52 protein-coding genes (1 of these 52 only partly in view) are annotated in these 56,176 nt (G+C 62.4%); 15 read left to right on the forward strand and 37 right to left on the reverse strand.

Annotated features, from left to right (window positions below):
- From tilS to ybgC, 8 genes are all read right to left on the reverse strand, one after another.
- Positions 1-747, reverse strand: the 5' portion of a protein-coding gene (gene tilS, locus EGN72_RS05610) for a tRNA lysidine(34) synthetase TilS (protein WP_255417427.1). Its footprint begins 483 nt before the window's first position; 747 of the gene's 1,230 nt are visible here — the first part of the coding sequence; the start codon lies at positions 745-747; its stop codon lies off the left edge, out of view.
- A gap of 38 nt (positions 748-785) precedes the next feature.
- Positions 786-1,601 (reverse strand): tol-pal system protein YbgF, encoded by an 816-nt coding sequence (gene ybgF / locus EGN72_RS05615; RefSeq protein ID WP_127045734.1) that lies wholly within the window; start codon positions 1,599-1,601, stop codon positions 786-788.
- A gap of 6 nt (positions 1,602-1,607) precedes the next feature.
- Positions 1,608-2,135, reverse strand: coding sequence for a peptidoglycan-associated lipoprotein Pal (gene pal, locus EGN72_RS05620; protein ID WP_127045671.1), 528 nt, complete (start codon positions 2,133-2,135; stop codon positions 1,608-1,610).
- Between the two features lie 85 nt (positions 2,136-2,220).
- Positions 2,221-3,558, reverse strand: a complete 1,338-nt coding sequence (tolB, locus tag EGN72_RS05625) for a Tol-Pal system beta propeller repeat protein TolB (protein ID WP_127045672.1) — start codon at positions 3,556-3,558, stop codon at positions 2,221-2,223.
- Complete coding sequence (locus EGN72_RS05630; RefSeq protein ID WP_127045673.1) at positions 3,555-4,709, reverse strand: cell envelope biogenesis protein TolA; 1,155 nt, start codon at positions 4,707-4,709, stop codon at positions 3,555-3,557. The genes tolB and EGN72_RS05630 overlap by 4 nt, the downstream gene beginning before the upstream one ends.
- A gap of 9 nt (positions 4,710-4,718) precedes the next feature.
- Positions 4,719-5,189 carry a protein TolR gene (gene tolR, locus EGN72_RS05635; protein WP_127045674.1) on the reverse strand — a complete coding sequence of 157 codons (471 nt, stop codon included), beginning with the start codon at positions 5,187-5,189 and terminating at the stop codon, positions 4,719-4,721.
- 3 nt (positions 5,190-5,192) lie between these two features.
- Positions 5,193-5,888: a protein TolQ gene (gene tolQ / locus EGN72_RS05640; RefSeq protein ID WP_127045675.1), complete on the reverse strand. Its 696-nt coding sequence runs from the start codon at positions 5,886-5,888 to the stop codon at positions 5,193-5,195.
- Positions 5,889-6,032: 144 nt separating this feature from the next.
- Positions 6,033-6,428, reverse strand: coding sequence for a tol-pal system-associated acyl-CoA thioesterase (gene ybgC, locus EGN72_RS05645; RefSeq protein WP_127045676.1), 396 nt, complete (start codon positions 6,426-6,428; stop codon positions 6,033-6,035).
- A 232-nt stretch (positions 6,429-6,660) separates the two neighbouring features.
- On the opposite strand from ybgC, the gene EGN72_RS05650 reads away from it, so the two are divergent.
- The gene (locus EGN72_RS05650) at positions 6,661-6,969 is read left to right on the forward strand and encodes a hypothetical protein (RefSeq protein WP_127045677.1); all 309 of its coding nucleotides are present in this window, start codon (positions 6,661-6,663) and stop codon (positions 6,967-6,969) included.
- Positions 6,970-7,046: 77 nt separating this feature from the next.
- On the opposite strand, the gene EGN72_RS05655 is transcribed toward EGN72_RS05650, so the two are convergent.
- From EGN72_RS05655 to ruvC, 4 genes are all read right to left on the reverse strand, one after another.
- Entirely contained in the window at positions 7,047-7,673 is a 627-nt protein-coding gene (locus EGN72_RS05655) for a hypothetical protein (RefSeq protein WP_127045678.1), read from the reverse strand.
- A 205-nt stretch (positions 7,674-7,878) separates the two neighbouring features.
- Complete coding sequence (ruvB, locus tag EGN72_RS05660) at positions 7,879-8,907, reverse strand: Holliday junction branch migration DNA helicase RuvB (RefSeq protein WP_127045679.1); 1,029 nt, start codon at positions 8,905-8,907, stop codon at positions 7,879-7,881.
- A 3-nt stretch (positions 8,908-8,910) separates the two neighbouring features.
- Entirely contained in the window at positions 8,911-9,591 is a 681-nt protein-coding gene (gene ruvA / locus EGN72_RS05665) for a Holliday junction branch migration protein RuvA (protein WP_127045680.1), read from the reverse strand.
- On the reverse strand, positions 9,588-10,106 hold the full coding sequence (gene ruvC, locus EGN72_RS05670; protein WP_127045681.1) for a crossover junction endodeoxyribonuclease RuvC: 519 nt from the start codon (positions 10,104-10,106) through the stop codon (positions 9,588-9,590). Before ruvC ends, ruvA begins: the two co-directional genes overlap by 4 nt.
- 311 nt (positions 10,107-10,417) lie before the next feature.
- Here ruvC and EGN72_RS05675 point away from each other — a divergent pair, with 311 nt between their 5' ends.
- Positions 10,418-10,633: a DUF1127 domain-containing protein gene (locus tag EGN72_RS05675; RefSeq protein ID WP_127045682.1), complete on the forward strand. Its 216-nt coding sequence runs from the start codon at positions 10,418-10,420 to the stop codon at positions 10,631-10,633.
- 149 nt (positions 10,634-10,782) lie between these two features.
- On the opposite strand, the gene EGN72_RS05680 is transcribed toward EGN72_RS05675, so the two are convergent.
- The 4 genes from EGN72_RS05680 to EGN72_RS05695 all read right to left on the reverse strand — a co-directional run bounded on the left by EGN72_RS05680 (position 10,783) and on the right by EGN72_RS05695 (position 14,027).
- Positions 10,783-11,136 (reverse strand): hypothetical protein, encoded by a 354-nt coding sequence (locus EGN72_RS05680; RefSeq protein WP_127045683.1) that lies wholly within the window; start codon positions 11,134-11,136, stop codon positions 10,783-10,785.
- A 119-nt stretch (positions 11,137-11,255) separates the two neighbouring features.
- Positions 11,256-12,134, reverse strand: coding sequence for a 50S ribosomal protein L11 methyltransferase (locus EGN72_RS05685; RefSeq protein ID WP_127045684.1), 879 nt, complete (start codon positions 12,132-12,134; stop codon positions 11,256-11,258).
- 53 nt (positions 12,135-12,187) lie between these two features.
- Positions 12,188-13,429: an MFS transporter gene (locus tag EGN72_RS05690; protein ID WP_127045685.1), complete on the reverse strand. Its 1,242-nt coding sequence runs from the start codon at positions 13,427-13,429 to the stop codon at positions 12,188-12,190.
- A gap of 73 nt (positions 13,430-13,502) precedes the next feature.
- A complete protein-coding gene (locus EGN72_RS05695; protein ID WP_127045686.1) occupies positions 13,503-14,027 on the reverse strand; it encodes a GNAT family N-acetyltransferase in 525 nt (174 codons plus the stop codon).
- A gap of 152 nt (positions 14,028-14,179) precedes the next feature.
- Between EGN72_RS05695 and EGN72_RS05700 the strand changes: the two genes are divergently transcribed.
- From EGN72_RS05700 to EGN72_RS05710, 3 genes are read left to right on the forward strand one after another with little or no spacing between them, the layout of a single operon-like run.
- Complete coding sequence (locus EGN72_RS05700; protein WP_127045687.1) at positions 14,180-15,253, forward strand: YeeE/YedE family protein; 1,074 nt, start codon at positions 14,180-14,182, stop codon at positions 15,251-15,253.
- Positions 15,254-15,303: 50 nt separating this feature from the next.
- Positions 15,304-16,560 (forward strand): D-amino acid dehydrogenase, encoded by a 1,257-nt coding sequence (locus tag EGN72_RS05705; protein ID WP_127045688.1) that lies wholly within the window; start codon positions 15,304-15,306, stop codon positions 16,558-16,560.
- Between the two features lie 58 nt (positions 16,561-16,618).
- Positions 16,619-16,987 carry a GFA family protein gene (locus EGN72_RS05710; protein WP_127045689.1) on the forward strand — a complete coding sequence of 123 codons (369 nt, stop codon included), beginning with the start codon at positions 16,619-16,621 and terminating at the stop codon, positions 16,985-16,987.
- Between the two features lie 251 nt (positions 16,988-17,238).
- On the opposite strand, the gene EGN72_RS05715 is transcribed toward EGN72_RS05710, so the two are convergent.
- A complete protein-coding gene (locus EGN72_RS05715) occupies positions 17,239-19,374 on the reverse strand; it encodes a primosomal protein N' (RefSeq protein ID WP_127045735.1) in 2,136 nt (711 codons plus the stop codon).
- Positions 19,375-19,520: 146 nt separating this feature from the next.
- Between EGN72_RS05715 and fsa the strand changes: the two genes are divergently transcribed.
- The 4 genes from fsa to EGN72_RS05735 all read left to right on the forward strand — a co-directional run bounded on the left by fsa (position 19,521) and on the right by EGN72_RS05735 (position 22,626).
- Positions 19,521-20,174, forward strand: a complete 654-nt coding sequence (gene fsa, locus EGN72_RS05720) for a fructose-6-phosphate aldolase (RefSeq protein ID WP_127045690.1) — start codon at positions 19,521-19,523, stop codon at positions 20,172-20,174.
- A 115-nt stretch (positions 20,175-20,289) separates the two neighbouring features.
- Positions 20,290-20,982, forward strand: a complete 693-nt coding sequence (locus EGN72_RS05725) for a DUF484 family protein (RefSeq protein WP_127045691.1) — start codon at positions 20,290-20,292, stop codon at positions 20,980-20,982.
- A complete protein-coding gene (locus EGN72_RS05730) occupies positions 20,979-21,902 on the forward strand; it encodes a tyrosine recombinase XerC (protein WP_127045692.1) in 924 nt (307 codons plus the stop codon). The genes EGN72_RS05725 and EGN72_RS05730 overlap by 4 nt, the downstream gene beginning before the upstream one ends.
- A 28-nt stretch (positions 21,903-21,930) precedes the next feature.
- Complete coding sequence (locus EGN72_RS05735; protein WP_127045693.1) at positions 21,931-22,626, forward strand: phosphatidylcholine/phosphatidylserine synthase; 696 nt, start codon at positions 21,931-21,933, stop codon at positions 22,624-22,626.
- On the opposite strand, the gene EGN72_RS05740 is transcribed toward EGN72_RS05735, so the two are convergent.
- Positions 22,623-23,072 carry a methylated-DNA--[protein]-cysteine S-methyltransferase gene (locus tag EGN72_RS05740; RefSeq protein ID WP_127045694.1) on the reverse strand — a complete coding sequence of 150 codons (450 nt, stop codon included), beginning with the start codon at positions 23,070-23,072 and terminating at the stop codon, positions 22,623-22,625. The two genes, EGN72_RS05735 and EGN72_RS05740, sit on opposite strands and share 4 nt — an antisense overlap.
- Before the next feature lie 87 nt (positions 23,073-23,159).
- Here EGN72_RS05740 and EGN72_RS05745 point away from each other — a divergent pair, with 87 nt between their 5' ends.
- Positions 23,160-23,780 carry a YdeI family protein gene (locus EGN72_RS05745; RefSeq protein ID WP_127045695.1) on the forward strand — a complete coding sequence of 207 codons (621 nt, stop codon included), beginning with the start codon at positions 23,160-23,162 and terminating at the stop codon, positions 23,778-23,780.
- Here EGN72_RS05745 and ileS read toward each other — a convergent pair.
- Positions 23,777-26,782: an isoleucine--tRNA ligase gene (ileS, locus tag EGN72_RS05750; RefSeq protein WP_127045696.1), complete on the reverse strand. Its 3,006-nt coding sequence runs from the start codon at positions 26,780-26,782 to the stop codon at positions 23,777-23,779. The two genes, EGN72_RS05745 and ileS, sit on opposite strands and share 4 nt — an antisense overlap.
- 235 nt (positions 26,783-27,017) lie before the next feature.
- On the opposite strand from ileS, the gene EGN72_RS05755 reads away from it, so the two are divergent.
- Positions 27,018-28,211 (forward strand): NAD(P)/FAD-dependent oxidoreductase, encoded by a 1,194-nt coding sequence (locus EGN72_RS05755; protein WP_127045697.1) that lies wholly within the window; start codon positions 27,018-27,020, stop codon positions 28,209-28,211.
- 36 nt (positions 28,212-28,247) lie between these two features.
- On the opposite strand, the gene EGN72_RS05760 is transcribed toward EGN72_RS05755, so the two are convergent.
- The 3 genes from EGN72_RS05760 to EGN72_RS05770 form a co-directional block, all read right to left on the reverse strand.
- Positions 28,248-29,261: a YcjF family protein gene (locus EGN72_RS05760; RefSeq protein WP_127045698.1), complete on the reverse strand. Its 1,014-nt coding sequence runs from the start codon at positions 29,259-29,261 to the stop codon at positions 28,248-28,250.
- 137 nt (positions 29,262-29,398) lie between these two features.
- Positions 29,399-29,857 (reverse strand): DUF922 domain-containing protein, encoded by a 459-nt coding sequence (locus EGN72_RS05765; RefSeq protein WP_158623142.1) that lies wholly within the window; start codon positions 29,855-29,857, stop codon positions 29,399-29,401.
- Positions 29,858-29,945: 88 nt separating this feature from the next.
- The gene (locus EGN72_RS05770) at positions 29,946-31,367 is read right to left on the reverse strand and encodes a YcjX family protein (RefSeq protein ID WP_233587041.1); all 1,422 of its coding nucleotides are present in this window, start codon (positions 31,365-31,367) and stop codon (positions 29,946-29,948) included.
- 115 nt (positions 31,368-31,482) lie between these two features.
- On the opposite strand from EGN72_RS05770, the gene truA reads away from it, so the two are divergent.
- Positions 31,483-32,253 (forward strand): tRNA pseudouridine(38-40) synthase TruA, encoded by a 771-nt coding sequence (truA, locus tag EGN72_RS05775; protein ID WP_127045700.1) that lies wholly within the window; start codon positions 31,483-31,485, stop codon positions 32,251-32,253.
- A gap of 310 nt (positions 32,254-32,563) precedes the next feature.
- Here the strand turns inward: truA and EGN72_RS05780 are convergent, their stop codons facing one another.
- The 9 genes from EGN72_RS05780 to EGN72_RS05820 all read right to left on the reverse strand — a co-directional run bounded on the left by EGN72_RS05780 (position 32,564) and on the right by EGN72_RS05820 (position 44,321).
- Entirely contained in the window at positions 32,564-34,669 is a 2,106-nt protein-coding gene (locus EGN72_RS05780) for an exonuclease domain-containing protein (RefSeq protein ID WP_127045701.1), read from the reverse strand.
- 66 nt (positions 34,670-34,735) lie between these two features.
- Entirely contained in the window at positions 34,736-35,116 is a 381-nt protein-coding gene (locus tag EGN72_RS05785; protein ID WP_127045737.1) for a response regulator transcription factor, read from the reverse strand.
- 12 nt (positions 35,117-35,128) lie between these two features.
- Positions 35,129-35,650: a hypothetical protein gene (locus EGN72_RS05790; RefSeq protein WP_127045702.1), complete on the reverse strand. Its 522-nt coding sequence runs from the start codon at positions 35,648-35,650 to the stop codon at positions 35,129-35,131.
- A 13-nt stretch (positions 35,651-35,663) separates the two neighbouring features.
- Positions 35,664-37,481 (reverse strand): DUF294 nucleotidyltransferase-like domain-containing protein, encoded by a 1,818-nt coding sequence (locus tag EGN72_RS05795; protein ID WP_370323180.1) that lies wholly within the window; start codon positions 37,479-37,481, stop codon positions 35,664-35,666.
- A gap of 69 nt (positions 37,482-37,550) precedes the next feature.
- The gene (locus tag EGN72_RS05800; RefSeq protein WP_127045703.1) at positions 37,551-39,320 is read right to left on the reverse strand and encodes a sodium:solute symporter family protein; all 1,770 of its coding nucleotides are present in this window, start codon (positions 39,318-39,320) and stop codon (positions 37,551-37,553) included.
- A 12-nt stretch (positions 39,321-39,332) separates the two neighbouring features.
- Positions 39,333-39,590 (reverse strand): DUF4212 domain-containing protein, encoded by a 258-nt coding sequence (locus tag EGN72_RS05805; protein ID WP_127045704.1) that lies wholly within the window; start codon positions 39,588-39,590, stop codon positions 39,333-39,335.
- Between the two features lie 63 nt (positions 39,591-39,653).
- Complete coding sequence (locus tag EGN72_RS05810) at positions 39,654-40,334, reverse strand: adenylate kinase (RefSeq protein ID WP_127045705.1); 681 nt, start codon at positions 40,332-40,334, stop codon at positions 39,654-39,656.
- Between the two features lies 1 nt (position 40,335).
- Positions 40,336-42,300, reverse strand: coding sequence for an acetate--CoA ligase (gene acs / locus EGN72_RS05815; protein ID WP_127045706.1), 1,965 nt, complete (start codon positions 42,298-42,300; stop codon positions 40,336-40,338).
- 353 nt (positions 42,301-42,653) lie between these two features.
- On the reverse strand, positions 42,654-44,321 hold the full coding sequence (locus EGN72_RS05820) for a SulP family inorganic anion transporter (RefSeq protein ID WP_127045707.1): 1,668 nt from the start codon (positions 44,319-44,321) through the stop codon (positions 42,654-42,656).
- 77 nt (positions 44,322-44,398) lie between these two features.
- Between EGN72_RS05820 and EGN72_RS05825 the strand changes: the two genes are divergently transcribed.
- Positions 44,399-44,881 (forward strand): HugZ family protein, encoded by a 483-nt coding sequence (locus tag EGN72_RS05825; protein ID WP_127045708.1) that lies wholly within the window; start codon positions 44,399-44,401, stop codon positions 44,879-44,881.
- 48 nt (positions 44,882-44,929) lie between these two features.
- Here EGN72_RS05825 and EGN72_RS05830 read toward each other — a convergent pair whose 3' ends face one another.
- The gene (locus EGN72_RS05830) at positions 44,930-47,227 is read right to left on the reverse strand and encodes a glycosyl hydrolase family 28-related protein (RefSeq protein WP_127045709.1); all 2,298 of its coding nucleotides are present in this window, start codon (positions 47,225-47,227) and stop codon (positions 44,930-44,932) included.
- Positions 47,228-47,372: 145 nt separating this feature from the next.
- Positions 47,373-48,356: a methylmalonyl Co-A mutase-associated GTPase MeaB gene (gene meaB, locus EGN72_RS05835; RefSeq protein ID WP_127045710.1), complete on the reverse strand. Its 984-nt coding sequence runs from the start codon at positions 48,354-48,356 to the stop codon at positions 47,373-47,375.
- Between the two features lie 147 nt (positions 48,357-48,503).
- Between meaB and EGN72_RS05840 the strand changes: the two genes are divergently transcribed.
- Both EGN72_RS05840 and hrpB read left to right on the forward strand, forming a co-directional pair.
- Positions 48,504-49,235 carry a DUF3108 domain-containing protein gene (locus EGN72_RS05840; protein WP_127045711.1) on the forward strand — a complete coding sequence of 244 codons (732 nt, stop codon included), beginning with the start codon at positions 48,504-48,506 and terminating at the stop codon, positions 49,233-49,235.
- A gap of 7 nt (positions 49,236-49,242) precedes the next feature.
- Positions 49,243-51,699: an ATP-dependent helicase HrpB gene (gene hrpB, locus EGN72_RS05845; protein WP_255417426.1), complete on the forward strand. Its 2,457-nt coding sequence runs from the start codon at positions 49,243-49,245 to the stop codon at positions 51,697-51,699.
- A gap of 16 nt (positions 51,700-51,715) precedes the next feature.
- Here hrpB and EGN72_RS05850 read toward each other — a convergent pair whose 3' ends face one another.
- The 4 genes from EGN72_RS05850 to EGN72_RS05865 form a co-directional block, all read right to left on the reverse strand.
- A complete protein-coding gene (locus EGN72_RS05850) occupies positions 51,716-53,002 on the reverse strand; it encodes a Hint domain-containing protein (protein WP_127045713.1) in 1,287 nt (428 codons plus the stop codon).
- Between the two features lie 185 nt (positions 53,003-53,187).
- Positions 53,188-53,736 (reverse strand): isochorismatase family protein, encoded by a 549-nt coding sequence (locus EGN72_RS05855; protein ID WP_127045714.1) that lies wholly within the window; start codon positions 53,734-53,736, stop codon positions 53,188-53,190.
- Positions 53,737-53,739: 3 nt separating this feature from the next.
- Positions 53,740-54,666: an ornithine carbamoyltransferase gene (gene argF, locus EGN72_RS05860; protein ID WP_127045715.1), complete on the reverse strand. Its 927-nt coding sequence runs from the start codon at positions 54,664-54,666 to the stop codon at positions 53,740-53,742.
- Between the two features lie 76 nt (positions 54,667-54,742).
- Positions 54,743-55,924: an aspartate aminotransferase family protein gene (locus tag EGN72_RS05865; protein ID WP_127045716.1), complete on the reverse strand. Its 1,182-nt coding sequence runs from the start codon at positions 55,922-55,924 to the stop codon at positions 54,743-54,745.
- Between the last annotated feature and the right edge of the window lie 252 nt (positions 55,925-56,176).

Here is a 56,176-nt window from a genome sequence, read left to right on the forward strand (position 1 = left end):
GTGGTCAAAGATCACTTCGCCTGCTTCACTGCTACGGCACAGCCTTTTGGCGGCGTCTGCGGTGGCGGCCTGCACTGCGCCTTGCGCCTCCAGGAGGTTGACGATCACGCCATTCAAACGGTCAATGGTAATGCCCAAAGGCTTCAAGGCCCGCAGCGCCCGCCGCGCCTTGACGCGGGTAAAGCGGTCATTGTCATTGCTGGGGTCTTCGATCCACGCCACGCCTTGCCGTGTCAGATATCCCCGCAAATCCGCGCGCGACACCACCAAAAACGGGCGCAAGAACCGAACCGCACCTTCGTCCCAATGCCTGCGCATGCCGACCAGCCCGTCAATCCCGGCCCCACGGGCAAGGCCCATCAGGAATGTCTCGGCCTGATCATCCGCCGTATGGCCCAGCAGAATATGGGAAATGCCTTGCCCCGCCGCCCAATCGGCCATCAGGCCATAGCGGGCTTTGCGCGCGGCTTCCATCAGGTTGCCCGCAACCGCGCCATGCTGCCAGCGCAGCACCGCATGCGGCACGCCCAGCCCGGCGCAAATCTGCGCCACCTGCGCCGCTTCTGCTGCCGACTCGGGGCGCAGCGCGTGATCGACCGTGACGGCCCATAGCGCAAACCCTTCATGCGCCGCCACCGCCGCCATCAGATGCAGCACGGCCATAGAATCAGAACCACCCGAAACCGCAACAGCGACTCGGGTGGGGTTTCGTTCTGTCGATAAGGCGCTTTGCGCAAAATGGGCCAAGACCGCGTCCTGCCCGAATTGCAGCGGCCAGTCGTCGCCTACTGGCACCCCAGCCCCAACGCCGCATTCGCAGCCTCAACCGCCGCCGGATCGCCGGGAAAGCGCACGCCGACCTCTTGCAAGGTCACGCAGGCCTCTGGCCCCTGGCCCAATTCACCCAGCGCCTTGCCCACTTTCATCAGGCTTTCGGCGGCCCGCGCCCCGGTCATATCGCCGGAAAACGCCTCCAGCCATGCCCGCGCCGCTTCGGATGTTTCGCCCAGTTGCGACAGCGCCTCACCGCGATAGAAATGCGCTTCGGCCGTCAGGGGCCCACCCGTATAGGTCTGGGCAAAGGTCGCAAAGAGGTCCGCGGCGCTGCGAAAGTCACCTTGACCGAGCACCTCCTTGGCCCGGTCAAAATCCGCTTGCTCATTGGTTGCCAGAGAGGTGCCGCCGGGAATGACGGGCGGTTGCACAGCGGGCGCCGTGGCCGGTGCCGTGCCCCCCAAGGGCGGGGCCTGGCCCACCTGGCTCAGATCGCCGCCTTCCAGCTCTACCAGACGGAATTCAATGTCATTGACCCGCCGCGTGCCATCCGTGACCACCTGATTAAGCCGGAACTCAAGGCTTTCGGTCTTGGCCGTCAATTGCGCAAGCGCGGCTTCGATCGTGTCGACCCGGTCCAGCAAAGCGCCGCCATAGCCGCCGCTTGCCGGGCCTGTGGTCGACAATTCAGCCCGAAGCCCCTGCACGGCCCCGCCCAGAACCGTCAGTTCCTGCCGAATATCGGCCAGGGTTTGCGCGCGGTCCTGCGCAAACCCTGCCAGCGGCCAGACCGCCAGTATGATTGCTGCCGTAACACCCGCGCGCATCATGGCTTAGCTACCTGCGCCCAGCGACAGAACCGTCACCGCACGGCGGTTGCGGCTATAGCAATCCTCGGTCGAGCAGACCTCTACCGGGCGCTCCTTGCCATAAGACACGGTGCGGATACGGCTTGCGGCAACCCCTTGCGAAATCAGGAAGTTCTGCGCAGCCGAGGCACGGCGCGCGCCGAGTGCAAGGTTATACTGGCGGGTGCCCTGCTCATCGGCATGGCCTTCGATGATCAGCGCGTAATCGCTGTTGGTTTGCAGCCATTGCGCCTGCCCCGTCAGGGTTGCGCGGGCCTCATCGGACAGGGTGCTTTGATCCACGGCAAAGAACACGCGATCCCCCAGCGTCTGCTGGAAATAGGCCACAGAGCGCGGATCATCCGCACCGCCCAGACCCGTGCTGTCAATCCCGCCAGCGCCACCGGCACCCCCGGCCCCGCCAGCGCCACCAGCGCCAAAACGGTCGGGGTTGTTACAGGCCGCAAGGCCCAGCATCGCGATCAACCACATCGCCTTTGGTAGATAAGACATCATTCCGTCCTTTGTTTATTGGCCTGATTACGACCACAGTAACAGGTTTGGACTGCCCTGTGAATCGGGCAATCATCACATAATTTTACGGCAGAAGCGGCGACCACGACGGGTCCGATGCCGCGCCATCGCTGCTGACCGGGCGCAGGTTGCGCCCCGTGATATCCACCGAATACAACGAGGATTGCCCCGCCGCCCCAGCGGTTTCGCGGGTGAACATGATCACGCGACCATTGGGCGACCATGTCGGGCCCTCATCCAAGAACGAGGCGGTCAGCAACCGCTCTTCCGACCCGTCAACCCGCATCACGCCGATGTGGAACCGGCCCTGATGCTGCTTGGTAAAGGCGATCAGATCGCCGCGCGGGCTCCAGACCGGGGTGGAATAGCGGCCCGGACCGTTGGAAATGCGCTGCGGCTCGCCGCCACCTGCCGACATCACATAAATCTGCTGGGTGCCGGACCGGTCGGATTCAAACACGATACGGCTGCCATCCGGGCTGTAATCCGGCGCGGTTTCAATCGAGGGCGCATTGGTCAGCCGCGACAAGGTGCCGGAATTGGTATCCACGGTGTAAAGGTCGCTGTTGCCGCCCTGCTCAAGGCTGAACACCACTGTCCGCCCATCCGGCGCAAAGCGCGGCGCAAAGGTCATGGTGCCGGGCTGGTCGCCCAAGGCGCGGGCCTGCACCGATGCCACATCCATCAGGTAGATCTTCGGAAAGCCCGACTGATACGATGTATACAGGATACGATCCCCCGAAGGCGAAAAGCGCGGGGCCAGCACGATAGAACGGCTGTCGGTCAGATATTGCACATTGGCCCCATCGTAATCCATCACCGCCAAACGCTTGGCCCGCTGGTTCTTTGGCCCGGTTTCCGAAACAAAGACCACACGGCTGTCAAAATAGCCGCCCTCACCGGTGATCCGGCTGTAAACCGCATCGGCCACCTTATGCGCCATGCGCCGCCAGCTTTGCGTGGTGCCGGCAAATTGCAGCCCCTCGCCCATCTGCTGACCCGAGAAAATATCGAACAGGCGGAATTTCACCACGATGCGGTCGCCGCTCGCACTTACTGCGCCCGTGACCAGCGCCTGCGCGTTGATCGCTTTCCAATCGCCGTAAGCCACCGGTGCGTCAAAGCTGCTGATCCGGCCCACATGGGCGCTGGCCGGGATTTCCCGGAACAATCCGGTGCCCGACAGATCCGACGCGATCACCCGCGCAAGGTTCTTGGCATATTCGCCCGCAGCCCCGTTCTCGGCCACGAAATCGGGCACGGCAAAGGGCAAAGGCTCGATCACGCCTTCGACGATTTCAATCCGAAGCGGGCCGTTCTGCGCCACCACCGGGGCTGCAACCAGCCCGCCAAACATCAAGCCAAGCGCAAGCAATAGGCCGAAGGGTCTCTGATAGGTCATTTGATCCTCATTCTCTCCGGGTTGAAGACAAGTTCCAGGTTACGCCACTGATCATATTTGTCAGGGGGAAGTTGGAAGCCATTGGCACCGCACAAGATCACAGCCCGCCGCCCTGCCTCAAAGGCCTGACGCGCGGCACCTTCCGATCCGCCGGTGAATTCCGTCATGGTGATAGAGCCGATATCGGGCTTGCCATCCTGCCCCAGCGCCACCGCAATCGTCACCGTGACTTGCAACGCCTCGGACGACAAAGAGCCGACGTTCCAGCAAGCCTGCACCGCTACACGCAGCGCATCTTTCTCGCCTGCGGTCATCGGCGGGCCGCTGGGGGCGGTCGCGGGGGCCTCGGTCGCGGCACCGCCTGCGGTGGCGGCGGCCACGGCCTCGGCAATCGCATCGCGCGGCACATCCGGGGTGGTGGTGGGCGTTGCGGGCGCGTCAGTCGGCGCCGCCTCGGCCCGGCGCGCAGGGCGCGGTTTCGGGCGGGACGAGGCCGAAGGCGCCAGCGGTTCGGCCTTGTTGGCCTCGGTCGCAAGCTCGGTGCCTGCTTCCTGTTGCGCGGCTTCGGGTTTTTCTTCTTCGACCACAACCGCGTCCGGTGTCGCCTCTGGCGTCACGGCGGGGGCCGGTGTAGGGGCCACAACCGCATCCGGCGCAGGCGCTTCGGTGGGCTGCGGGGCCACACGATCGGCCGGTTTCGGACGCGGGCGCGAACTGACCGTCGGCGCAAGAACCGGCGGCTCATCCACGGCCACAGGTGCGGGGGGCGTGGGGTCTTCGGGCGCTTGCGGCACAGGCTCGGGCGCGGTTTCGACCACATCGGGGGCGGCTTCCGGCGCAGGCTCCGGCTCGGGGCGCGGCGGTGGCGGTTGCGTCACAACCGGCGGCGTTTCGGGCTGCGGGGTCGGTGCCGGGGTTTCCTCGGCCGGGGTCACGGGCGTGGGCGTTGCAATATCGGTTTGCGGGGCCTCCGGTGCCGGGGCCGTGGGCGATGCCGCCTGAATCGCCTCAAACTCGGCGCTCGACAACAACGACACTTCGGTCACTGCAATCTCGGGGGCCTCATCATGGCGGATGAAAAACCCGCCAATCAACGCCCACAGGATCAGGCCGACATGTCCGATGCCTGAAAAGAGAATCCCCTTGTCCATCACGTCAGCCTAGCCGCCCGACGCGCCAAAAGACGGCCCGTCCGTATCGGTTACAAGCCCGATATTGCGGAACCCGCCTGCATTCAGCGCCCCCATCACCTGCGCCACACGGGCATAGGGAATAGTCCCATCGGCGCGCAGGAAAATCTTGTCGCTGGTCCGCTCGGCCGCGACGGCTTGCAATTTCGGGATCAGATCGGCATCCGCCACTTCCTGACTCTGGATCAGCAACCGACCATCGGCGGCCATGGTGATCGTCAGCGGCTCTTCCTGTTCGGTCGGAAGCGCGGTCGCAGCGGTTTTCGGCAATTCGATCGGCACGCCCACGGTCAACATCGGGGCCGCGACCATGAAAATGATCAGCAGCACCAGCATCACGTCGACAAAGGGCGTGACGTTGATCTCGGACATCGCGGCAGATTTGCCCCGCCGCCGCCCGCGCCGCCCGCCGCCCGATTTTTTCATGACCCCTGCGCCCATGGCTCAGGAATCCAACTGGCGCGACAGGATCGTGGCAAATTCATCGGCAAAGGCTTCATAGCCGCCGATGATCCGCTCACTGTCGGAATTCAGCTTGTTGTAAAACACCACCGCCGGAATAGCGGCGATCAGGCCGATCCCGGTGGCCAGCAGCGCCTCGGCAATACCGGGGGCCACAACGGCAAGATTGGTGTTCTGGCTCAGCGCAATCTGTTCAAACGCGTGCTTGATGCCCCAAACGGTGCCGAACAAGCCGATAAACGGCGCGGTGGACCCGGTGGTCGCCAGAAAGGACAAGCCGTTGTTCAACCCTTCGCTTTCCTTGGCAATCGCCACATCCATGCTGCGGTCAATCCGGGCCTGCGCGCCTGCGATCAGCCCACCATCATCACGGTGACTGCGCCGCCATTCCAACATGCCCGCCGCGAAAATCCGTTCGGACGCGCCGCGCGGCTCCGACCCGATCTTTTCGAACAGTTCATCCAGCGGCTCGCCCGACCAGAAGGCCCGGTCAAAAATCGCGGCCTCACGCTTGGCAAGGCGATAGGCGATATGTTTGCGGATGATGATGGCCCATGACCAAAAGGACATGACCAGCAGCATCAGCATCACCAGCTTCACTGTCAGGGTTGCGCGCGCAAAAAGCGCCAGCATCGAGAAATCAATCTCCCGCGCCGCCGCAAGGGTATCCGTTTCCATATCGCCTGCTCTTCTCTTATTGGGCCGTTCTTCGGCCTTGGTTCCGGCAATTCTATCCGTTTTTCAAGGCAAATGCCAATAGAGCATAACGCAAACGCGCGGGAAGCCGCCGTTTGGCCCGGTCACGTCGATGTTATCACCCGCTCAGGACGCGCCGATCTGGTGGCGCAGTGCCTCTGGCAGGCGGGCGGGGCGGCCCTCTGAGGTCAGACAAACCAATGTAACTTGGGCGGTGAACAGCACTTCCTCGCCGCGCAGCACGCATTGCGCCAAGGTCAGGCGCGCGCCGCTGGCGGTTTCAAGAATTGTGCGCACTTGCAATATATCGTCATAAACCGCTGGGCGCAGATAGTCCGCCACCACCCGGCGCACCGCAAAAACCAGCCCCTGCTCGGCCCGAAGCGCCGCCTGATCCACCCCAAGGCCGCGCACCCATTCGCTGCGCGCGCGTTCGATAAATTTCAGGTAATTGGCGTAATACACAATCCCCGCAAGGTCGGTATCTTCGTAATAGACCCGCAGATCAAAGCGATGCATCACAACTGCCCCCTTTTGCCTGCCACAGGGCTAGCGCGCAGAGGGCAACAGGGCAAGCCACAAGCTATCGCCCCAACACGGAAACAATACGTGCCGATCCGCATCATTGACGACGCAACAGCACCTAAAAATTGTCACAAAGTTAGCGATAATCCTCCCTAATTGGGCCGGATTGTTCCTGCATCCTGACCCAATCGAGCAATTAACAAGTGAGTATGACATGAAGAAAATATCTTTGACCCTGGCAACGTCCAGCCTGCTCTTTCAAAACACCGGCGCACGTGCCGATGCCCCAAATCTTGCGGAACTGATGGCAGAGCCGTCCTTTGCGCCCCATCCCGTGCTGGTCGCCATTCTGGCACTGGTGGGCATGGCCTGCCTCGTCCTGATGGCCCGCACCCCGTTTTCTGACATGGGCAAGGGCGGCTGGGCGCTGCCGCGCAAACCCTTCGGAGGGCTGCCGCTGTTCTGGCTGTCCAAACGGACCAGCCTCGCCTTGCTGGCAACCCTTGCTGTCAGCACCTCGATGATCGGCATGGCCTGATCACCTCTGCACAATTCGGGGGCGCGTCTTTCAGGTTTCCGCGCCCCCGTTGATCGCCCCGCATTGCGCGCGCAGGCCTATTGCGCCGCGTGCTGCATCCGGGCCGCCAGACGCAAAGCATGGCTTTTGTCCTGCGCAGCGACAGGCATCACCGGGTCATAGCCCGCCCGGATCAAGGCACCGATCTCAGGCCGCAGCACCACCGTGTCTCCGGCCTTCACCATGGGCGACCGCGCGCGAAACGCCGTATCCGACCACAGCAAAATCACCTGCACCGCCTGGTTCAACGCCAGCACATCCGCCGAAACCGCCTCCAGCTCGGCATCCATCCGCACAAAGACAAAGGCCGCCTTGATCGCACCATCCGCCTCAAAGCGGAAACTGCGGTATTGGTTGGCGCCCGCCGCCTCCAGCCGATGGGTCAGCGCCTCCAGATCGGGGATCATCTCGCCCAAACGCGGCACCGCCCGCAACTCCGCCCAATCCGTCAGGAAAAACACCATAAGGTTCGCACCCAACTCGGGGTCCGTCTCGGCCATCTTGTGACCGGCAAGCGCCACAACCGCCTCCACCGCGCCCTTCACAACAGCCAACGTCGCCTCTGTCACACCAAAGACCACGGGCACGATGGGCCGCGCCCAGCGCGCAAACAAATATTGCCCATCGGCCCGCGTGAACAACGCTTCTACCTCTGCTGGCTCCATTGGTTCCTCCTGTCTGGCCTTGCCCCTCCTACCGCAAGGCTCAGGGCCAGAACAAGCAACTGCTCGCAGATTTCATCTTGGCAAAAATACCTGCCCGCTTTGCCACCCAATCCCACCGCCCGAGTGAACGCCCGTGGCAACGCCGCCGCAGCGGGGGGTCAATCCCCCCCAAGGTGGCTCCCCCGCCCCGGCCAAACGACCGATCCTATTTCACCTCGAATAAATCGCTCTGCCCCGGCGGGCGCGGGGCCTCCAGCCCCAGATGCCGCCAGGCACGGGCGGCCAGCATCCGCCCGCGCGGCGTGCGCTGTATAAGGCCTTGCTGCAACAGATAAGGCTCGATCACTTCCTCCAGCGCATCGCGCGCCTCCGACAGCGCGGCCGAGATGGTTTCCACCCCCACCGGCCCGCCGCCGTAATGCTCGGCCAGCAACATCATATACCGCCGGTCCGCCCCATCGAGGCCCAGATGATCCACCCCCAGCCGCGTCAACGCGCGGTCGGCAATTTCGCGGGTCAAGCGCCCGTCCCCTTCGACCAGCACAAAATCCACCACCCGCCGCAACAAGCGCCCGGCAATCCGGGGCGTGCCGCGCGCGCGCTTGGCAATCTCCCGCGTGCCCTCGGGCTCGGCTTTCACCCCCATCAGCCGCGCCCCGCGCGTGACAATCAGGTCCAGCTCATCCTCGGTGTAAAACACCAACCGCGTCGGAATGCCGAAGCGGTCGCGCAGCGGTGTGGTCAACAACCCCAACCGTGTCGTGGCCCCCACCAGCGTAAAGGGCTGCAAATCTATCCGCACCGTGCGCGCAGCAGGCCCCTCACCGATCACCAGATCCAGCGCGAAATCCTCCATCGCGGGATACAGCACCTCTTCGACCACCGGAGAGAGCCGGTGAATCTCGTCGATGAACAGCACGTCATTGGGTTCCAGATTGGTCAGAATGGCGGCCAGATCGCCCGCCTTGGCCAACACCGGGCCTGAAGTCATGCGAAAGCCTACCCCCAATTCCCGCGCCATGATCTGCGCCAGCGTGGTTTTGCCAAGCCCCGGCGGGCCGTGGAACAGCGTGTGATCCATCGCCTCGCCACGGATTTTGGCGGATTCGATGAAGACCCGCAGATTGGCGCGGGCTTCGGCTTGACCGACAAATTCCTCCAGCACTTGCGGGCGCAAGGCGCGGTCGGCATCTTCGGGCAGGCCTTCGGGGCGCAGCGTGGGATCGGGTTCCATGTCTTATCCCTTTGGGGCCAGCAGTTTCAGCGCGGCCTTGATCAGCGCACCCGTGGCGGCCTCGGGGGCCTCGCCTGCGGCTTGTGCCACCGCTTGCGCGGCATCGCCGTGGCCATAGCCAAGATTGATCAGCGCCGACAGCGCCTCGGCACTGGCCGCCGCACGGCCTGCGGCCCCCTCATCAGGCCTGACAGCCTTCTTCGGTGCCGATGCGACCGGTTCGATCACATCATCTTCAACCGCCCCCGCCGTGCTGGCCGGGTTCGCGCCCATCGCCATGACTGTGGGCGCCTTGGCCTTCAACTCCAACACCACGCGCTGCGCGATCTTGGGGCCGACACCGGGGGCGGCCTGTATCGCCTTGGCATCGCCCAGCGCAATCGCGCGGGCCACGCCTTCCGGCCCCAGCGTGCCCAGAATAGCCATCGCGGCCTTGGCCCCCACGCCTTGCACCGTCACCAGCAGCCGGTGCCATTCCTTTTCCAGCATGGTGGGAAAGCCAAAGAGTTGCAGCAGATCTTCGCGCACCAGCAGTTCGGTGAACAGCGCCACCGCCCCGCCCACGCGCGGCATGGCGGCCAGTGTCCGATCCGACACATGGACGATATAGCCCACGCCGCGCACATCAATCAGCACATGATCCGTGCCGCGATAGTCCAGCCGCCCTGCAATCTTGCCAATCATCCTGCCGCCCTCTGCACTGCGGCCTGCAACCGCCCTGCACTTTGTTGATGATGCGCGTGGCAAATGGCAATCGCCAAAGCATCCGCCGCATCCGGCCCGTTGATCTGCACACCGGGCAAATGGATGCGCACCATGTGATCAATCTGGGCCTTGGCGGCATGGCCCACACCCACCACGCATTTCTTGACCGCGTTCGGGGCATATTCGCCCACGGTCAGCCCAAACTGCGCCGGCACCAACAGCGCAATCCCCCTCGCCTGCCCCAGTTTCAGCGTCGCCACCGCATCCTTGTTCACAAAGGTATTTTCCACCGCAGCCGCATCGGGGGCGTAAAGGCGTAACACCTCGGTCAACTGGCCGTGCAAACTCAGCAACCGCGCGGCGAGATCGCCCACATCACTGCCCGGCGCGGAATGGCAAATGCCATTCGCGACATGGGTCAAACGTGACCCGTCCACGTCGATCACCCCCCAGCCAAGGTTGCGCAACCCCGGATCAATCCCCAACACCCGCATCTCTGCCCCTTTTATTCGTTAAAAATCGAATAGCACGAAAAGGGAACATCCGCCAAGCGCTTTGCGCGCACCTGTCAAGCCCGGCGGATATTGCTGCGCCCGCAGCATATTCGACGCTTCATCACCGAAAACCGACGCTTTTCAGCCCATCCTTAAAAATAAGGCAAAATTGGGGCAAACAGCCATGCAGGAACTGCATCTCAGCCATGCCATTTCTGCGGATTGCTTTGCAGGTGCAGCAGGACTATCTGCCCGGTATCGAAACACTCTGCTGCAAAAATGTGCAGTATGAAAACCTAAGGATTACAGCCATGGCCGCCTATGAGACGACCCGCACGGCGCCGTTCGGCGCTATCGCCACTTACAGCTTCATCCGCTTCGTCAGCAATGTCGCGAACTCCGTGATTGCTTGGAATGACGCGCGTGTGACCCGCAACTCGCTGGGCAAACTGTCGGACCGCGAATTGGATGATATCGGTCTGACCCGCGCAGACATCGCCGATATCGCCAAGATCACCCGCTTCTGACACCCCGCGCCGCAGCGCCCCGCAGTCCGGGGCCTGCCATGGCGCGATGCCTTTGAACATCGGCAGACCAAAGCAAAAGCCGCCCCCGAATTCGGTGGGCGGCTTTCCTGTTTTGTTGGTTGGTTGGTGGGTTGGCAGGTCGGGGGCGGTCAGCCCCGCTTTTGCAGGCTTTTGCGCAGCGTTTCCGATACCCAAAGCGTCACGCGATCAGGGGCCATCAAGGCCGCGCCCAATTTGTCAAACCCCTGCCCCTGCTGCATCTCTGCAACCCGGTTTTCATAGGTCTGCGCGCCGACGAAATAGTGAATAGCGCCTTTCAGCCCAAACCCTGCCATCAACAAAAAGGCCAAGGGCACCAGCAGTTTCAGCCGGTTCTTGCGCTGCGGTTTGCGATAGTAGGACCGGCCCAAGACGCCGACACCTTCAAAGGCGTAACCTTTGGCATGAGCCTCTTTCAACCGGCCCACACGTTCGTAAAAATCTTTTATGTTCGGGTCAAACATCTCTACCATCCAACAATACGCCCCCGTTTGGCCATATAACGCGCGAAATGGGGCATAAGTTGGACAAAACATCGGAAAATGGGCCTTAAATGGCCTTAATTCTGCCTTAATTCACCCGGTTATGTCCGGCGCAGAACCAATGCAGACCATTCGCCCAAATCCTCGCGGGAAACGGAAACAAAGCCCTGCGCGTGATAGGCGGCCTCAATCGACTCAGCTTGCACCACCAACAGGCCCGACAGGATGCACAAACCATCCTGCGCGATGTTGCGGGCCATATCGGGGGCCAGTTCCACCAAGGGGCCTTTGAGGATATTGGCAAAGACCAGATCATAAGGCGCCGCCTCGCGCAGGCGCGGATGGTCGAACCCTGCGGCCTCAAGGCATTCCACCCGCCCGTCCAGCTTGTTAATCTCCATATTGGCGCGGGCCACATCCACCGCAACCTGATCAATATCAGAGGCGATAATCAGCGCTTCGGGCAGAACCCGTGCGGCAGCCAAAGCCAGCACCGCCGTGCCACAGCCAATATCGGCGACACGCGCAGGCGCAAAGCCCTGATCCAGCAAGCGGTCAAAGGCGCGCAGACAGCCAAGCGTTGTGCCGTGATGGCCGGTGCCAAAGGCAACCGTCGCCTCAATCTGCAAGGGGATGCGCGCGGGGTCCGTTGGCACCTTGTCGGCATCATGGCTGCCATAGACAAAAAAGCGCCCCGCCTCTACCGGCGACAATTCGCGCCGCACATGAGCGACCCAATCCACCTCGGGCAATTCCGACACGGCAAAGGGCTTGGCCTCAAAGGCCACGGCCAGCAGTTCCAACGTCACGGCATCCGGGGCCTCAAGGAAATAGGCCCCCACTTCCCACAGCCCGCTATCATCCTCAATCTCGAATACGCCTACGCCTGTCGGCTCCGGCTCCATCCGCTCCATCGCTTCGGCCAGGGCTTCGGCGGCGTCTTGGCCTTCGAGGGTGGTCAGGGCGGTATAGGTGGGCATGGCGGAACCTCAGGGTTAGGATGGCAGCGGCCTAGCCCCCAGCGCGCGCAGCGTCAAGCCGCTTGGCGATGGCCCAAGCCCCGCGCGGCGAAAACCGTCTCATTGCCGATATCGGGATGGCGCGGGATCAACAGCGACAACAGCAGCGACAAAAACGCCATTCCGGCGGCCAGCACAAACACCGCCTCGGGCGAGGCGACCCACAGATAGCCCAACCCCGCTGGCAAGAACACCGCCGCGATATGGTTGATGGTAAAGGCCACCGCCGCCGTGGGCGCAATATCGGCCGGGTCGGCGATCTTCTGGAAATAGGTCTTGATCGCAAAGGCCATCGAGAAAAACAGATGGTTCGCCACATACAGCGCCGCCGCCACATGCCAATCCCATTCAAAGACATAAAGGCAGCCATAGGCGATGAACACCGCCGTCAACCCGGCATATTCCACCACCAGCATCCGCCGTTCACCGAACCGCGCGATCCATTTGCCGATCACCGGCGCGATGACCATGTTAGCAAGGTAATTGATCAGGAACAGCGCAGTCAGCGCATGCACATCCATACCGTAACGCTCCACCATCATGAAGGCGGCAAAGACCACGAAAATCTGCCGCCGCGCGCCAGACATGAACTGCATCAGGTAATACAGCCAATAGCGCCGCCGCAGCACCATCCGCTTGTTCTGCGGATGCGGGGCCTCAAACTGCGGAAAGGCAAGGATGGCAAAAAGCGCGATGGCAATCGTCACCAACCCCGCCGTCAGGAACACCGTGTTATAGGCCAGATCAAACAGCTTCCACGTCAGCACGATCAAACCATACGCCAACAAGGACGCGCCAGAGCCCACCGCCACGATCCAGCCGATCACCTGCGGCGCGCGCTTCTTGTCGATCCATTGCAATTGCAGGCTTTGGTTCACCGTTTCGAAATAGTGAAACCCGATCGACGACAGCAGCGTTACGATCAGCAAGCCGCCGAAACTGGGGAACCATGCCGTTACCGCCGTGGCCACGCCCAGCAACAGCAGCGACACCAGCGCCAGCACCTGTTCCCGCATGACCAGCAAGACCACAAGCACGCCGATGGCCAGAAAACCGGGGATCTCGCGCACCGTATGCAGCCAGCCGATTTCTACCCCGGTGAAGCCCGCCGCCTCGATCACAAAGTTATTCAGCAGCGCCGACCATGTTGCAAAAGAAATCGGCATCGCCGCCGCCATCAGGCACAGCAGAAACACAGGCTGCCGCCAGAACGGCAGGTTGACCGTCTCGGCAAGGGGAAGAAGGCGCAATTTCATATCGCCTGCTTAGTCTGCTTTCCCCAACCGTTCTACTGCGAAATTGTATCGGTGACAGCGCGGGCCACGGGGCCTAGCCATCGGCGCCAATCGGGTGAACCCACACTTCGGCATCGGGTTCATGCGGGGCGCGGGTGCCATCCGTGCTGGCCCCCAACCGCCGCGCCACCGCCTGCGAGCCTGTGTTGGCTTTGTCGATATAGCTGTGCAGCGGCCCCAGCCCCAAAGCGTCACGCGCCCACAGCCGCACCGCCCGCGCGGCCTCGGTGGCAAAGCCTTTGCCCTCGGCCCCCTCAAACAGATGCCACGCCAATTCCACCTGCGGCCAGTTGGAATGTTTCAAAAGGCCCACGCGGCCAACGGCTTGCCCGCTTTTGCGCTCTACCACCATGAAAAAGCCAAAACCGTGCCACTGCCAATGGCCAATACCCGCCAGAAACCCGAACCACGCCTGTTCGGGGCTGACCGTCTCGCCCATCGCCTGCATTGACGGGGCGCTGGTCATGAACCGGGTGAAGGCCGCAAGGTCGCCGCGTTCCGGCCCCCGCAGCAGCAACCGCTCGGTGGTCAACACCGGGGCCGAGGTCAAAGCATCCATGCGTCCCCTTTCCTGCAACCAACGGGCTTGAACCGACAGCTTGCCGGATTTACCGCAACCGGGAAAGCCCCTGTTCCGTCCCTCCCATCTGATCTGAATCAAGGCGCATATATTCAAACATGTCTATCCGTGCCTGAACCGGAGGAATACACATGGACCTGATCCCCCTGATTGACCATATCGGAGAGGCCCCCACCGCCGCCCTGTTCGGCCTGATCACCGGCATGATCTTTGGCGTGGCGGCCCAGCGCTCCAAGTTCTGCCTGCGCGCGGCCACGGTGGAATTTGCCCGCGGGCAAATGGGGCCACGCGTGGCGGTCTGGTTGCTGACCTTTTCCACCGCCCTTGTCTGGGTGCAAGGCGCGCAAACCCTTGGCCTGTTCAACAGCGATGACGCGCGGATGATGGCGGTGGCAGGCTCTTGGTCTGGCGCGGTGATCGGCGGCTTGCTGTTTGGCGCGGGCATGGTGCTGGCGCGCGGCTGTTCGGGGCGCTTGCTGGTGCTGGGGGCCACGGGCAACCTGCGCTCTATCGTCTCCGGCCTCATCTTTGCGGTCGTCGCACAAATGTCGCTGCACGGCATGCTCGCCCCTGCCCGCGATTACCTTGCCCGGCTCTGGGTCACACCGGGGGGGCGCAACGTGGATCTGCTGGCCCTGCTGCACCTGCCCGACATCTCGGGCCTGCTTTTGGGCCTTGCCTTGGCCGCCCTCGCCCTTGTCGTTTCTTACAAAAACAAAATCTCCACCCGCACACTGGTCTTTGCCTCTGGCGTGGGCTTTGCGGTGGCGGTCGGCTGGGTGCTGACCTTCAGCCTCGCACAAGTCGCGTTCGAACCTGTGTCGATCACATCGGCCACCTTCTCCGGCCCCTCGGCCAATACGCTGATGTTCTTCCTCACCCCCAATCCGGTGCTGGAATTTGACGTGGGTCTGGTGCCGGGCGTGGTGATCGGGGCCTTTGCCGCCTCGCTCTGGGGGCGCGAGTTCAAGTTCGAAGGCTTCGACAATGCCGGCAACATGCGCCGCGCCATGATCGGGGCCGTGCTGATGGGCTTTGGCGCGATGCTGGCGGGGGGCTGCGCCATCGGCGCAGGTGTCACCGGCGGCTCCATCTTTGCCGCAACCGCATGGCTGGCGCTGTTTTGCATGTGGATCGGCGCCATGCTCACCGATTTTCTGGTCGATCAAGCAGGCCAAACCGCCGCCGCCCGGCCCAGCGCTTGACTATGCCCTGAAACCCACCGCATCCTGCCCTGAACAACAAGGGGACAGGCATGAAAGTTGTCGTGATGGGCGCGGGCGTAATCGGTGTCACCACCGCCTATTACCTCGCCAAACAAGGGGCCGAGGTGCTGGTGCTGGATCGCCAGCTTGGCCCCGGCCTAGAGACTTCCTACGCCAACGCGGGCGAACTTTCCTACGGCATGACCTCGCCTTGGGCCGCCCCCGGCATCCCCATGAAAGCCGTGAAATGGCTGTTCATGAAACGCCGCCCGCTGTTCATCTGGCCCCTTATCAGCCCGACCATGTGGAAATGGGGCTATGACATGATCCGCAACTGCAACGAGGAAAGCTACCGCATCAACAAAGGCCGCATGGTGCGCATTTCCAACTATTCCCGCGATGTCATGCCCGACCTGATCGCCGAAACCGGCATCGAATATGACGGGCGCGAACAAGGCACGCTGCAACTCTTTCGCACCGCCAAACAGATGAAAGCCTCCAAGGCCGACCAAGACATCCTCGCCGAATATGACAGCCCGTATGAGGTGCTGGGCCGCGACGCCTGCATCGCCGTCGAACCGGCACTGGCCGAGGTGTGCAGCAAATTCGTGGGCGGCCTGCGCCTGACCGCCGACCGCACCGGCGATTGCCGCATCTTCACCACCAAACTCGCCAAAAAATGCGCCGAAATGGGGGTGGAATTTCAATACGGCCAATCCGTGCGCGAGATTGCCGTGGAAAATGGCCGCGTGGTGGGGGTGGATACCGAAATCGCAGGCCGCATCACCGGCGATGCCTATGTCTGCGCGTTGGGCAGCTACGGCCCCCGCGTGCTCAACCCTATCGGCATCCGCTTGCCGGTCTATCCGGTCAAAGGCTACTCGGTCACGCTGCCCGTCATCGATGATGCCTTCGCCCCGCAATCCACCATCATGGACGAAACCCACAAAGTCGCGATCACCCGTCTGGGCGACCGTATCCGCGTCGCAGGCACCGCCGAGATTGCAGGCTATTCCAACCGCTTAGGCCCCCATGCCACCGACACCGTGCGCCATGTGATAAACGACCTGTTCCCCAAAGGCGGCGATCTGTCAAAGGCCGAAGGCTGGACCGGCCTGCGCCCGATGACGCCCGACGGCACCCCCGTTCTGGGCGCGTCGCGCTATCCCAACCTGTTCCTGAACACCGGCCACGGCACTCTGGGCTGGACCATGGCCTGCGGCTCCGGCCGCGCGGTGGCCGATGTGGTCTTGGGCAAACAGCCCGAGATTTCGTTTGATGGGCTGACGGCAGAGCGGTATGCGTGACGTTATCAGGCAAAGCCACCGCGTTTTGCCCCGGTCTTTATATGTTAAAAGGTGATCTATGAACGCGTTTACCGGCGGCTGCCTTTGTGGTGCTGTGCGATTGGTGGCAAACGGGCGGCCCAACCGCGTCGGCCTCTGCCACTGCATGGATTGCCGCAAACATCACGGCAGCCTGTTCCACGCCTCGGCCATCTTTGCTGCCGATGCGGTCACGGTTACGGGTGAAACCCACAGCTATCAAGGCCGCCATTTCTGCCCCACCTGCGGCTCCTCGGTCTTTGGCCGCTCCGGCGAGGAGTTTGAACTCAACCTCGGCGCGTTCGACGCCCCCAACCAACTCCGGCCCAGCTATGAACTCTGGACCATCCGGCGCGAAACATGGCTGCCCGATTTCCCCCTGATGAAACGCTTTGACAAAGACCGCTAAACCAAAGCCGCGACCTCCCATTTCATCTTGGCAAAAATACCTGATCCCCAAGCCACCAGCAGCGCAACGCCAAAAGCAAAGCGCAACCCCTGCCAAGGCCCGTAGGGTGGGTGCCAACCCACCGCCCGCCCGACGCCACGCGCAGGTCGGCCTCCCCCCGGCAGCCACCGCGCTTAAAACCTTACCAAATCCTAAACTTTTTTCACTTTATATAACGAAAACAATATCTTAAAAATCATTCCGCGCGCGATTCACAGAAAGCTTTGCGGATCAATATCCACTGCCAGCCGCACGTTATTCGGCAGCCTCACCTGCGAAATCCATGCCGAAACGGCGGCCTGAATATTTGCGCCCTTTTCGGCCTTCACCAATAACCGCACCCGGTGCCGTCCGCGAACCCGCGCAATCGGGGCGGGGGCCGGGCCGAAGACCTGCGCCCCGATGGCCCGCAAAGGCCCGTCCCTGCGCGCCAGTTCCGCGCCGATATCAAACACCGGCCCCACCTCTGGCCCTGATAGAATAATCCCTGCCATCCGCCCATAAGGCGGCACCCCGGCAAGGCGGCGTTCGCCGGCCTCGGCTTCCCAGAACGCTTCCTCATCACCGCCCAGAATCGCACGGATCACCGGATGCTCGGGCTGAAAGGTCTGCATCATCGCGACGCCGGGCTTTTCGGCACGCCCTGCCCGCCCCGCCACCTGTCGCATCAATTGAAACGTCCGCTCTGCCGCCCGCAGGTCAGACCCTTGCAGCCCCAGATCGGCATCAATCACCCCCACCAGCGTCAGCAGCGGAAAGTTATGCCCCTTGGCCACGATCTGCGTGCCGATGATGATATCCGCCGCCCCCGCGGCAATCGCCTCGATCTGCTCTTTCAACGCCCGGGCTGATCCGAACAGGTCTGACGACAGCACCGCCACGCGGGCCTCGGGGAACAGCGCCACCACCTCCTCGGCCAGCCGCTCCACCCCTGGCCCCACCGGGGCCATCTTGCCCGCCACCCCGCAGCTTGGGCAAACCTCGGGCATCGGTTTCGTCGCGCCGCATTGATGGCACATCAGCCGCTTGAGGAACCGATGCTCCACCATCCGCGCGTCACAATCATCGCACCCCACCTGCGCACCACAAGCCCGGCACAGCGTCACCGGCGCATAGCCCCGCCGGTTTAAGAATATCAACGCTTGCTCGCCCGCCGTCACCCGCGCTTTCACCGCCTGTTCCAAGGTCGGGGAAATCCAGCGGGTGCTGGGCAGCTTTTCGGCCCGCATGTCAATCGCGCGCATATCCGGCATCTCTGCCACACCAAACCGCGCGCCCAAATCCAGCCGCCCATATTTGCCCGAGGCGGCGTTGACCCAGCTTTCCAGCGACGGCGTGGCCGAGGCCAGCACGATGGCCGACCCAGAGATCGCCGCGCGCAGCACCGCCATATCGCGGGCGTTATAGATCACGCCTTCCTCTTGCTTGTAGGAGGTGTCGTGTTCCTCATCCACAACGATCAGGCCCAGATCCTGAAACGGCAAAAACAGCGCCGACCGCGCCCCCGCTACGAATTGCGCGCCACCATTGGCCGCCATCCGCCACAAGCGCCGCCGCTCGGTCATCGTGACGCCGGAATGCCATTCTGCCGGGCGCGCGCCAAAGCGGGTTTCCACCCGGTTGATGAATTCCGATGTCAGCGCGATTTCAGGCAGCAAAACCAGCGCCTGCCGCCCTTGCCGCAGACATTCGGCCACGGCTTCCAGATAGACCTCGGTCTTGCCAGAGCCCGTCACCCCCTTCAGCAAAGTCGCGGAATAGCCGCCCTGCGCCACAGCGGCGACCAAAGCATCGCCCGCCGCCACCTGATCGCCCGCCAGCCGCACCACCATCGCCGCCGGATCAAGCCGCGGGTAGGGCAGATCGCGGGGCGCGTCCTCTTCCAGCACCACACCGGCCTTGACCAAGCCTTTGATGACCGAGGCGGTGCAGCCCGCCTGTTCCGCCAGTTCCGACAGGGTAAAGGACAGCCCGCCATAATCGCGCAACACCTCCAGCACGCGGGCGCGGGCATCGGTGGCGCGGGCAGGTTCCCCCCCGCCCAGCCGGTAGACGCGGCGGGTCGATGGCGGGCTGTCCAGCCCCGGCGCGCGGGTGGCAAGCCGCAGCATGGCGGGCAAAGGCGTCAGCGTGTAATCGGCGGCACGGGCCAGAAAGGCGCGCATCTCATCGCGCATGGGGGGCACATCCAGCACACGGTAAGCCGCGCGCAGCTTTGACGCATCTATCCCCCCCGCAGGCGGGCCCCAAACCACGCCCAAAATCTTGCGCGGGCCAAGCGGCAGTTCCAGAAAATCACCCAGCCCGCAGCCGCCTTCGGGGGCCTTGTAATCCAGCACAGGCCCCATGCTGCGGCCAAAGCTTTCGGTCGTGGCCACGCCGATCACTTCCCCTGCTTGCCAGAACGTCTTGGTCACCTGCCCGCCTTTCGCCGCGTCTGAACTTGCGCTATTACACGGGCAGCGCTTTCCGCAACAGCCAAAGGACGCCCATCATGAAATTCTTTGTTGATACCGCCGATGTCGAGGCGATCCGTGACCTGAATGATCTTGGCATGGCCGATGGGGTCACGACCAACCCGTCGCTGATCCTGAAATCCGGGCGGGATATTCTGGAAGTGACCAAGGAAATCTGCGGCATCGTATCCGGCCCCGTCTCGGCCGAAGTGGTGGCGCTGACAGCGGATGAGATGATCGCCGAAGGCCGCAAGCTGGCCGAAATTGCCCCCAATATCGCGGTGAAAGTGCCGCTGACATGGGACGGGCTGAAAACCTGCAAAGTGCTGACGGGCGAAGGCCATATGGTCAATGTAACGTTGTGTTTCTCGGCCAATCAAGCGCTGCTGGCGGCCAAGGCGGGGGCCACCTTCATCAGCCCCTTCATCGGGCGTCTGGATGATATCAACCTTGATGGGCTGGACCTGATTTCCGATATCCGCACCATCTATGACAATTACGGCTTTGACACCCAGATCCTTGCCGCCTCTATCCGCACGGCCAACCATGTCGCCCAATGCGCGATGATCGGGGCCGATGTGGTCACCGCGCCGCCTGCCGTTATCAAAAGCCTTGCCAACCATGTGCTGACCGACAAGGGCCTTGACCAGTTCATGCAGGATTGGGCCAAGACCGGGCAAACCATCCTCTGACGTCGCCTATGGCAGTTTTGACTCAATTCCCGCCCCAATCGGCGCGCGGCCCCAGAAAAGTGAGGAAACGCCCCGCCGCCCCTGATATAATGCCGCAAAACAACAAGGCAGGCCAATGATTGAACAGGACATGCGGGACCGCATCATCGCGGAGCCCGAAACCATTTTGGAAGATCAGGACGTGATGCGCGCGCTGATCGCCGCGAATGAACGGGCCATGGGGGCCAATATCGTCGATCTGCGCGGCATTGCGATGGAACGGTTGGAAACCCGGCTGGACCGGTTGGAGGATACGCATCGCTCGGTCATCGCGGCGGCCTATGAAAACCTTGCTGGCACAAATCAGGTGCATCGCGCCATTCTGCAAATGCTGGACCCGCTGAGCTTTGAGGAGTTTTTGCAAAGCCTTGGCACCGATGTGATGCAAACCCTGCGGGTGGATTGCGTGCGGCTGGTGCTGGAATCGGTGCAAAGCGCCGATGAGCCTGCGCTACGCAAGCTGGGCGAGGTGCTGTATGTGGCCGAGCCGGGCTTTGTCGCCGATTACATCGCGGGAGGGCGCAATGTGTCGCAACGGGCAGTGACATTGCGGCAGGTGGTGCCGGAATCGGACGCGCTTTATGGCGAACGCGCGGGTTGGATCCGGTCCGAGGCGCTGATGCGGCTGGATTTCGGCAAGGGCCGTCTGCCGGGGATGCTGGTGATGGGGGCCGAAGACCCGCACCATTTCAAACCCACCCAAGGCACCGATTTGCTTGCGTTTTTCGCGGGCGTGTTTGAGCGGACGATGCGCCGCTGGTTGTCATGAGCCTTGCCATCTCGCCCGGTGCCCGCGCGGCCTTGGCGGAATGGCTGTCGCATCTGCGCGCGCTGGACGGGGCGGCGGAAAACACGCTCAAGGCCTATGCGACCGATGTATCGGGCTATCTGGCCTTTCTGGCGCAGCATCGCGGCGGCACCGAAGGGCTGGCAGGCTTGGTTGCCTTGCCGCAAACCGATCTGCGGGCATGGATGGCGCATGAGCGTGGACGCGGCGTTGGGGCGCGGTCGCTGGCGCGGGCCTTGTCGGCGGTCAAGGGGTTCACCGCTTGGCTGGCGGATCGCGAAGGGGTTGATGCCTCGGCCGCGCTGTCCACCCGCGCGCCAAAATTCCGGCGCAAGCTGCCCCGCCCGCTGGCCGAAGACGCCGCGATGAACGTGCTGGACAGTATCGGCGATGACGCGCGTGAGGAATGGGTGGCCGCCCGTGATACCGCCGTCGTGACCTTGCTTTACGGCTGCGGCCTGCGCATATCCGAGGCGCTGGGCCTGACGGGGGCCGCCTATCCGCTGCCCGAGGTGCTGCGGATTACCGGTAAGGGCGGCAAGGAACGGCTGGTGCCCGTGCTGCCCGCCGCCGCCGAGGCGGTTTCGCGCTATGTCGGCCTGTGCCCCTATGACCTATCTGCCAGCGCGCCGCTGTTTCGCGGCATGCGCGGCGGTGCGCTGAACCCGCGGCTGATTTCCGGCGCAATGGAACGGGTGCGCGCGCGTCTGGGCCTGCCCGCCACCGCCACACCGCATGCGCTGCGCCATTCCTTTGCCACCCATCTGCTAAGTGCGGGGGGGGATTTGCGCAGCATTCAGGAACTCTTGGGCCATGCCTCGCTTTCCACGACCCAAGCTTATACGGCGGTTGATACTGCCCGTCTGATGGAAGTATACGCAAAAGCACATCCGCGCGCCTGACGCTTTTCTGCCCAAGGAATTAACCGCTATGACATTGAAAATAAAAGCGCTTCTTGTGCATCTTTTCACAGCCACCGGCGCGGTTCTGGCGATGCTGGCGATGCTGGCCGCCGTCGAGGAAAACTGGAGCGCGATGTTCTGGTGGTTGGTGGTTGCCTTGGTGGTGGACGGAATTGATGGGCCTTTGGCACGGAAATATGACGTCAAGACCAACTTCCCCACCTATGACGGCGTGCTGCTGGACCTGATTATCGACTATCTTACTTATGTGTTCATCCCGGCCTTTGCCTTGTTCAAATCGGGCCTGTTGCCGGATTGGACGGGTTGGATCATCATCATCGGTATCACCTATGGTTCGGTGATCTATTTCGCCGATACGCGCATGAAAACAAAGGACAACTCCTTTTCCGGCTTTCCGGCCTGCTGGAATATGTTCGTGCTGGTGATGTTCGCGCTGCAACCGGGGTATTGGACCATCCTGACCTTTGTCGTGGCGCTGACGGTGGCGATGTTCCTGCCGCTGAAATTCATTCACCCCACCCGGACGGAGCGGTGGAACTGGGTGTCGTTGCCGATGGCGCTGGGCTGGACCGTTTTCGCGGGCTGGGCGACTTGGGTCGATTTTCACCCGCATAGCTGGGCGCATTGGGGGCTGATCGTGACCTCGCTTTACCTGACTTTCGCGGGCATCGCGCAGCAGATCATCCCGGAAAAACGCGCCTAAATCAGCAATCCGCCCGCGCCTTCCAGCTTTAGCAGCGCGATTTTGGTTTCCACGCCCCCTGGTGCCGAAAACCCGCCCAGACCATTGGCCCCCAGCACCCGGTGGCAAGGGATCAGGATCGGGATAGAGTTGGCACCGCAGGCCTGTCCGATGGCTTGTGCGGGGCGGCCCAGCGCCTTTGCCAGATCGCCATAAGTCCGGGTTTCGCCGTAAGGAATCGCCGCCATCGCGCGGCGCATCTGTTCCTGAAAGCCGCTGCCGAAATCCAGCGGCAGGTCGAAGATGCGGCGCAGCCCGTCGAAATATTCGCCCAACTGGCGGCATGCCTCACGCAACAGCGGTGTCGGGTCTGACCGGCGGCTGGCCCAATCAATCCGGGTGATCACGCCCGCTTCTTCCACCACCGCAAAGGGGCCATGAGGCGAATGGAAAACAGCTTGGGGCATGGGCTTTGGCTTTCTGGATAGGTCGGGCGCGATCCTATGTGCTATGCTGCCAAAGCGAAAGGCTGGCAAGGCCGCAAAGGGGGCCGGATGATCACCGAGGTTGCAACTTTTTTCACCGATGGCTGCGGGCGCTGTGACCGTTTTGCCAGCGATGACTGCTCGGCCCGGATTTGGGCGGAGGGCGTGGCGCGTCTGCGGACCTTGTGCCTTGCCGCAGGCTTGCAGGAAACACTGCGCTGGGGCCACCCCTGCTATCGCCACGCGGGCCGCAACATCGCGCTGATCGGGGCGTTTCGGGGTGATTTTCGACTAACCTTCCTGAACGCGGCTTTGCTGGCCGACCGCGACAAACTGCTGGAGAAGCCGGGGCCAAACAGCCAGACCGCCAGCGTGATGCGCTTTGCCTCGGCCAAGGAGGTCGCGGCGCGCGCGCCCCAGATCGCCGCCTATCTGGCCGAGGCCAAGGGCTTTGCCGAAGCCGGGGTTCAGCCCCCGAAACAGGCGCGCTCTCTGGATTTACCAGAGGAATTGATTGACGCGCTGGACGCGGACTCAGACCTTGCCGAAGCGTTCGAGGCGCTGACACCGGGGCGGCAGCGCAGCTATGTCATCGCGCTGTCTTCCGCCAAAAAGCCGGAAACACGGGTCGCCCGTATCGCGAAGTTTCGCGCCCCCATCCTTGCGGGCAAGGGCGCGATGGAACGTTAACCCAGCGCCGCGCTACAGCGCGCACAGGTGCAGGGGTGCTTATGGGTGCCGACATCGGGCAAGATCTGCCAGCAGCGCACACATTTTTCGCCCGGTGCCATTTCAAACACCACCGCCACGCCCGGCACTTCGGGCAAACGAAACGCCTCAGCCGGGGCCGGGTCGGCGGTCAGTTGCACGGATGAAGTGATGCTGAGTTCGGCGAAGTTCACCGATTTCAGCGCCGCCAGCAGGGCCTTGTCTTCGACATGCACCACGGGTGCGGCCTCCAGGCTGGCGCCGATCACCTTGGCGGTGCGCTGCACTTCCAGCGCGGCGATGGTGGCGCGGCGGGCGGCGCGGATGCCGACCCATTTCGCCGCCAGCGCGGGGTTCAGCCAGTCTGCAGGCGTTTCCGGCATATCCTGCAAATGCACCGAAGACCCTTCACCGGGGAAGCGCGACAGCCAGACATCTTCCATCGTGAACACCAGAATCGGCGCAAGCCAAGTGGTCAGGCGGTGGAACAGCAGGTCCAGCACGGTGCGCGCGGCACGGCGGCGCAAGCTGCCTGCCGCGTCGCAATAGAGTGCGTCCTTGCGCACGTCAAAGAACACCGCCGACAGGTCCGTCGTGGCAAAGGTAAACAGCTTTTGGAACACGCCTTGGAAATCGAAGGCCGCATAGCCCTTGCGCACCTCGGCATCCAGTTCCGCCAGACGGTGCAGCACCCATTGCTCCAGCTCTGGCATCTCCTTCACATCCACGCGCTCGGCTTCGCTAAAGCCTGCAAGATTGCCCAGCATAAAGCGCATGGTGTTGCGCAGGCGGCGGTAACTGTCGGCAGAGCCTTTCAGGATTTCTTTGCCGATGCGCAGATCAACCGTGTAGTCGGATTGCGCCACCCAAAGCCGCAGAATATCCGCGCCATATTCGTCGATCACCTGTTGCGGGGCCACGGTATTGCCGACGGATTTGGACATTTTCATGCCCTTTTCATCCAGCGTAAAACCATGCGTTACGACATTGCGATAGGGCGCACGGCCCAGCGTGCCGCAAGCCTGTAGCAACGAGGAATGGAACCAGCCGCGATGCTGGTCGGTGCCTTCCATATAGACATCGGCAATCCCGTCTGCCGTGCCATCCGGGCGGTCACGCAACACGAAAGCATGGGTGGACCCACTGTCGAACCACACATCCAGAACATCAAAAATCTGATCATAGGCCGCCGGATCATGCAGGCCATCAAGCATTTTTTCCTTGAAGCCTTGCACATACCAAACATCCGCCCCCTCGGCCTCAAACGCCGCAAGGATGCGCTGGTTCACGGCATCATCGCGCAGCAGGAAATCCGCGTCGGTGGGTTTCGCCCCCCGTTTGATGAAACAGGTCAGCGGCACACCCCAGGCGCGCTGGCGCGACAGCACCCAATCAGGCCGCGCCTCGATCATCGAATACAGCCGGTTACGCCCGGTTTGCGGCGTCCATTTCACCAACTTGTCGATGGAATTGAGCGCGCGGGTGCGGATGGTATCGCCCATCTCGCCCATGCCATCATCAAGTTTTTTGTCGATGGCCACAAACCACTGCGGCGTGTTGCGGAAAATGACCGGCGCTTTGGACCGCCAGGAATGGGGGTAGCTGTGTTTGACCTTGCCCTTCGCCAACAGCCCGCCCGCATAGGCAAGCTGCTTGATCACCTCGACATTGGCGCTGCCTTCCTTGCCCTCGGGCGTGATGATGACATGGCCGCCAAAGATCGGCAAATCGCGGCGATAGCTGCCATCGGGTTCGACGTTATAGGTCATCGGCAAGCCGAATTTCAGCCCGATCTGATAGTCGTCATCGCCGTGGCTGGGCGCAGTATGAACAAAACCGGTGCCCGCATCATCGGTCACATGGTCGCCCGGCAGCATGGGCACGTCAAAGTCCCACTCACCCTGCGCACCCTCAACACCCCGGAGCGGGTGGGCCAACGTCAGCCCCTCCAGTTCCGCCGCCGTGACATCGCGCAGGCGGGTGGTCATGCCGTCTTCCAGTTTGGCCGCCGCAAAGACCGAAGCCGCCAAAGCATCGGCGAGGATGATCTTTTCGCCGACCTGCGCTTGCGAATTCTCCGGCGCGCCTGTGATTTCATAGAGGCCGTAGGAAATTTCCGGCCCGAAACAGACCGCACGGTTCTGCGGGATGGTCCAGGGCGTCGTGGTCCAGATCACCACACAGGCAGATTCTAGTTCTGCAAGATAGGCCTCGAAAGCCTCTTCATTGAAATCCGCTTCGCTTGTGTCTTTAGCCAGTGCCCTCCGAATAGTTCGAACTCCGGGGCCAAAGGGCTGCACCCCAAACCGCACCCAGATGGTATGCGATGTATGGTCGTGATATTCCACCTCTGCCTCGGCCAGCGCGGTTTTCTCCACCGGCGACCACATCACAGGCTTGGACCCTTGATACAGCGAGCCGTTCATCAGGAATTTCATGAACTCGCCCGCGATCACGGCTTCGGCGTGGTAATCCATGGTCAGATAGGGGTCCGCCCAGTTGCCAGTGATGCCAAGGCGTTTGAACTCGTCGCGCTGGATATCGACCCAACCTTCGGCGAATTTGCGGCATTCCTGCCGGAAGGCGACCGTATCAACGGCGTCCTTGTCCAGCCCCTTCTTGCGATATTGCTCCTCGATCTTCCATTCGATCGGCAGACCGTGGCAATCCCAGCCCGGCACATAGCGCGCGTCAAAGCCCATCATCTGATGGCTGCGCACGATCATATCCTTGATGGTCTTGTTCAGCGCATGGCCGATGTGCAGGTTGCCGTTGGCATAGGGGGGGCCATCATGCAGGGTAAAGGGCTTGCGGCTGCCATCCTTGGCCTTGTCGCGCAACCGGTCATAGATGCCGATCTTGTCCCAATGCGCCAGCCATTCCGGCTCGCGCATGGGCAGGCCCGCGCGCATCGGAAAATCGGTTTCGGGCAGAAAAACACTGTCTTTATAGTCGGGCAAAGCGTTGGGCGTATCGGCGCACATGGGCGGGTTCCTTACGGATCAGAATGAAGGGGGACAGGCGAAAACGAGGCCGCGCAAAGGCTGGCGGCGCAAAACATCCCGGCGTCTGAGAAAGCTCAGGCCGCCGGGCCGCTAATTCGTATGGTTTTCGCGTTTATCTGTCGCATGCGCGGGGTTATACGCGCGGTTTACGCCGTGGTCCAGCCATGCTGTGATGGGCTTTCTGCGGCAAATGGTGGCCCAAGGAATGAGGCGCATGAAAATAGCGATTGCAGGGGCGGGGATCGGGGGGCTGGCGGCGGCCTGCTTGCTTGCGCAAGACGGGCATGAGGTGGCGATTTTCGATCAGTTTGACAGCCCGCGCCCGGTCGGCTCTGGCCTGATGATCCAGCCGCTGGGCCTTGCCGTGCTAGAGGCTTGCGGCGCGGGGCCATCGGTGCGTGCGGCAGGCCAGCGCATCGCGCGGATATTTGGCAGCGAAACCACGCGGGGGCGGCGGATCCTCGATGTCACCTATGACAGGGCCGGCCGCGCGCAGGCGCAGGGCACAGCCATCCACCGTGCCGCCCTGCACGCAGCCCTTCTGGGCGCGGCCGAAGGCTTGGGCCTGCGGGTCATCCCCTCTGCCACCGTGCAATCGGCCCCGATGCAGGGCGCAAAGCGGATGCTGCATCTGGCAAATGGCGTGCAGCACGGCCCGTTCGATCTGGTGGTCGATGCCACGGGCAGCGGCTCTGCCTTGTCGCCGTTGCGCGCCCGCCCCCTGCCCTATGGCGCGATCTGGGGCACGGTGCCTTGGCCGAAAGGCACAGCACTGCCCAGCAACCAACTCTCGCAACGCTATTTCCGCGCCAGCCGCATGGCAGGGGTGCTGCCCTTGGGCCTTGTGCCGGGGCGCGAGGGGCCACATGCGGCAATCTTCTGGTCCATGGCGCGGCGCGATCTGGCAGGCTGGCCCCAGCGCCCGATTGATGCGTGGAAGGCCGAGGCTACTGCCCATTGGCCCGATTTCGCGCCCTTCCTTGATACCGTCACAACAACCGCCGCGATGACCACGGCCAGCTATTCCCACGGCACCCTGCATCGCCCCTTTGCGCCAGGACTTGCCTTTATCGGCGATGCCGCCCACCGTGCCAGCCCGCAACTGGGGCAAGGCGCGAATATGGCGCTATTCGATGCGCTGGCCCTGTCGCGCGCCCTGTCCCGCGCCCCGCTGGGCGACGCGCTGCCCGCATACGCCCAGATGCGCCGCTGGCATGTGCGCCTGTATCAAGGGATGAGCGCGGCCTTCACCCCGCAATATCAGTCCGACAGCCGCAGCCTGCCTGCCCTGCGCGATTGGCTGCTTGCCCCGCTGTCGCTAACCTGGCCGCTGCCGCGCATCCTGTCAAAACTGGTCGCAGGGGAGCTTATCCCCCCTCTGGCGGGCGAAGTGTTTCGCAGCCCCTGATTTCATCTTGGCCCAAATACCTGACTCCCGCCTTCGTCACAGACCCTTCGTGTCAGACCCGGAAAACCCGTCAAACACACCCGTCATCGCCCGCCCCATCAGGTTCGATACTTTGGGGCGTGGCAAAGCGGCAAAGGGCATCGGGCGGCACAGCTCCATCGCGGCAATCCCGACCCGTGCGGTCAGCGCGCCGTTCACCACCCCTTCACCAAAGCGGCGGGACAGTTTGCCCAAAATCCCGCCCCCGGCGACCGAGCCGATCAGATCATCGCCCAGCGCCAGCGCCCCGGTGGCCAGCAAATGCGAAAACACCCGGCGCAGCAGTTTGAAACTGCCCAAAGTGCCAGACCGCCCGCCATACAGCGCCGCGATCTTGCGGATCATCGACAGATTGGCGAACAAGGCCACCGCGACATCCGCCAGCGCCAAAGGCACCAGCGCCGTCACCGTCGCCACCCTTCGCGCGGCGCTTTCAATCTCGGCCCGCACCGCAAGGTCCAAGGGGCCCAGCAGTTCCGTCTCGGCAAGGTTCAGCAGCGCATCGGCATCCAGCACCTCGGCCCGCCGTTCGCCCAGCCGTGCCGCACCCCAGCGCAGATCGGCCCGGTGCTTATAAAGGCCCGCCAAATGGTCCACCGCGCGCACGGCTCCTTTCAGGTCCTGCTCGGCGCGCACCCGCTCTGCCTCGGCGCGCAAACCATCCAAGCGGCCAAGCCGGTAAAACCCCAAAGCCTCGCGCAGGGCCAGACCCAGCAGCGCCAGTATGGCCAGCGCCGTCAGGCCAAAGGCGATGCCCCCCAGCACCGTGTTCCGCGCCAGCAGACCGGTGACAAAATCATACACCGCGACCGAAATCATGAAGCTGAACAACGCGCCCAGCCCCCAAACCGCCAACCGCGTGAGGCGTGACGGCTGCGCATTCGCCACCGCCGCCGCAGCCACCACCGCCCGCCCCTCGGGCAGGCCCAGATCGGGCACCGGTGGCGCGTCGGACGGGGTGGTCGCGGCGGCATCCTCCAACTCGATCAGCACAGCGCGGTTTTTGGTCATGGGATTCTCTCCTGCGCAATATGCGCCTGACTGGTCAAATGCGCATTGACGCAGCAATCTTCAAGAGAAACCAGTCTAGCGCTTGTGCCCTGAACCGCAAGCGCAAGCGCCAGGCAGCAACAGGTTACGCAGGGCCGCTATGGCAGGCTCACGCCCTCATTGGCGCCATGGGCCGACCTGCGGTCATAGGCTTGTTGTTCGGCAACATGGTCGCGGGTCAGTTGAACACAGCGCCTGCGCATGGTGCGCCTATCCATCGGGGTTGTGGCCCTTTCCACATCGGCCTTGAAATCATTGATCAGCCGCAAGGAAATGGCGTGGTGGTTGTCCTCATGCTGCGACAAGGCGCGGATCATCTGATCCCAGATCCGCTGATCCGCGCTGGAGGCTGCACGATATTCCGGCCATTCCGGCAACTCGATCAAGGGCCGCAATGACACCGTGATCCGTGCCGCTGCGGGGCGGCACTGCAAGGTGCCGGAATAGCGCCTCCATTCGGGGCGCGCATCCAAGAGCCGATGCACCCCAATCAAGGTGGGGTCCGAAACCCGATAGGTGGTGCGCCGCGGAGGGCTGAGTGAAAGCCTGACTTCCATAGGTATAACCTCCATCAAAATTGAGTTTTGAAATGGTGAAAATATACCCGAAAATCGCAGGTAAGTCAGTTGGCCTTTTGCACGATACTCAGCCCAATCGGTCCGCCAGCAAAAACTCTGCCGCGCGGTCCAGCCGGATATGCGGCGGGCCTTCTCCGGGGCGCAGGGTCAGCCGGGCGGGGGCAAAGGACATGACGGCGTAATCGGCCTCCAGCCAATGCGCCTCGCCTTTGCGGGCGGGGCCAAGCAGGTGGTTGGGGTCCTCGGGCAGATGGCCTGCGAACATCGCCGCTTGCTTGCCGGTTTCCAGCAAAGTGCCACGCACCAGATCCAGGGTTTCGCCGTTATGGGTGCGGGTTTCCTCGACCGTGGCGCGCAGGGCGGCCAATGACATGGCGCGGGTTTCCGCCCCAGCAAAGGCTGCCCGGTCCCGCGCCTCGCGCAGCAGCGCCTCGGTCACGGCGGTCAGGCGGGGGTGCTGGCTGTGGTGCAAATGATCGGCCTTTGTGGCGGCGAACAGGATTTTATCCACCCGCTTGCCCAGCAGAAGCGCGCTGAGAAACCCGTTCTGACCGGGCCGGAATGCCCCCAGTATTTCCGCCATGGTGCGGCGCATATCCTCCAGCGCCATCGGGCCTGCATGGATGGCCCCCAACACGTCCATCAGCACGACCTGCCGGTCAATCCGTGCAAAGTGATCGCGGAAGAACGGTTTGACCACGCGGGATTTATAGGCCTCGAAGCGCCGCTCCATCTCTCGCCACAGGCTGCCGCGCGGGGTCTGGGCAGGCTTGGGCAAAGGTGCGAAGGTCAGCACCGGGCTACCCGCCAGATCGCCGGGCAACAAGAACCGCCCCGGCGTGCAATCCGACCACCCCGCCGCCCGCGCGGCCTTCAGGTAATCGGTGAAACTGGCGGCCAGCGCTTGGGCGCGGGGTTCTTCCAGCCGCAAGCTGCCATCTTCGGCCCGCGCCTGCGCCATGAAGGCCTGCGCCTCGGTGCGGTGGTCAATGCGGGACAGCGTTGCCTCGGACCATTCGGCATAGCTCTTGCCCAGCAGCGCCAGATCCAGCAACCATTCGCCGGGATAGTCGATGATGTCGATATGCACCGTGCGCGGCCCTGTCAGCCCCCCGATCAAGCCGCCGAAAAACCCCGAAGGCTGCACGCGCAACGACAAGCGCAATTCCGATATCGCGCGGGTCGAGGCAGGCCATTCCGGTGCCGCCCCCGTCAGGGCAGCCAGATGGGTTTCATAGTCAAAGCGCGGCAAGGTATCATCGGGCTGCGGTTGCAGAAACGCGGTGTGAATACGGGGGGCTGCCGAGAACTGCGGCATCCGGCCCCGGTCCAGCAGGTTCGCGACAAGGCTGGTGATGAACACCGTCTTGCCCGCGCGGGACAGACCGGTGACGCCCAAGCGGATCACAGGCTCGAACAAGGCCTCTGACACGCCGGATACGGCATTTTCCACGCTGCGGCTGATGCCGTCTGTAATGTCACCCAGCACTCAAATGCCCTTTTCACCAGAAGCTTGCGGCCAAGATAGGCACTCTGGCCCCGGGATCAAAGGGGAAAGCGCGCAACACCCTTGTCAGCTTCGGGGCGGCGCGGTAACGGGGGGCATGCCACGCTATGCGCTGAAAATCGAATATGAAGGCGGGCCGTTCAACGGCTGGCAACGTCAGGCCGAAGGGCAGTTGACGGTGCAAGGCGCTGTGGAGGCGGCACTGGCCAAGCTGGAACCGGGGCCCCATACCATCGCCGCTGCCGGGCGCACCGATGCAGGCGTGCATGCGCTGGGGCAAGTGGCGCATTGCGATATGGCAAAGGCATGGGACCCGTTTCGCCTTGCCGGGGCGATCAATGCGCATCTGCGGCCTTTGCCCGTGTCCGTTGTGGCTTGCGCCGCGGTGGCAGAGGATTTTCACGCGCGGTTTTCGGCGCATGAACGGCGCTACCTGTTCCGCCTCGTGTCGCGGCGCGCACCTGTCACGCATGATCGCGGGCTGGTCTGGCAAGTGGGCCACCCGTTGGATCTGGCCGCGATGCAGTCAGGGGCGGCACATCTGATCGGGCTGCATGACTTTACCAGCTTCCGCTCCAGCATGTGCCAATCCGCCTCTCCGGTCAAAACACTGGACGAGATTTCGATTGCGGAACTGGAATATCCCGAAGGCACTGAATATCGCTTTTCCCTGCGCGCACGGTCTTTCCTGCACAACCAGGTCCGCTCTATCGTTGGCACCTTGGAACGGGTCGGCGCGGGAAGCTGGCACCCTTCACAAGTGGCCGAAGCCCTTGCCGCCAAATCCCGCAGCGCCTGCGGCCCTGTTTGCCCCCCGCAAGGCTTGTATCTGACGGGCGTCGGCTACCCCCAGGACCCGTTTGCTTAGAGTTTCTCTATGCGGCAAAGCGCGCGGGGGCTGTCTGCCCCCGCACCCCCGAGGATATTTGCGCCGAAAAGAAAGCGCTTTAGAAAACATTAACTTTGATGGCTTACCGTCGGACTCGCGGTACAGGCTGGGAAGCCGATGACCGCCCGGAGAGAAAGCGCCCCGTCGCTGGAGGAACGTGAAAACGCAGCCTCCCCGATGGGGTGCTTGACCTTTTCGCCGCTTTCTTTTCGGCGCAAATATCCTCGGGGGGAATTCGCCGTAAGGCGAAGGGGGGCAGACAGCCCCCGCCCGCCTATCCGCTGGCCCCTCAGTTCAGATCCTTGAGCAAGCGCCCGTGGCGGCGAATTTCGGTCAGCACGTCCTCAAACCGGGTCAACCCCCGGCCTTGCAACATGGCCAGCAGTTTCAAGAAAGCATCCGCCGTGGCCACGCTGTCACCGATGGCGGTGTGGCGGGCCTCTTCCGGGATGGTGATGGACAAGCGATGCGTCAGCGCGTCGAGGCTGTGTTCCTCATGCTGGCCAAAGATCACGGCTGAGAGTAGCACGGTATCCAGGATCGGGTTATCAAATGTCGCGCCGATGGCGGGTTCGTGGCGGCGCAGGAATTCCATATCGAAGGGCGCGTTATGGGCGATCAGCACCGCGCCTTCGGCGAATTTGTGAAAGGCGCGGCCTGCGGTGGCGATATCAGGCGCGCCCTGCACCATGGCCTCGGTGATCCCATGCACAACGGTCGACGCGGCGGGGATGGAGCGGCCGGGGTTGACCAATGTGTCAAACACCTCTGCCTCCACGCGTTTGCCATTGACGATGCGCACAGCGGCGATTTGCACGATCTCATCGCCTTGCCCCGGCAAAAGCCCGGTGGTTTCGGTGTCAAACACCACATAGGTCAGATCCGCCAGCGCGGCATTGGCGACCTTTTCGTTGCGCGCCTTGCCCAGCAGATCAAAGTCATAGACCACGGCGCGGGCAATCGGTTTCGGGCGCGGGCCGGTGCGGCGGGCCATGCGGATGGGCAGGCAGATACATTGCCCGCCGCCTGCCAGCGTTTCGGGCCAGATATCGGTGGCATGCCCGGTCAGCACATGGCGGGCGGTCATGCCCGGCACATCCTCATCCAAAGGCGCATCAAGCCAGGTTTCCAACTGCGCCACCCGCAAAGGCGCGCCGGTCCACCCCAGGCGCAACAAGGCATCGGTGCCGTCTTCCTGCACGGTCAGTTGAAACGCCTTGGCCCCGACCGCCTCGGACAGACCAAGGCTGATCCGCGCCAAGAGCGACACCAGTTCAAACCCGTCGCAGCGCAGCAGCAGCGGGGCATCGGTGGCTTTCAGCGTCAGGCCCTTTGCCTCCAGCCGGGCGCGCAGACCATCGGTCAGGTCGGCCACGCGTTGCGGCGAGCGGGGTGTCACCTCCAGCCGGCCTTCCTCTTGCCGTTCGGCAAGGTTCTTGACCGCAAGGCTGAGGCGATCCACCTCGGCGCGCACGGCGGCGTCCATCTCATGCGGGATGTCGGCGCCTTCGGGCAAGACCGACAGCAGCGTGCTGAGATTGGCGGCGGGGCGGCGCAAGCGGTCCAGCACCTCGGCCAGCAAAGCCTCGCGTTTGCTATGGGCGGCCAGATCGGCGGTGACATCGCGCAGGGTCAGCACATAGCCGGGGGCGACACTGCCTTCGGCGGGCAAAAGCCGCATGCGGGCTGCCAGAATTTCGGCCCCGTCGCGGGTGGCGCATAGCAGGTCCGAGGCGGCGTCCGGGTCTTCGGCCTCGATCAGGCGGCGATGGGCGTGGCGGATGGGGCCTTCGCGCAGATAATCGAACAGCTTGCGGTCCAGCCCCGGAGCCACACCTTTCGCCGCCGCCCCGATCAGGTCTACCGCTGTGCCATTGTAAAATACCAGTTGGTGATCGCCCGAACACAGCAGCACGCCCACCGGCACATCCGACAACAGCGCCGCCAACCGGTCCTTTTCTGCCGCAAGCCGCGTGGTTTCGCGGGCCACCGCCTCGGCCAGTGCATTGCGGGTTTCCGAAAGGCTTAGGGCGGTGGCTTGCGCGGCGGGGGCCAGATCGCCCAGATAGCGCGCGCTGTCGGCATTCATCACCGCGCCGACATCGGCATGTGCCCGCGCCCGCAGCGCGCCTGCCAAAAGGTCAATCGGCTTGGATACGTTGACGTCAAACAGATACCAGACCGCTGCCGTCAGCCCCACCACGCCAAAGCCGCCAATCACGCCGCCTTGCACAAAGGCATTCAGACTTTCGGGGGAGCCAAGCCGGCGATAGCCCAGCATCAGCCCAAGGCACAAAAGCACCACCGCGCCAATCGCCAGCGCCGCAAAGAACAAAAACACGCGCAGCCGCAGGCCAAGGTTTTGCAGGGCGAAGGGTTTGGCTTTCGGTGTCATTCATGCCGCCTTTCCGTGCAGATGCTGTTGCGGTCCTTGGCCATGGTCTTGCGCGTTCGCCTGTGGTCAGCCTTCCAGCAGGCGGCGCACTTCGGCGCGCAATTCGGTCAGTTCAAAGGGTTTGGAGATGAAGCCATCGGCCCCCAGCGCCAGCCCCTTTTTGCGTTCAATCGCAGAGCCGCGCGCCGTCATCATCAGGATTTTTATATCGGCCAGCTCCGGGTCCAGCCGCATGCCTTGGCAAATCTCATAGCCCGACATTTCGGGCAGCATCACATCCAGCAACACCAGATCGGGGTGCATGGCGCGGATACGGGCCAGCGCCTCGCCGCCATTGGCGACGCGATCATGCGCATAGCCTTCGCGGGTCATCAGATAATCCAGCGCCAGCGCGATATTGTCTTCGTCTTCCACCACCAGAACGCTGTGTTGTTTCACCCCATCCATGGCCATTGGTCGCTACCCCCCTTGGCAGGCTGCGCGTTGCAGCTCATCCTCTGTGCCGACATCCATCCATTCGCCCCCGGTCAAGGTGCCGTCGGGCAGCAGTTCAACCCCTTCAAGCAGGTCCGCGCGGCGACCGGTTGCGCAGTCAAAGGCCACCGGGATGCGCTGTGTCGGGGTCCAGCGTTGCACCAGCATCACCTCGGCCATCCGCAGCGCGTCATTTTGCGGGCTTTTCACCATGCCGGTGCCATCCAGCGCCGCAAAGCGCGAGGATACCGGGAACACATAGGTCCAGGGCCGGTAGAACACCTTATCCGCAGGCGAGGACAGGATGACCACCTGTTCGGGCAGCACGCTGGTCGTGCGGGTATACCATGTATATTCGTTCCAGATGGAAAACAGGATCATGCCCAGCCCGATAGAGGCCGGAATCGTCCATTTCGGCAGCCGCCCCCCCGACAGGTGCCGCACGACCACGACAAAGCCGACAAGGCCCAATCCGGCAGCAAAGGTGGCGATATAGTCCATCAACATAAGGCGGTATCTTTCACGAACGGGCACCACGGGCTTGGCCGATGGCGGATTGCATGGTGCGCACCACGACAAACGCATCGCGCAGATGCGAGCGTTCGAAATCCGACAGGTCGGAGGGTGCCATAAAGTTATCGGGTTTGCGGCCAGACCGGATAAGCCGGGCCTGATTTTCCAGCCGGATTTCTGCGATCATGTCATAAGCCTCGATCAGATCACGCGCGCCGGAAACGGAAATCACCCCCGCGTCCTCGGCGGCCTGAAGGCGGGCGCGGGTGTTGACGGCGGTGCCTTTGCCAATCAGCGCATAGACGCGGCCCAGATCGGTCACAGGCACCACGCCGGAATGTTTCAGGTCGATATGGTTCTTATGCTCGCCCGAGCGGATGGTGGCAAAGCCGCGCAGCAGGCCAAGGGGTGGCGAATGGGTCAGGCTGTTGGCGATCATATGGGCGACAAAGATCGAGTTTTTCGCCGCGTTTTCCAGTGTTTCGGCCTGAAAGTCGCGGAACAGGCTGGCCGCCCCGCCGATGGGGCGCAGATCGAACATGACGCTGGCAAGCATCTGCGCCTTTGGGTCGGGTGTGGCGATCCATTTGCGGAAATACTCGCGCCAGACGCGCACGGGTTGGCACCATTGCGGGTTGGTCGCCATCATATCGCCGGGGCAATAGAAATAGCCCGCCGCATCCAGCCCATCGCTGACAAATTTCGCCAGTTCCGCGAAATAGGGCATTTGGTCGGGCGTCACGGCATCGTCGATCATGATGCAATTGTCTTGGTCAGACACCCCGGTCTGTTCCTGCCGCCCTTGGCTGCCACAGGCCAGCCATAGATAGGGCACCGGGGCGGGGCCCAGCTTTTCCTCGGCCAGTTTCAGCAGGCGGCGGGTGACGGTATCGGCGATATCGGTGATCAGCCGCGTCACCACCTCATGCGAGTTGTTGGAACCGACAAGCTGCACCAGCAGGGCGGGGATGCGCGCGGTGACGGCAGCCATTTCGGCAACGGTTTCGGCGGTGGCGGCATCGCGCACAAGGCTGGCCGAGGACACCGCCGCAAAACGCGTCAGATCGGTTTGTGTGACCATGCCCACCAGCCGCGTGCCTTCGACAATCGGCAAATGCCCGATACGGCGTTCCAGCATGATATGCAGGATGTCAGAGCCAAGATCGCCGGGCGTCAGGGTCACAGGATCACGCGTCATGATGCCTGCAACCGGGCTGGATGGGTCCAGCCCGATGGCCAGCACTTTATTGGTCATGTCACGGGTGGTGACGATACCTTGGAACACACCGTCATCAACAACCCCAAGGCTGGAGACACGGGCATCTCGCATTTTTGCGGCGGCGCTGCGGATGGTTTGGTCGGGGCCAATGGTGACAGGCTTGCGCGCCATCAGATCGGCGACTTTCTGGGTGGTCAGGTCGCTGCCGCGCGCCTCAACCCCGCGGCCCCGGCTGAAGAACCGGGCGAAGGCGGGGGAATGCGCGATCAGGCGTTTGAACTCGGCGGTGGGCAGCATCAGGGCCACCGTTTCTTCGGTGGCACGGGCGGTGGTCACGGCCAGACCGTCACGCAAAAGCCCCCGTTCCCCAAAGGAATTGCGCGGCCCCAGCAACGAGACAAGCCCGCCCGAAGGTTCCAGCACCTCGACCGAGCCGCGCTTGACCAGATACAACCCGTCAAGCGGTTGGCCGGTGTGGTAAATCTCTGCTCCGGCGACATATTCGCGGCGATGAAACACGCCCGCAACCTGTGCCAGATCATCCTTTGACAAAGTGTCATAGGGGTGGACGGTTTCCAGAAAGCTGATGATCGCGGTTTGCGTCATGTCTATTTCCGTCGTCCTGAAATGCAAAGGGGAACGCCCCCCGGTCAAGCCGGGGGGCGCGTTGGTTTCTTAGTGGCCGGTTGCTGCGCCTGCGCCTTTCGGCACGCGGATCGATTCAACCAGTTCCTGCACGTCTTGCGGAGGCGGTGCTGTCATACCCGAGACAACATAAGCCACAACAAAGTTCAGCAGGGCGCCAATCGGCCCGAAGGATGCCGGCGGGATGCCGAACAGGTAGTTGGACGCCACGTTCTCCAGGATGTTCGTGCCGGGGATGAAGAACATGCCCAGGTAGGTGAACAGATACAGACAAGTCACAACCAGACCGGTCAGCATACCCAGAGTTGCCCCCATCGCGTTAATCTTCTTGGAGAAGATCCCCATCATCAAGGACGGGAAGATGGTTGCCGCTGCCAGACCGAAGGCCAAAGCCACGGTTTGCGCCGCAAAGCCGGGCGGGTTCAGGCCCAACCAGGTTGCAACACCAATCGCCCCAGCCATCGAAATACGCGCTGCAAGCAATTCGCCTTTTTCCGAGATGTTCGGGTTCAGGTAGGACTTGATCAAGTCATGGCTGATGGCCGAAGAAATCGCCAACAACAGACCCGCTGCCGTGGACAAAGCTGCCGCAAGGCCGCCTGCCGCGATCAACGCAATCACCCAACCCGGAAGCTGTGCGATTTCCGGGTTCGCCAGAACCAGGATGTCGTTGTTATAGGTGAATTCGTTGCCAGCCCAGCCGCGCTCGGTGGCGGTTGCGGTGAAGCCGTCGTTCTTGTCGTTGTAGAACTGGATACGGCCGTCGCCGTTCTTGTCTTCGAACTTCAACAGACCGGTGACTTCCCAGTTACGCATCCACTGCGGGCGCTCTTCATACAGAACGGCCTCAGACTGGGTGCCCTGCGGGTAGAGGGTGTCGATGATGTTCAAGCGCGCCATTGCACCCACAGCCGGAGCCGAGAGATACAGCAAAGCGATGAAAACCAGCGCCCAACCAGCCGACCAACGTGCGTCCGAAACCTTCGGCACGGTGAAGAAGCGGATGATGACGTGCGGCAGACCCGCGGTGCCGATCATCAGCGACAGGGTGAACAGGAACATGTTGAACATAGAGGTGTTCAGCGTGGTGTATTGGGCAAAGCCCAATTCGTTCACAACCTGATCCAGTTTCGCCAGCAGCGGCATACCGGATTCGATATGGGTAGAGAACAGGCCCAGACCCGGAATCGGGTTCCCGGTCAGTTGCAGCGAGATGAAGATCGCCGGAATGGTATAGGCGATGATCAGCACGCAATACTGTGCAACCTGCGTGTAGGTGATGCCCTTCATGCCGCCCAGAACCGCGTAAACGAACACGATGGCCGAAGCGATATAAAGGCCGGTGTCGCTTTCCACTTCCAGAAAGCGCGAGAAGGCAACGCCAGCGCCGGTCATCTGACCGATAACGTATGTTGTCGAGATCACGATCAGCGAGACAACGGCCACCATGCGGGCTTTTTGGCTGTAGAAGCGATCACCAATGAATTGCGGCACGGTGAACTTGCCGAATTTGCGCAGGTAAGGCGCAAGCAGCAGGGCCAGCAACACATAGCCACCGGTCCAGCCCATCAGGAAGGACGAGTTGCCATAGCCGACAGCGGCGATCAGGCCAGCCATCGAGATGAAGGAAGCCGCCGACATCCAGTCAGCCGCCGTTGCCATCCCGTTCAGGATGGGGTGAACGCCTTGGCCCGCCGCATAGAATTCAGCGGTAGAGCCGGCACGTGCCCAAATGGCGATCCCGATGTAGAGCGCGAAAGACCCGCCTACAAAGAGCATGTTAAGGGTAAATTGATCCATCTGTTCCGTCCCTTATTCTTCCACGCCGTGTTCGGCGTCGAGCTTGTTCATTCTCCAGGCGTAGAAGAAAATCAGCGCGAGAAAGACAAGGATTGACCCTTGCTGCGCAAACCAAAAGCCAAGGTCAGTGCCCCCGACAGCGATGCCCGACAGCATGGGCCGAAGTAGAATGCCGAAGCCGAAAGAGGCGACGAACCAGATGACCATGCACATCATGATGATCCGGATATTCGCGCTCCAATAGGCGTTGGACGAAGATTTGTCCGCCATTTGCGTAACTCCCTTTTTTGTTCCCTCGACCGCCTTCCCAGCATGGAAAAGCGGCCCTCCCTTTTATGCCAATACCTGTTTTACGCAGGCCTGCATTGCCCCGGCGACCGATGCGATATCTGCCATCGCATCCACGGTTTCCAGAACGCCGCGCCCTTTGTAATAGGCGATCAGCGGTGCCGTCTGGGCGTGATACGCGGTCAACCGCGCCCCCGCCGTTTCGGCATTGTCGTCGGCGCGGCGTTTGAAATCCGCACCGCCGCATTTGTCACAAACACCCGCCGTGGCGGGCTGTTTGAACGCGTCATGATACCCCTCACCGCAAGCAGCGCAGGTATAGCGGCCCGCAACGCGGGCAATCATCGGTGCATCCTCGACTTCCATCGAGATCACCGAATTCACACGCTGGCCGGTGCTGGCAAGCAGCCCGTCCAGTGCCTCGGCCTGCCCCGCGGTGCGGGGAAAACCATCCAGAATAACGCCGCGCTTGGTGTCGGGGTCGGCCATGCGATCCTTCAGGATCGCCAGCACGATTTCATCCGACACAAGGCCACCGGCTTCCATCACCGCCTTGGCCTGCTTGCCCGCCTCGGTGCCTGCGGCCACGGCTGCGCGCAGCAGATCGCCCGTGGACAATTGCACCAGGCCGAATGTCTCCTCCAGCATCCGGGCTTGGGTGCCTTTGCCGGCCCCGGGGGGGCCAAGCAGGATGAACACGGCTGGGGTGGTTGTGACGTCAGCCATCTTAGCCCCGGTTCATGCGGTTGTTGATCAGGTCATCGACCACCGACGGATCGGCCAGCGTCGACGTATCGCCAAGGCTGCCGTAATCATTCTCGGCGATCTTGCGCAGGATGCGGCGCATGATCTTGCCCGAACGGGTTTTCGGCAGGCCCGGCGCCCATTGGATCAGATCGGGGCTGGCAATCGGGCCAATCTCGGTGCGGACCCATTTCACCAGTTCCTTGCGCAGATCGTCCGTCGGCTCCACATCGTTCATCAAGGTGACATAGGCATAGATGCCCTGACCCTTGATCTCATGCGGGTAGCCAACCACGGCGGCCTCGGCGACCATGGAATGGGCCACCAATGCGCTTTCCACTTCGGCGGTGCCCATGCGGTGACCGGACACATTGATCACGTCATCGACGCGACCGGTGATCCAGTAATAGCCATCGGCATCACGGCGGCAGCCATCGCCGGTGAAGTAATAGCCCGGATATTGCGCGAAATACGCCTCCTCGAACCGGGCATGATCGCCCCAAAGCGTGCGCATCTGCCCCGGCCAGCTATCGGCGATGCACAGCACCCCTTCGGCAGCGGTTTCCGTTTGCACTGCGGCATTCGCTGGGTCCAGCACGATCGGCTTCACACCAAAGAAAGGCTTGGTGGCCGAGCCCGGCTTTTGCGCAATGGCACCCGGCAGCGGGGTGATCAGGTGGCCACCGGTTTCGGTTTGCCAGAACGTATCGACGATCGGGCATTTGCCCTTGCCCACATGGGTATTATACCAGTTCCACGCTTCGGGGTTGATCGGCTCGCCGACCGAACCCAGAACCTTGAGGCTGGAAAGATCGTGCTTTTCAACCCATTCCGGCCCCTGCCCCATCAGCGCGCGAATGGCGGTGGGGGCGGTGTAGAATTGGTTGACCTTGTGCTTGGCGCAAACTTCCCAGAAACGGCCTGCATCCGGGTAGGTCGGCACACCTTCGAACATGATCGTGGTCGCGCCATTGGCCAGCGGGCCATAGATGATATAGCTGTGGCCCGTGACCCAGCCCACATCGGCGGTGCACCAGAACACATCGCCGTCATGGTAATCAAAGGTCATCTGATGCGTCATCGAGGCGTAAACCAGATAGCCGCCCGAGGTATGCACAACCCCCTTCGGTTTCCCGGTGGAGCCGGAGGTATAGAGGATGAACAGCGGGTCTTCGGCGTTCATTTCCACATAAGAGCAATAGGGTGCTGCGGCCGCCATTTCGGCCTTCACGTCGATATCGCGGCCATCGACCCAAGTGGTCTGATCGCCGGTATGTTTGACAACAAGGCATTTCACCCGGTCATCGCAATGCAGCAAGGCCGCATCGGTGTTGGATTTCAGTGCGGTCTTGCGGCCGCCACGGGGCGCGAAATCGGCGGTGATGACCACTTTCGCCTCGGAATCGTTGATCCGGTTGGCAAGCGCATCGGGCGAGAAGCCCGCGAAAACGATGGAGTGGATGGCGCCGATGCGCGCACAGGCCAGCATGGCATAGGCAGCTTCGGGGATCATCGGCAGATAGATCACCACGCGGTCGCCCTTGGTCACGCCCTGCGCCTTCAGCACATTGGCCATGCGGCAGGTGTTTTCCAAAAGCTGGGAATAGGTGATGTGCTGGGCGGGGGTATCGGGGTGATCCGGCTCCCAGATGATCGCCGTCTGGTTGGCGCGGGTGGTCATGTGACGGTCAACGCAATTGGCGGACACGTTCAACTGGCCATCCTCAAACCACTTGATCGACACCTTACCCAGCGTGAAATTGGTGTCTTTTACTTTGGTGAACGGCTTGATCCAGTCGATGCGCTTGCCCTGCTCGGCCCAGAAGGCGGCAGGATCAGCTACGGAGGCGGCATACATCGCCTCATAGCCAGCGGCATCCACATGGGCGTTGGCGATGAAATCATCAGAAGCGGGATAGACCGAACCGGCCTGAACGGGTTGCGACATGACTGTTCCTCCTCATTGCGGGCAAAGCAGCTTGCCCTTGGGTGAACCACTGCGGCTTGCAGCAGTCACCCCTCCCTTAAGGCCACTATACCCCATTGGTCAATTTTTGCGTAACTCTTTTTGATTCAATGATTTTTCTGTAAATTTATTTACTGATACGGCAGAATTTTTGTAAATCCTGAAAATTGTGACAAATTTTTGGCATTGTTTTTCAAGCTGATAGCTGTTCACAAACCGGTGAGGATTTAGGCAGGTTTTCGCCGAACGCCTCCAAAGCCACGGGTTTGACGCTACGTGATGCCGCAAGGCGGGCTTGCGGGTTGCACGGCAAGACCCGCGATTCGATGCATTGTTCAGCCATGTGATTCGGCAGGGGCGCTGCCCAGAATCTCGGCCTCGACCGCGGCGATATCGGGCCGGTAGCTGACATGGGGCGCGCGCAATCCATGGCTTTCCAGCAGCTTGCGCACCTCGGGGTTTACGGCGGTGAAAAACAGCCGCCCCCCTTTTCGCGCTGTTTTACGGGCCAACAGTTCAAACGCGCGCGCGCCGGAACTGTCGATGAAAGGCACATCGGTGAAATCGACGGCAAAGCCCTTGGGTGTGTCGGCAATCCTGTCCAGCACCGAGCCGAGCCGCGCCGCCGCGCCAAAGAAATACGGGCCGCGCAAATGGCAGATGGCAAGGTCGGTCGCGCTGGCCTCGGCGGGGTCATAGCGCAGGGTGGGTTCGTGCCGCTCGATGCCTGCGGCCTCGGCCATGCGGCGGATAAAGACAGCACCGCCCAGCGCCACCCCCACCACGATCCCCGTGGTCAGATCGCGGAAAATCACCAGCAGGAAGGTGACGATCACCACCATCGCATCGGATCGGTTGGCGCGGATCAGGGCCCAAAGCTCTTCTTTTTCGGCCATGTTCCATGCCACCACCACCAAAACCCCGGCCAGGGTTGCCAGCGGGATAAAGGCGGCCAGCGGTGCGGCCAGCAGCATGAAACCCAGCACGAACAGCGCGTGCAGCATCCCCGACACCGGCCCATGAGAGCCTGCGCGCACATTGGTCGCGGTGCGGGCAATCGTGCCCGTGACACAAAACCCGCCAAACAGCGCAGAGCCGATATTGGCCACCCCTTGCGCCACCAGTTCCGCGTTGGACCGATGGTGCCGCCCGGTCATCCCATCCGCAACCACCGCCGACAGCAGCGATTCAATGGCGCCCAGCAAGGTGAAACTGGCCGCCCAAGGCAGCGCTTGCCACAAGGCATCTGCCGAAATCACTGGCAAGGCAGGTGCAGGCAAGGTGGATGGCAGCGCGCCGAAACGGGTGCCAATCGTCTCCACCCCCGCGCCCAAGGCTGCGACCAGCGCCGAAGTTGCCACCACCGCCAGCAACATGCCGGGCCAGTTCGGCAACCATCGCTTGACCGCCAGAATAATGGCGATGGTCGCGGCGGAAACGGCGCAGGCCGCCAGCGAAACGCTGTCACGCGCCGCCCACAGCACCGGCAGCTTTTCCAGCAATTCCCCCGGTTCGGGGCCGGAAAGCTGCAAACCCCACAGGTCGCGCAACTGGCTCGCAAAGATGATCACCGCAATGCCTGCGGTAAAGCCAACGGTGACGGGGTAAGGGATAAAGCGGATGTAACTGCCCAGCCGCAACGCCCCCGCACCCATCAGCAAAAAGCCGGACAGGAAGGTTGCCAGCAACAACCCCTCCAGCCCTGTCGCCGCCACGCAGGCCGAAACCAACACGATGAACGCCCCGGCAGGCCCGCCGATCTGAAACCGCGATCCGCCCAGCGCCGACACCAGAAAGCCGCCGACAATCGCGGTATAAAGCCCGCGCTCTGGCCCGACCCCGCTGGCAATCGCAATCGCCATCGACAAGGGCAGCGCCACGATGGCCACCGTCAGCCCCGCCAAAGCATCGGCGCGCAGGTCGCGCAGGCCGTAGCCTTCTCGCAATACGGAAATGAGTTTGGGCAAAAATTCGGGCGGGGCGGAAAGTGTTGTTTTGGGCATCATCGGCCTGTATTCCAGTTGCCATATCCAGCCCCACGCCCCCGCGCGCTGTCAAGCGCTCAAACGCGAAAGCCGCCATGCCGCCGCCCATCGACCCAACACCGCCACCGAACGCCGAGGCCAAAACGCTGGCGCAATCGCTGTTGCACCTACGGCATGCGGCGCTGTCTTACATCGGGGCGGATGGTTTGCCCGCGATCAGCCGTATCGCCTTTGGGCTGGATGCGGCGGGGGTGCCGCTGACGCTGATATCGGCACTGGCCCCGCATCTGGCCGGGTTGCAGGCGCATCCGCCCTGCGCGCTGCTGCTGGGCGAGCCGGGGCCAAAAGGCGACCCGCTGACCCATCCGCGCCTGATGCTGCGCGCAAAAGCCATGGTCACAGCGCCAGACGAACGCCCCGTTTTGCGAGAGATCTGGTTGGCGCGGCACCCCAAAGCCAAGCTTTATGTCGATTTTGCCGATTTCGCCTTTGTGCGGCTGCACCCAGTTGATGCGCTGCTCAATGCCGGGTTTGGCAAGGCCAGCCGTTTCACCACCGACGATCTGCGCAACCCATGAAAAAAGGCGGGCCAAAACCCGCCTTTCCCTTTGGTCTGACGCCCCGCCTCAGTTCGGGTTATCACAGCGGATGGTCGCCTGCACCCGCCCCCGCACCGCCTGCTGCCAGCGCAACTGGATCATCCGGCCATCGGTGCCGCGTTCAGTTTCGCAATAGGGCATGGTGTAGTCGATAACGTTGGACGCATTGCGCACCGCGTTTTCCTTGACCAGCCCCATCACATTCCGCGCCCGCGAACCAAAGGGCAGGAACCCGGCCGTATCCACCAACCAGATAGAGGCTTCGGTGTTCTGGTCATGCTGAATCGTCACCGGGCTTTGCGTGATCTGGTTGACACCATTATAGGTATTCGCCTCGATGATCACATTGCGGAACCGGGAATAATCCAGCGTGGCATGTGTTGTATCGACGGCATCCACCCGGTCGATATTGTTGTTCACCGTGCGGAACGCGTTATCGCTCATCGAGAAACCGTTGATGAAATGGCCAGGCCCATAGGGTGTAACCACGATAAAGCTCAGCGATGGGGCGGAATCGGTGCAGGTAAAGATATTGCCCGTGATCGTCAGCCCACCAAAGGAGAACTCGGAATTGAACTCCGGCGCGCTGTCATGCTCATTGCCCCATTCGATATAGCAATTGTCGACGTAATTCCCGGTAATCAGCGTCTTTACATTGGTCGAGGTAAAGACAATTCCGGCGCGGCGCACCCCTGCGGTCTGATCGTCGCCCTGAAAGAAGTGATTGCCGATGATCATATTGCCCGACCCGCCCAAGATTGCGAAATGGGCAAAGCGGACAATCCGGTTGTTGCGGATTTTGGGGTCGTTGGAATTGACGTTCATCGCGATGGTCGTGCGGTCCTGCACCCGCAGCGGTTGTTCGTTTGACAGGAACTGGCACTGATCGACATGCAAACCCTGACACCCCTCTTTGATCGAGGTGATGCCCCGGTCTTTTGGTTTGTTGAATGTGCAATCCGAAATGATCGTCCCGATCCCGGCAGAGGGCAGCATCACCGCGCTGCAACGGCCGTTGCACTGGAATTCAATATCCCGCATCTCAAACCGGCCAAGGTTGGCCCAATTGCTGAAATCCAACAGGTATTGATAGCGGGTGAAGGTATAGGTGCGCGTGCCAGCAGCACCCCAAAGCGGTCGGCTCAACTCGATCGTGCCAGCACCCACGTCTTTTGACGCGACATAGACCTCACGCCCGACACCGGTGCCTGTCACCCGTGACCCGACAGGAATATTTGCCACATTGGCAACCCCGGTCAGACGGACAGCGTTGCTCGTCGGGGTGTAAGTGGCCACCGAAGTCGTGGTCACATCGTTCCAGGCGGTGCTGTTACCCGCCTCCAGCATCCCATTTGCCAGCACACGGCGCTGCACCAGCGTGTTCAAACCAGACACAGCGGCCACATCCACCGGGCTTTTGAGCAGGACGCGACGACCGCTCAGGTCAAATACCGTATGATCGGTAAAATGGAACAACACCTGAAGCCCGCGCCGGAAGCCTTCTTCCTCATCGCCAAAGGCGGCCTCGTAAGTGTCCATATTGTAGTCGCGGGTGCAGGACAGGCGAAACTGCGACGGCATCGAAACGGTGCCTTCAAAGCGGACCTTGCTGGTAAAGGTGACGTTGGTGTTCAGGAAATAGGTGCCCTTGGACACCAGAACCGACACTTGATTGTTGCGGGCATAGGTATCGGCGGCGTCAAAGGCGGCGGCGTCATCGGTCACGCCATCGCCCCGCGCGCCAAAGTCGCGCACATCCACCCAATCCATCAAATCGCGCAGAAAGGCCGAGGTGATGTCTTCGATCTCGATATCATCAATCCGCACCACGCCCCCGGTCGGGCCAGTCAGATCAAGGCCGAAATGGCCGAAAACCGGGGTCGCCCCCCAGGCCATATCCACGCCAGAGCGGTTGCCCGTGGCAATAATGGCCGAAACCGTGACCACCTCGCCATAAGTGGTCAGCGCCACAGAAGGCCCGGTTTGCGGCACACTGGTGACATTGCTGTTGTTGGACGCCCCGGCCCAAGCCGCGATCCGAACACTTGGCAAGTTACCCGCAACCGCTTTCACGCGGGCAGTGACACGCAGATACAAACCCGGAATAATCGGCGTTTCGATATAGGAGCGCAGCCGTTGCGTGCTGGCGGTCTTTTGCAATTCCAGACAGCCGCCAAAATCCTGATCCGCCGGAACATAAGCAGCATTTGATTGCCCGGCATAGCTGCCCGATCCGGGCCTGCCGTCCTCACGCGACCACAGATTAAGCCCTGCTGAAAACGGGGGGGGCATCAGCACCAGCCCGTCGGTAATCGCCTTGTTCATTGATAAACCCTCACGTTTGTGCGCATTTTCCAAGGCAAACCCAGTCGGGGCCCGCCGTGACAAGGGCCAGAATTAGCGCGGTGGGGTTAATTCAGCTTAAGACGACCGTGCGCAGCCCTGCACAGGGGCGCAACGCTTTTGCGCCTCAGCGCCGCTTGGCCAACGTGGCCAGAACTTCGGCGGCGGCGCTGTCAGGGGTCATATCCCCTTGCGCCACAGCATCCCCGGCACGGCGCATGGTGGCGCGAATGTCGGGGTTTGCTGTCAGTGCGGCCAAAAGCCCTTGGCGCACCTCCTCTTCAAACCAATGGCGGGCCTGTGCGGCGCGGGCGGCCTCCCAATGGCCGTTGGCCTGCCGCCAGTTCGTCAGGCTTTGCATCTCTTCCCAGGCCTTTGCCAAGCCGGCCTCCTCCAGTGCCGAGACGGTCATCGCCTTGGGAAAACCCTCCGGGTCTTGCGGGCGACGGCGCAGCAGGCGCAGCGCACCGGAATAATCGGCGCAGGTGCGCAGCGCGGCAGGCTTCAGATCGCCATCCGCCTTGTTGACAAGGATCAGATCGGCCATCTCCATGATCCCGCGCTTGACGCCTTGCAATTCATCCCCACCCGCCGGGGCCAGCAGCAGGATGAACAGATCCGACAATTGCGCGACCACGGTTTCCGATTGCCCAACGCCCACCGTTTCAATCATCACCACGTCAAAGCCCGCCGCCTCGCATAGCGCCACCGCTTCGCGCGTGCGCCGTGCCACGCCGCCCAGATGCGTCTGGCTTGGCGAAGGGCGGATAAAGGCTTGCGGCGCGCGGCTCAACCGCTCCATCCGGGTCTTGTCGCCCAGAATGGACCCGCCCGACCGCGCCGAGGAAGGGTCCACCGCCAGCACCGCCACGCGCAAGCCTTGCGCAACCAGCATCAGCCCAAAGCTTTCGATGAAGGTGGATTTGCCTACCCCCGGCGTGCCCGACAGCCCGATGCGCAGCGCCTGCCGCCCGGTCCCGCGCAGCCGATCGGCCAGATCCAGCGCCTGCGCCCGGTGATCGGGTCGCGCCGATTCCACCAAGGTAATCCCCCGCGCCAGCGCCCGCCTGTCGCCTGCCGCGACCTTTTCTGCAATTTCTGAAACATCCATTCTGCGGCTCCGGCAAGGTTTCGCTTGTTTTGGGGGCAAGGTGACAGCTTTGTCATCATTCCCCCCTCGCTTTGGGGTTTTTTGCCCGTCTTACTGCCTATATGCCAGAGGGAACGGGAAAAAAGCCCCGAAAGAAACGAGGTTCACATGCTGAAACCCCTGCGCGCGACCATTGTCGCCCTTGCCTGCGCTGCCGCCCTGCCCACGACCGCCCTTGCGGAACGGATCGAGGACAAGGCCACCTTTGACGTGGTGATCCGTGGCATCAGCGCCGCCTCGCTTGCCTTTTCCGGCGTGCAAGAGGGCAACCGCTATGCCGTCTCGGGCCTGCTGAAAAGTGCGGGCATCGCGGCGATGTTCCGCAAGATCAGCTATAACGCCACCGCAAAGGGGGCCGTGTCTGGCACGCGCTACACCCCGTTCAGCTATGTCGAACAGGCGGATAACGGCAAAACCAAATCCACCAGCAAGATGACTTATTCGAAGGGCGTGCCCAGCGCGGTGCAATACACCCCCCCGCGCGAAGGTCGCGACAAGGATGTGAACCCCGCTACCCAAGGTGGCACGGTGGATACGCTGACCGCGCTTTACGCCGTTCTGCGCGATGTCGATGCGGGGCAGGAATGCAAGGTCAGCCTGAAAATGTATGATGGCCGCTATGTCAGCTCCATCGCGATTTCCAACCCGAAAAAGCAAGGGGATGCCGTGGTCTGCACCGGCCAATACCGCCGCATCGCAGGCTTCAAACCTGCGGAAATGGCCGAACGCACCACCTTCCCCTTTACCCTGACCTACAGGCCCGCAGGCGATGGACGGATGCGGGTGACAGAGGTTGCGATGGATTCCATCTATGGCAAAGCCGCGATGAAACGCCGATAACGGTGCCGTGAATCAAACGGTCCAACCCCTTCCCATTGACGAGGCGCTGCCACGGATGATCGACGCGCTGCGGGCGCGCGGCATGGCCGTGCTGCAAGCGCCCCCCGGTGCGGGTAAAACCACCCGCGTGCCTTTGGCGATGCTGGCGACGGGGCTGTGCAAGGGCCGCATCCTGATGCTGGAACCCCGCCGCCTCGCCGCCCGGTCCTCGGCGGAACGCATGGCCGAAACGCTGGGCGAAGCGGTGGGCCAAACCGTCGGCTACCGCGTGCGCGGAGAGGCCAAGATCGGCCCCGCCACCCGCATCGAGGTGGTGACAGAAGGCATCCTGACCCGGATGATCCAATCTGATCCCGGCCTTGATGGCATCGGCGCGCTGATCTTTGACGAATTCCACGAACGCAGCCAGAACGCCGATCTGGGGCTCGCACTGGCGTTGGAACTGCGCGGCGCCCTGCGCGAGGATTTGGTGCTGCTGGTCATGTCCGCCACGCTGGATGCAGCCCCCGTGGCTGCCCTGATGGGGGATGCGCCGCTGATCACCTCTGAAGGGCGGGCGTTTCCGGTGGAAACTCGCTGGCTGCCCCGCCCCCTGCCCCCGCGCGCACGTCTGGAAACCGAAGTCGCCGCCCTGATCTGCCAAGCGCTGGAAGAGTGCCCCGAAGGCGGGCTGTTGGCCTTTCTGCCCGGCGAAGGTGAAATCCGCCGGGTAGAGGCCGCGCTGAAAGGCCGCTTGCCCGAAGGCTGCGTGGTCCGCCCCCTGTTTGGCAACATGTCTTTTACCGACCAGCGTGCCGCCCTTGCCCCGCAAGCCACGGGCCGCAAGATCGTGCTGGCCACCGCCATCGCTGAAACCTCGCTGACGCTGCCCGATATCCGCGTGGTGGTGGATGCAGGCCGGTCCCGCCGCGCGCGGTTTGACCCCAATTCCGGCATGTCGCGCCTTGTCACCGAACGCGTGACCAAGGCAGAGGCTGAACAGCGCCGGGGCCGCGCGGGCCGGGTGGCGCCGGGCACCTGCTACCGGCTGTGGACGAAGGGCGAGGAAGGCGGCCTCGCCCCCTTCCCCCCCGCAGAGATCGAGGCCGCAGACCTGACCCCGCTGGCGCTGGAACTGGCGCTTTGGGGCAGCGCCGAAGGGCTGGCCTTTCTGACGCCGCCCAATCCGGGTGTGATGGCCGAGGCGCAGGCGCTGCTGACAGCCCTTGGCGCGCTGAAAGGCGGGCGCATCACCGATCATGGCCGCGCGCTGGCGGCCCTGCCCCTGCACCCGCGCCTTGGCCATATGCTGCAAACCGCAGGCGCTGGCCCCGATGCCGCCACGCTGGCGGCTTTGCTGGCCGAACGCGACCCTGTGCGCGGCGCGCCCCCTGATTTGGCCCTGCGCCTTGCCGCCATCGCCAACCCCCGCAGTTTTGAGGATAACCACCCCTATACCGCCGATCGCGGCGTGATCGACCGCATCAAGGTTGAGGCAAAACGCCTGAAACGCAGCGAAACGCCAAGCGACCTAAGCCCCGGCCAGCTTGCCGCGCTGGCCTATCCCGACCGCATCGGCCTGCGCCGCAAAGGCGACGCGCCCCGCTATATCCTGTCAGGCGGCAAAGGGGCCGTGATGGAGGACGGCACACCGCTGGCAGGTCACCGTCTGATCGTCGCCACCGATCTGGATGGCGACACCCGCGAGGCGAAAATTCGTCAAGCCGCCGCCCTGCACGACTCCGAATTGCGCGCACTTTATGCCGATCAGATCGCTTGGGTGGACCTGTGCGAATGGTCGCGCCGCGACGGTAAGATCATCGCCCGCCGGCAGGAATGTTTCGGGGCTTTGGTGCTGGATGACCGCTTGTGGCCCGAAGCCCCAGCCGAGGCGATGGCCCGCGCCGCCTTTGACGGTTTGCGCGCGATTGGCCTGCCGTGGACGCCTGCCGCCAAACGCCTGCGCGCGCGGGTGGACCTGTGCCGCGCCGATGGCTCGGACCTGCCCGACCTGTCGGATGCAGCGCTGCTGGCAGACCCGGATTGGTTGCTGCCCTATCTGACAAAGGCGAAAACCGAAAGCCAGTTGCGCAGCCTAGATCTGACAGACCCGTTGCGCGCGTTTCTGGGCTGGGACGCGCTGCAACTCTTGGACCGGCTGACGCCCAGCCATTTCACCACACCGCTGGATCGCCGCATCCCGATTGACTACGATGGCGAGGCACCGGGGATTGAGCTGCGCCTGCAAGAACTCTTTGGCGTCACCACCCATCCGACCGTGGGGCCAAAGGCCTTGCCGCTGCGCATCACGCTGCTGTCACCCGGCGGCAAACCGGTGCAAGTGACGATGGATCTGCCGGGGTTCTGGACGAATTCCTATGCCGATGTCCGCAAGGATATGCGCGGGCGCTACCCCCGGCACCCATGGCCCGAAGACCCGCGCGAGGCGGACCCGACCCTGCGCGCCAAACCGCGCGGCACCTAACCCCAAAGCCCCCGGATCACGCGGCGCAGCTATGGCGTGGCGTCGTCGGGACCTCAAAAGCCGGACGCTGAAGATAGGCCCGCTCCACCCTGCGGCGCAGCAGAACCCGCGCCTCATGGGCCAGCAACACCCTGCGGGCCGCAGGATTTGGGCGGCTTTGTGTGAATTCCTGTGCAAACAGCACCTGTTCCAGCGCTGTCAGTGACCGCGCAGGCAATGCCTCAAACACCTGCGGGCCGGGGTAAAGCGTTTCCGCCGCCGTGCCTTCGGCAATGACCAGATGATGCTGCTGCAACAGCAAATGATGATAGCTGACCTTGCCAGTCCCAACCGCCCGGAACACGCCGGGCAACGACAGCAGATGTTTGGCCGCCACCAGAACCTCTGCCTCGCCGAACAGCAATTCGCAATCTGCCCCCGACAGCATCACCAAATGCTGGCCCGACAACCAAAGATCGCGGTCATTGTCCAGAACACCTGCGGAAATGCAGACCGGCAAAGCCTCGTCCTGCGCGATGACGCTGCCACCGCCGACCCAGAGCAAGGGCTGCGCGCCCGCGTCCAGTGTTTCCACCAGATCGCCGGCTTGCAGGGTTTCGACCGCGCGGGGGCCAAGCGGCGTCTGGATCAACGTGCCCGCGACAAAGCACACCGGATTGCCGTTCAGGAACCGCGTTGACCACACCCCATTGGGATCATTCGCATCCAGAACCGCGTTCGGATAGTTGGAAATAGCCGCCGCATTGCCCGACCCGGGGATAATATAATCAATCGCGCCGCCATTGGTCATGCCGGTTTGGGCCACGCCCGTATAGCCATTGGTCCACTGGACCTGCTGATAGATGAAATCAATTTCGAAATTGCCGTTTTGAGTATGCTCCAACACCAATTGAAACGTGTTGGTCCCGGCAGAGCCGTTGTAGGCCCGCACCCCAAGCCAAGTGATTGTGACCCGTTTGCTGGCCGGGTCCAGATCCCAATAGATATTATTGGTGCCCGTCGCGGTCCCGGCGCGAATATCGACATCCGACCAGAACACCGCAATTGCAGGATAAGACAGGTTGGCCAGCGGCGATGGGGTATAGGCTGTCACCGGGCCATTAAAGGTGATCAGGCCATTAGTGTTGATATAGATGCTGGTGTAATTGGTGCCAAAGTAGTTGATGCCCGAAGGCCCAAACACCGAGGTGATATTCACCAGAATGGACCCATCGTCATAATTGCCTGCCGTCAGCGGCGTGCCGCGAAAGCTACCCTCTCCGACGCCCTGCGGGCCACCCAAACCTGTGTTGATCGCAGCCATTCTGGCTCTGCCCTATGATGCGTTTTCCTTTGGGCAATATGGGCGGGCACTGTGGCCAATTCGGGCATGATCTGCGGCATTTATAAGAAATTGGAAACAATCCGAGCCGCAAATTCGCCGCAATCCGCAACAATCGCGCAGTGCTGGCCTGATTGATTGCGCTCTGGAAACAATGCGCGGCGCTGTCACAACTGGGTGGGCAGGTTTTCGGAAGAGGTGATGCCCGCAAAATCGGCAAGGGTGCCAAGTGTCACCGACAACACGGTTTCGGGGCTATGTGCCACGCCATCGGGGCCGGTGATACCAAAGCCAAAGACGGCATCTTGTGGCAAAAGCACGTCAAAACCCAAATTCGCGGCCATGCGTAAACTACTGGAAACGCAGTAATTTATTGCCGCCCCGATAAAGACTATGCGCATGATGCCCTGATCGCGCAGATGCGCCTCCAGCCCGGTGCCAACAAAGGCAGAAGAGCCATGTTTGACAAAGCAGGCCTCCCCCGGCAGGGGCGCGGCGCAGGGCATTACCGCCCCGCCCGGCGTGCCCAACCGAAAGCCTGATTTCGGGTTAGGATCATCGTGATGGATATGGACCACGGGCAAATCCCTGGCCCGGAACAGGGCCAGCGTTTCGGCAATCCGCGCCTCTGCCTGCGGGTTGGACCGCGGCAGGCCCGCCGCGGTGCGGCGGGCAAATTCCATCTGGCAATCAATGACCAGCAGCGCGGTGGTCATGGCCTAGACGCCAAGGCACCAGCGCATCACCGCTTTTTGCGCGTGCAGCCGGTTTTCCGCCTCGTCAAAGATCACGGAATGAGGGCCATCCATCACCGCACTTGTCGCCTCATCATTGCGGTGGGCGGGCAGGCAATGCATGAACAAGGCATCGGGCTTGGCCCGCGCCATCAGCGCCTCATTCACCTGATAGCCGCGCAACTGGTTGTGGCGGCGTTCCTTGGCGGATTCCGGGTCATGCATGGACACCCAAGTATCGGTGACCACCAGATCGGCCCCTTCAACGGCTTTGGCCGGGTCCCGCTCTACCGTGACGGCGACGCCTTTGTCGCGGGCGAAATTCAGCCATTCGGCCTCTGGGTCCAGCGTGGGCGGGCCGGTGAAGGTGAAATCAAAGCCGAATTGCCCGGCGGCATGCAGAAAGCTGGCGGCGACATTGTTGCCATCGCCGCACCAGACCACCTTTTTGCCCGCGATGGGGCCGCGATGTTCCTCATAGGTCATGACATCGGCCATGATCTGGCAAGGGTGGGTGCGGTTGGTCAGCCCGTTGATCACCGGCACGGTCGCATGTTCGGCCATCTCTTGCAGGGTGGCCTCCTCAAAGGTGCGGATCATGATCAGGTCGACATAGCGCGACAAGACGCGGGCGGTGTCGGCGATGGTTTCGCCATGACCAAGCTGCATTTCCTTGCCCGACAGAACCATGGTTTGCCCGCCAAGCTGGCGCACGCCGACATCGAAGGACACGCGGGTCCGGGTGGAGGGTTTTTCAAAGATCAGCGCGACCATATGGCCGGCCAGCGGCTGGTCATCATCGGGCGTGCCCTTGGGGCGGCCGTTGCGGGCGGTTTTCATCGCATGGGCGCTGTCGATCATGACCCGCAGAGCGGCGGCATCGGTGGTGTGGATATCAAGAAAATGGTTCATCGTTTTGCTTTCTGGAGGAGCGCCGGGGGGCCAGCCCCCCGGACCCCCCGGGATATTTGGGCCGAAAAGAAAGGGGTCAGGAGGCAGAGGCCTCCAGTGCGGTTGCGGCTTTGTCGAGGCGGGCAAGGGCCTCGGTGATATCGGCATCCGGGATGTTCAACGCAGGCAACAGGCGGATGACGTTATCGGCGGCAGGCACGGTGAGCAGGTGTTGGGCGTAATTGGCCTTGACCACATCGGTATTGGGGGCCTTGCATTTCAGGCCAAGGATCAGGCCGGTGCCGCGCACAGCCTCGAACACCTGTGGGTGCGTGGCAACGAGGCCTTCGAGACCTTGGCGGAACAGGGCGGATTTGCGGTTCACCTCGGCCAGGAAAGCCGGGTCAGAGACGAGTTCCATCACCTTGGCCCCCACGGCGCAGCCCAAGGGGTTGCCACCATAGGTGGAGCCATGGGTGCCCGCGACCATGCCGGATGCCGCGTTTTCGGTGGCAAGCAGAGCGCCCAAGGGAAAGCCGCCGCCGATGCCTTTGGCGACCATCATGATATCGGGGGTGATGCCTGCCCATTCATGCGCAAACAGCTTGCCAGACCGGCCAACGCCGCATTGCACCTCATCCAGGATCATCAGCGCGCCGGTTTCGTCACAAAGGTCGCGCAGGCCTTTCAGGCAGGCATCGGGCAGCACGCGGATGCCGCCTTCGCCTTGGATCGGCTCTACCATCACGGCGGCGGTCTTGTTGGTGATTGCGGCGCGCAGCGCGTCATGATCGCCGAAGGGCAGGGTTTTGAAGCCGGGCATGAGGGGGCCGAAGCCTTTGGTCATTTTCTCGGACCCGGCGGCAGCGATAGCCCCGGTGGAGCGGCCATGAAAGGCGCCTTCGAAGGTTACGATCTCGATCCGCTCTGGCTGGCCTTTTTCGTACCAGTATTTGCGCACCATCTTGATAGCGAGTTCCGCGGTTTCCGTTCCGGAATTGGTGAAAAACACGGTGTCGGCAAAGCTGTGTTCGACCAGCAGGTCCGCCAGCCGTTGCTGTTGCGGGATCTGATAGAGGTTTGACACATGCCAAAGCTGCCCCGCCTGTGCCGTCAATGCCGCCACGAGGTCGGGGTTGGCATGGCCCAAAGCGTTGACCGCAATGCCGGCCCCCAGATCGAGGTAGCGTTCCCCGTCGGTTGTCGTCAGCCAGGATCCTTCGCCTTTTTCAAAGGCCAAAGGCGCGCGATTATAGGTCGGCAATACGGAAGAGATCATCGTATGGTCCTTTTGTGGATGGCATAGCCGTGCCAAAGCCGGGCAGCCAAGTCAACGTGAATTGGGGAATTGGGTCGGAAAAGGGGGGGCGCCCAATGGGCATTGGTGATCAGTCGCGCGCTTGGGTCAGCGTCGGCGTCGGGGCGTCTGGAAAAGGCGGGCCTTGGTGATCATGGTCAAATGCGTAGGGCGAAGCGATTTCAAAGTAAAGCAGGATTTTCGCGCGTCTCCAGAGATTTTGGCGCAATGCCT

It is taken from the genome of Pseudorhodobacter sp. E13, assembly GCF_003991405.1.
In the GTDB taxonomy this organism is placed as follows: Bacteria; Pseudomonadota; Alphaproteobacteria; order Rhodobacterales; family Rhodobacteraceae; genus Pseudorhodobacter.

Excerpts from the sequence above, each read along its gene's own strand:
- EGN72_RS05725 (WP_127045691.1), top strand. The coding sequence starts at position 20,290 with ATGATTGAACAGGACATGCGGGACCGCATCATCGCGGAGCCCGAAACC.
- ruvA (WP_127045680.1), bottom strand. The coding sequence starts at position 9,591 with ATGATTGGCAAGATTGCAGGGCGGCTGGACTATCGCGGCACGGATCAT.
- ruvB (WP_127045679.1), bottom strand. The coding sequence starts at position 8,907 with ATGGAACCCGATCCCACGCTGCGCCCCGAAGGCCTGCCCGAAGATGCC.
- ruvC (WP_127045681.1), bottom strand. The coding sequence starts at position 10,106 with ATGCGGGTGTTGGGGATTGATCCGGGGTTGCGCAACCTTGGCTGGGGG.
- ybgF (WP_127045734.1), bottom strand. The coding sequence starts at position 1,601 with ATGCGCGCGGGTGTTACGGCAGCAATCATACTGGCGGTCTGGCCGCTG.
- EGN72_RS05685 (WP_127045684.1), bottom strand. The coding sequence starts at position 12,134 with ATGCCCACCTATACCGCCCTGACCACCCTCGAAGGCCAAGACGCCGCC.
- EGN72_RS05700 (WP_127045687.1), top strand. The coding sequence starts at position 14,180 with ATGGACCTGATCCCCCTGATTGACCATATCGGAGAGGCCCCCACCGCC.
- EGN72_RS05800 (WP_127045703.1), bottom strand. The coding sequence starts at position 39,320 with ATGGATCAATTTACCCTTAACATGCTCTTTGTAGGCGGGTCTTTCGCG.
- ileS (WP_127045696.1), bottom strand. The coding sequence starts at position 26,782 with ATGTGCGCCGATACGCCCAACGCTTTGCCCGACTATAAAGACAGTGTT.
- EGN72_RS05690 (WP_127045685.1), bottom strand. The coding sequence starts at position 13,429 with ATGAAATTGCGCCTTCTTCCCCTTGCCGAGACGGTCAACCTGCCGTTC.
- EGN72_RS05850 (WP_127045713.1), bottom strand. The coding sequence starts at position 53,002 with ATGGCTGCGATCAACACAGGTTTGGGTGGCCCGCAGGGCGTCGGAGAG.
- EGN72_RS05705 (WP_127045688.1), top strand. The coding sequence starts at position 15,304 with ATGAAAGTTGTCGTGATGGGCGCGGGCGTAATCGGTGTCACCACCGCC.
- tolR (WP_127045674.1), bottom strand. The coding sequence starts at position 5,189 with ATGGGCGCAGGGGTCATGAAAAAATCGGGCGGCGGGCGGCGCGGGCGG.
- tolQ (WP_127045675.1), bottom strand. The coding sequence starts at position 5,888 with ATGGAAACGGATACCCTTGCGGCGGCGCGGGAGATTGATTTCTCGATG.
- meaB (WP_127045710.1), bottom strand. The coding sequence starts at position 48,356 with ATGGATGTTTCAGAAATTGCAGAAAAGGTCGCGGCAGGCGACAGGCGG.
- pal (WP_127045671.1), bottom strand. The coding sequence starts at position 2,135 with ATGTCTTATCTACCAAAGGCGATGTGGTTGATCGCGATGCTGGGCCTT.
- EGN72_RS05710 (WP_127045689.1), top strand. The coding sequence starts at position 16,619 with ATGAACGCGTTTACCGGCGGCTGCCTTTGTGGTGCTGTGCGATTGGTG.
- EGN72_RS05695 (WP_127045686.1), bottom strand. The coding sequence starts at position 14,027 with ATGGATGCTTTGACCTCGGCCCCGGTGTTGACCACCGAGCGGTTGCTG.
- EGN72_RS05840 (WP_127045711.1), top strand. The coding sequence starts at position 48,504 with ATGCTGAAACCCCTGCGCGCGACCATTGTCGCCCTTGCCTGCGCTGCC.
- EGN72_RS05865 (WP_127045716.1), bottom strand. The coding sequence starts at position 55,924 with ATGATCTCTTCCGTATTGCCGACCTATAATCGCGCGCCTTTGGCCTTT.
- EGN72_RS05715 (WP_127045735.1), bottom strand. The coding sequence starts at position 19,374 with ATGGGGCCTGTGCTGGATTACAAGGCCCCCGAAGGCGGCTGCGGGCTG.
- truA (WP_127045700.1), top strand. The coding sequence starts at position 31,483 with ATGCCACGCTATGCGCTGAAAATCGAATATGAAGGCGGGCCGTTCAAC.
- EGN72_RS05630 (WP_127045673.1), bottom strand. The coding sequence starts at position 4,709 with ATGGACAAGGGGATTCTCTTTTCAGGCATCGGACATGTCGGCCTGATC.
- tolB (WP_127045672.1), bottom strand. The coding sequence starts at position 3,558 with ATGACCTATCAGAGACCCTTCGGCCTATTGCTTGCGCTTGGCTTGATG.
- EGN72_RS05765 (WP_158623142.1), bottom strand. The coding sequence starts at position 29,857 with ATGGAAGTCAGGCTTTCACTCAGCCCTCCGCGGCGCACCACCTATCGG.
- EGN72_RS05805 (WP_127045704.1), bottom strand. The coding sequence starts at position 39,590 with ATGGCGGACAAATCTTCGTCCAACGCCTATTGGAGCGCGAATATCCGG.
- EGN72_RS05755 (WP_127045697.1), top strand. The coding sequence starts at position 27,018 with ATGAAAATAGCGATTGCAGGGGCGGGGATCGGGGGGCTGGCGGCGGCC.
- EGN72_RS05735 (WP_127045693.1), top strand. The coding sequence starts at position 21,931 with ATGACATTGAAAATAAAAGCGCTTCTTGTGCATCTTTTCACAGCCACC.
- EGN72_RS05760 (WP_127045698.1), bottom strand. The coding sequence starts at position 29,261 with ATGACCAAAAACCGCGCTGTGCTGATCGAGTTGGAGGATGCCGCCGCG.
- EGN72_RS05790 (WP_127045702.1), bottom strand. The coding sequence starts at position 35,650 with ATGTTGATGGACTATATCGCCACCTTTGCTGCCGGATTGGGCCTTGTC.
- EGN72_RS05680 (WP_127045683.1), bottom strand. The coding sequence starts at position 11,136 with ATGTTTGACCCGAACATAAAAGATTTTTACGAACGTGTGGGCCGGTTG.
- EGN72_RS05730 (WP_127045692.1), top strand. The coding sequence starts at position 20,979 with ATGAGCCTTGCCATCTCGCCCGGTGCCCGCGCGGCCTTGGCGGAATGG.
- argF (WP_127045715.1), bottom strand. The coding sequence starts at position 54,666 with ATGAACCATTTTCTTGATATCCACACCACCGATGCCGCCGCTCTGCGG.
- EGN72_RS05820 (WP_127045707.1), bottom strand. The coding sequence starts at position 44,321 with ATGCCCAAAACAACACTTTCCGCCCCGCCCGAATTTTTGCCCAAACTC.
- EGN72_RS05825 (WP_127045708.1), top strand. The coding sequence starts at position 44,399 with ATGCCGCCGCCCATCGACCCAACACCGCCACCGAACGCCGAGGCCAAA.
- EGN72_RS05795 (WP_370323180.1), bottom strand. The coding sequence starts at position 37,481 with ATGACGCAAACCGCGATCATCAGCTTTCTGGAAACCGTCCACCCCTAT.
- EGN72_RS05810 (WP_127045705.1), bottom strand. The coding sequence starts at position 40,334 with ATGGCTGACGTCACAACCACCCCAGCCGTGTTCATCCTGCTTGGCCCC.
- EGN72_RS05855 (WP_127045714.1), bottom strand. The coding sequence starts at position 53,736 with ATGACCACCGCGCTGCTGGTCATTGATTGCCAGATGGAATTTGCCCGC.
- fsa (WP_127045690.1), top strand. The coding sequence starts at position 19,521 with ATGAAATTCTTTGTTGATACCGCCGATGTCGAGGCGATCCGTGACCTG.
- EGN72_RS05830 (WP_127045709.1), bottom strand. The coding sequence starts at position 47,227 with ATGAACAAGGCGATTACCGACGGGCTGGTGCTGATGCCCCCCCCGTTT.
- EGN72_RS05655 (WP_127045678.1), bottom strand. The coding sequence starts at position 7,673 with ATGGAGCCAGCAGAGGTAGAAGCGTTGTTCACGCGGGCCGATGGGCAA.
- EGN72_RS05740 (WP_127045694.1), bottom strand. The coding sequence starts at position 23,072 with ATGCCCCAAGCTGTTTTCCATTCGCCTCATGGCCCCTTTGCGGTGGTG.
- EGN72_RS05675 (WP_127045682.1), top strand. The coding sequence starts at position 10,418 with ATGGCCGCCTATGAGACGACCCGCACGGCGCCGTTCGGCGCTATCGCC.
- EGN72_RS05785 (WP_127045737.1), bottom strand. The coding sequence starts at position 35,116 with ATGGATGGGGTGAAACAACACAGCGTTCTGGTGGTGGAAGACGAAGAC.
- acs (WP_127045706.1), bottom strand. The coding sequence starts at position 42,300 with ATGTCGCAACCCGTTCAGGCCGGTTCGGTCTATCCCGCTTCTGATGAT.
- EGN72_RS05780 (WP_127045701.1), bottom strand. The coding sequence starts at position 34,669 with ATGACACCGAAAGCCAAACCCTTCGCCCTGCAAAACCTTGGCCTGCGG.
- EGN72_RS05745 (WP_127045695.1), top strand. The coding sequence starts at position 23,160 with ATGATCACCGAGGTTGCAACTTTTTTCACCGATGGCTGCGGGCGCTGT.